This window comes from Salicibibacter cibi (assembly GCF_016495865.1).
Taxonomy (GTDB): Bacteria; Bacillota; Bacilli; order Bacillales; family Marinococcaceae; genus Salicibibacter; species Salicibibacter cibi.
This window is the reverse complement of sequence record NZ_CP054706.1, coordinates 3,164,895-3,221,948: the sequence shown is the minus strand read 5'-3', so window position 1 is coordinate 3,221,948 and position 57,054 is coordinate 3,164,895. Positions and strand designations below refer to the sequence as shown.

The window sequence follows — 57,054 nt, the reverse complement described above, 5'->3', positions numbered from 1 at the left end:
TATCCTTTGGCTCGGCATGTCCCAGTTTAGCGGTGAGCCGTTTAATCTAACGAAGATGAACGATGACATACTTTCGACACCTTTTTATCGCTATATGAGGCGATTGCCGGTTTCGGAATTGTCCTTATTTCGCAGTCGTTTGCTCGTAAAAGCCGTCTATCTAACCGTGCTCATGTTGGCAATGGTTTCGTTGGCGGTCATCTTTGTCCCTGAACCATTTCCGTTTTCATTCGGAGATCAACCATTTATAAGTTTCGTGGCTTTTTGGATCGCTGTTGCCATGATTTCCACGATGAACGCGATCAATGAAATTGGGTACAACATGAAAGAGAATACGAAAATGAACCTGAAAGCAGCGGCATGGATGATCGGGTTTTTGGTTCTCTATCTTGTTATTTGGGTTTGGTTGGTTCCCTATAACGGAACGATTATGCGTTTTACGATTGACTATTCGGAAGCTCATCCCACAGTGATGTTGGCCATCGCCGGTGCCATTGTAATCGTAACGTTAGTGATCTTTGAATATTCAGGGAGACAAAAGATACGAAAACAAAGGAATGGGAGGTGAAAGATGTGAAGGACACATTTCGGTTAGCGTTGTTTGAATGGAAACAAACGAATGTGCGCGGTCATGTTCTTAGGTTGATGATCTGCGTGCTTTACGCTGGATTCATATATGTAATGGGAAGTATGGATCCAGGATGGAATGTTGCCAAAGGGTTTGTTGAGATCTCCTTCCTATATGCTTTCCTAACGCTAGGTAATCTACATCTCTGGGGCTTTAGATCGGAAGAGTTGTCGACATCGAAATGGTCGAGTCCTTACTATACGTATGCTAGTCGGCTCCCTATCCCGGAGAAGCGTTTATTTTATAGCAGAATGCTTGTGAAGGGTGTGCAAGCGCCAGTTATTATGACGCTGGGCATTTGTCTTGCAGCACTATTGACAAACGTGTTCCCGTTCACGTTTACTGATTCTGCTTTTTACAGCTTTCTTGCTTTTTGGGCCGCGATTGCTTTTATACCGACATACACGGCACTCGAAGAGATTGGGATATATTATCGAAAAAGAGTCCACCTTTATAGCGGAGCGTATTCTATCCTTTTCCTCTATTTATTAATCTATCTCGTTGTATGGGTTTGGCTTGTTCCTTTTGATGGCACGTTTATGGCATTTTCAATTTATCTGGCCGAAGAAGCAGATGTATGGTGGAATGTTGCCATCCCAATCATCATTGTTTCTATAACACTTCTCGTCTTCGTTTTTCTGGGTAGCAAACGCATCAACCGGAAGGGGGATGGCTATGGTGCTTCCAATAGAGGTCAATGAAGATGAGCAAACGCCGATTTATCACCAGATCGAAGAGCAAGTGAAAGCACTCATCGTGTCCGGTTACTTGCCGGCGGACACTGCCCTCCCGTCCATTCGCGCTCTCGCCGGTAATTTGGGTTGCAGCGTGATTACAACCCGGCGCGCGTATCAAAACCTAGAGCAGCAAGACTATATTAAAACGTACCGCGGCAAAGGGACGTTCGTTCGGGAAGTGACGCGAGAGAAACGCTCGATCTTAAAAGAGCAAGCGGTGCAGGACGCTCTCCGGCAAGCGGTGAAAACAGCCCGCCAACATGAGTATACAGATACAGAGATTCAGCGGTTATTGAACATCGTTTTGAGAGAGGAGAAATAAAGAAATGCAGACACTGATGTGCCAAAATATTGTCAGAAAGATGGGGGATGATTTTACGCTCGGTCCCATCAACCTAGAGATCCCCGCCGGTACTATTACAGCGGTAATCGGAAATAACGGTGCCGGGAAAACGACACTGTTTCAAGCGTTGAGCGGCGATTATCCGGGAGAAGGCGAAACGAACATCCATGGGCACAATATTCATAGCATTGCAGGAAAAGCTGCTCTCAGCTATGTTCCGCAAACGTTCCCGGAAGTGCTTCCTTTTCGCCTGCAACAACTGCGTGATTTACACGCCAAGCACGATGACACGTGGAGAGATGATCATTTTCAAGCTTACGTGCGACAGTTTGATCTTCCCCTCCGAAAAAGGATCAGCCAACTATCCGTTGGTTTACAACGGAAAGCGGTCCTTGCTTTGCAGCTTAGCCGCGATACATCGCTCTTGCTTCTCGATGAACCGTTTGCGGGCCTGGATATGGAAGGACAGACACAGTTAGAGAAAATGCTACTCCATAAAATGGAGGAAAATCCTGATTGCAGCATCGTTTTTGCAACACATATCGCGGATGAAGTACAGCGCCTCGCCGACTATATTGCGATCATGAAAAAAGGAAAAACACGGGAGCCGATGGAGAAAGATATACTCGCACAACAATTTAAGCGAATCTGGCTGGCGAGCCCCGTTACCGGAGTTGAAGAGGCACCCGGCATTCGAGAAGTAAGTGCTGAGGGAGCTCCGCCACAGATTTTAACGAGTGATGCCGAGGCAACGGAAAAATGGCTGGCAGACCAAGGGGTTCATATCGTGAAGCGTGCGAGTTTAAGCCTGCATGAAAGCTTGCCGATCATGCTTCGTGAGTCCGAAAGGACGGAAGTGTAAGCTATGCCGTCATTTATCACATTTGTGTTTTTGATTATTGTCGTTATTAATGCATTGCCGCTTTTGAAAAAGGATAAGCGAACGACGTGGAATTATTTTCGGGCCAGCGGAACGTTAGTGATCGTCCTCGTGGCATCGATTGCGATCACCAATCTTATCCTCTCGCCGTTTATAGGAGCACTTATTGTAGCTATTGGCATTATTTTTATGGAAAGGTCTGTGTACACAAAATGGGGATTGATTTCAGTTGGAAGCATCGCGCTAATTGTAGGAAGCCTTGCTTATTTTGCCTTTCGTGAAGATACACAGTACGTCGTTGACCATTTGTCCGAGGACGAGAATTCTTCCATGTATGTTGCCGAGAACGGCGAGGTACTTGTGAATCGTCAGGCTGATGAACAAAGGCCGCTGGCGAGTACGGTGAAAATCGTGGTTGCCGCTGCCTATGCAGAAGAAGTTGCTACAGGCGAAATCGATCCTGACGAAGCGGTAGCTCTGGAAGACCTGGAACGTTTCCATATGGAAAATACCGATGGCGGAGCGCACCCACTTTGGCTCGATCAACTGGTTAACGAAAACGAGGGTACCGTATCCCTCCAAGAAGTCGTCGAGGGCATGATCGTTTTTAGTTCGAACGCGAACACGGATTATTTAATTGAAACCATCGGTATCGAGTCTATCAATGAAAGACTTGAGACATGGGGGGTAACGGAGCATGATCCCGTCTATCCACTCGTAAGTCCATTACTCATGCTTGAAGACATTGGAGAAGAAGCGGCTTCACTATCGATGGAAGACTATCGTTCACAAGTTGAAACGTACCATGAAGCGATCGTTCAAGGTGAGTTTGCTGCCGGTGAAGAGGATTTCACGCTTTCAATGGATGAACAGAGGATGTGGTCGGATCGTTTGCCGGCAGCCACAGCCGCTTCATACGGGGAATGGCTACACGATATTCAGACAGGCGAGTGGTCCAATGAAGAAGCGGCAGCCATCCTTATGGACATATTGGAAGCGGGAACGGCTGATATCGAAGGCGTTGAATCTTTCGGACAAAAAGGTGGGTCGACGGCTTTTGTCCTGAATCAGGCGATGTATGCGACAACCGAGGATGGCAATGCCATGGAGCTGGTGGTTTTCAACGATGACCTCAGTTGGTGGCAAAGTTTTAAACTGGGGAGAAACTTGTCTATTTTTATCGAGCAATTTTTTGAAGATAAGACTTTTCGCGAAGAGACAATAGAAGCGATTGCTGATTGATTCACTAAATCCAAGGAGGAATTCCATGACACTCATGATTAACGATGTAAAAAAACAATTCGGCAAACACAAGGCTGTGGATGGCTTATCTCTTACGATAGAGAGAGGAAGCATGTTAGGCATGCTCGGGGCGAATGGAGCGGGCAAAACGACGACTTTTCGGATGATCTTAGGGTTGCTCGACCCGACCAACGGCTCTGTGACATGGGACGGAAAGCGCCTTTCTTATAAACGCACACACTTGGTTGGCTATCTCCCCGAAGAAAGAGGCTTATATCCGAAACTGACGGTGAAAGAACAGTTGATTTATTTGATGAGGCTCAAAGGGATGAAAAAGCCGGATATCGTAGAAGTTATGCGCGAATGGCTGGAAAAATTTCAAGTCCCACAATATGAAAATCAGAAAATCGAAGAACTATCGAAAGGCAATCAGCAAAAAATTCAATTTATCGCTGCCGTGCTGCACGATCCCGAGCTCTTAATTTTGGATGAACCGTTTAGCGGTCTCGATCCGGTGAACACGGATATGTTGCGTGATGCAGTGCAAGATTTACAGGCAAAAGGGACGACGATCGTTTTTTCCAGCCACCAGATGAGGAACGTGGAAGAGCTGTGCGAAGACCTTATTATGCTAAAACGTGGGGAGCCTGTCCTTCAAGGCAACTTGAAAGAGATTAAACGATCGTACGGCATGAAAAACATCAGTATTCGAGCGGACTATGATTTGCAGTTCTTAGACGATCACCCCGGGGTTTTAAGCCTGGATAATACGAAAGATGGGGCGACTGTAAAAGTGGAAAACGAACAAGTGGCTGAAGATCTTTTTTACACGATTGCCCAGGAAGGGTTTGTTCGCAAGTTTGAGGTTGAGGAGCCTTCTTTGCACGATATATTTGTAGATAAGGCAGGGGATGACGAAGATGAATAACTTTTGGATTACCGTCGGGCATACGGTGAGCAGACGTATAAAATCGAAAGCATTCATGTGGTCAACGTTAATTATGGTGCTTCTCATCATTGGATTGATGAACGCGGGCCAAATTATAGCGGTGTTTGCAGATGATGAAGAGGAGGACATCTCGGAACAGATCGCGGTCGTCGATGAAACGACGGATGATGATGTTGTCGGTGACATGCTTGAAAGCTATGAAGAAGGATCTTTTGAGTATGTGAACTATACCGATGGCGACGAAGAAGACGCGATCGCAGCGGCGGAAAACGAGGAATACAATTATGTACTCGCGTTAAGTGGCGATGCGGTCGATCTCAACGTTGATTTCTACGGCGATGATAATGATTTTATGATTGGCCAAGAGGTTAATCAAGATGTGCAAAATGTAAAAGAAACCGTCGTCACAAGCGAACTCGATTTAGATGAAGACGAACTCGAAATGATTCATGCGCCGATTTCTTTTCATGAACAGCCACTTACCCCGGATGGGGAAGTGCAAACCGAGGAATCGCAAATGCAAGCCTATTGGATGGTCTATGTATTGGTCATTGCGATTTACATTATCGTCATCACCTTTGGAACGATGATTGCTACTGAGGTGGCCACCGAGAAATCCTCTCGTGTCATGGAATTGATCGTGTCCAGTGTGAATCCCATCACGCAAATGTTAGGGAAGCTCGTGGGGATTGGCGTCGTTGGTCTCGTTAGTTTAGCCGCACTTGCGGCTGCAGCTGGCATAGGGATTACGATGAGTGATGATGAGCTATTGCAATCAATCATAGGGGAAGCCCCTGATATGTCTCTTTTGTTATACGCCTTGTTGTTTGTCATTCTCGGGTATTTTTTATACGGAGGTTTGGCAGCGATGCTTGGGGCGCTCGTCAGTCGGGCGGAGGAAGTTAACCAAGCCCTGCAACCATTAGTTATCGTTGCCATGATCGCGTTTTTCATCGCTATCTTCGGTCTAAATACACCGGATACGACGTTCATTCAAGTGATGTCCTACATTCCGTTCTTCGCACCGCAGCTTTTATTCTTAAGAATTGGGGTGGGAACGGTACCAATGTGGGAAGTGGCGCTGATTATCGGCATTCTGTTGCTAAGCGCGATCCTGTTTAACATTCTCGCTGCACGTATCTATAAAGGCGGCGTGCTCATGTATGGAAAATTCACGTTCAAAAACGGCATCAAGCAAGCCGTGACGATGTCGAGGAAAGAGAAAAATGAACAGGGGTAAGATTTAAATCGAAGATTCCTATTATTAGACTTTCCTATTATTTCATTCATGGTATAATAGAGGAACAATAGGCGAGCTTCATATGAGGGGTGGCGCTGCTTGTGTTCCCTTTTGGGATACTTCCCAAGAAGGGGGGTGGCGCTTATGAATACTGGTACGTTCTATGTTTTGTCCCTGATGATTTCATTTGGGGCGCTCGTAGCGTTTATCATGTCCAAGAAAAACAATAAAAATAACCCCTCATATGCTTTAGCAGGCGTTAAGGGGTTATTTTTACTCTAAGGCGTCACCCCTCTTATCGGGGTTCGCTCTATTGGGACCGCAGATGTTATCTGCGGTCTTTTCTTATGTTTCAATTATAACATGGTTTTTATGCAAAGCAAATAGAAAATGAGGGATGCTTCCGACTTTCAACACGCCGGGTCTTATCGTACAATGGGAGAAGATGTTATGTGTAGGATAAGAAGGAGGAGACCTAGTGAATTTCGATGAGATTATTGAACGCAGAAATACAAACTCCATGAAATGGGATCAATTAGAAGCGAAGTACCAAGATAGCGAGCTATGGCCGATGTGGGTGGCGGATATGGACTTTCGCGCCCCGGAACCGGTTTTGAAAGCATTGGACGATGTGACCAGACACGGTGTTTTTGGCTATCACCATCCGCCCCATTCGTTGCGACAGGCCATTCAAGACTGGACGTCACGACGGTTTGGCTGGGACATTAAACCGGAAGCGATGACCTTTACCCCGGGCGTCGTTCCTGCGATCCATCATTTAATCAATGCATATACGGATGAAGGGGATGGCATCATCATTCAAACGCCGGTGTATTTTCCTTTTTTTGCATTGCTGAGAAGCAATCGGCGTACGCTGCTTGAGAATCGGTTGGTCGAAGGAACGGATGGCAAGTACGAAATTGATTTTGACGATCTTGAAGCGCACATGAAAAACGGTGCGAAAATGATCATTCTTTGCAATCCCCATAACCCCGTCGGGCGCGTGTGGTCCGAATCAGAGCTGACGAAGATCGCGGAATTGTGCGCGCGTTATGACGTCACTGTTGTTTCTGATGAAATTCACGCCGACGTGATTTTACAAGGGAACCATACCCCGTTCGCCAAGCTGGAAACAGCGAAAGACTTGCAGGTAGCAACTTGCATGGCTCCGAGCAAAACATTTAACCTTGCGTCGTTACAGCTGTCTTATGTGATTTTCAATGACGGGGAAATGCAGAAGAGACTTGAGCAACAAATGCAACAAAATTTCACGGGGATTGGAAATCCATATTCATCAGCGGCTGCCGAAGCGGCGTACCGGCATGGGGAGCCATGGTTGGAAGAGCTTCTGAGTTATGTGCAAGGCAATGTTGACTATGTAAACGAACGTTTGCAAACAGAAATGCCAAGCATTGGTTTTGTAAAACCGGAAGCGACTTATTTGTTATGGCTTGATTTTCGAAAGCTGGAGTTAACGCAAGACGATTTGCAGAATTGGCTTAGAAAAGAAGGCAAAATCGCGTTGAATGACGGCCATACATTCGGAAAAGCCGGCAGCGGATTTGCCCGAATGAATGTTGCGTGTCCCCGCGAACATGTTGTTGAAGGGATGAATCGATTGAAGACAGCATATGATAAAAAAATGAACGATTAGATCCTTGTATTTTGAAATTTTTCTACTGAAATCCCATATTTTTTTACAAAAAAAGAGGAATTTAAGCATTTGTATAGAAGTGTGTGAATAGGCTAGTATAAAAGAGAGACTAGCTACGCATCGGTGAGGGACAGCTCCACATTGGCAAAGGAGAATTGTCTTATGATGGAAGAAAAGTTTAGTGAAGAACTAGTAGAAGAATTTCAAGCGTCTTTATACCGACCGCTTACGGATGAAGAGATTAAGTTTCTTTATTGGATTGGTGAGCAAAACACCACGAAAGCAATGATGAATGCTACCGAAAACAGTGTTGCAAGGACGGAATCTTTTGTTTGAAACATGGAGGCGCCTATGAAAACGTTTCGCCTGCGCGGTTTACATTTACTATTGGAAAAAGATAAAGAAGAACCGGAAGAAGAACCAGTCAGATTACAAGAAGGGCTCGTCATTAACCGCGAGGAAAGCGGCTGGTGGTTAGTTGAAGCGGTAGTGGCAGAATCGGGGGTTGCTACCTTTCAGCAATTATCAGAGGAAGATTGTGAAGTGGTGATGGAGGTACTCATCTCACACACGCAAAATGATCCGGCAACGATGGTTGGTCGTGTGCGATCTATCCGTTCGCTGACAGATCGTTATTCGATTTTAATCGACGGGAAAATGGCCTTAAAGAAAGAGGAAGTCTTTAATTACATTCTGGAGACGTTAATTGAAGACGGTTATTCAGGAGAAGAGCTGCTTACAGAGTTTAAAAAACGCAAACAAGATCGGGGGAGCTGGTCCCGGCATTTAGCTCGATCGTTATATAAACAATATCGTACACAGGGGTCTTCGCCCCTTGATCATGCCTGAATAAAGTGGCGGAAATGAAAGCAGAGGCTATAAAACATGATACACACATTCGCAGATTATTATGGAAATGAGGTCAGTCTCTCTTTTCGCCGTGAACCTTTTTCAGAGCAACCATGGCATGTGTTGGTGCTGTGCAGATACGAAAATCAGTGGCTGCTTACCAAGCATCCACGTCGTGGATTGGAATTTCCCGGTGGGAAAGTGGAAAAAGGGGAAGTGCCAGAAGGTGCTGCCATTCGGGAAGTGTGGGAAGAAACAGGAGCTCGGATTAATAATCTTCACTATCTAGGCCAATACGAAGTACGTGGGCGCTCTGACACGGTCGTGAAAAATGTATATTTTGCTGACATCGCATACTTACAAACAAAAAAAGGATATATGGAAACGAAGGGCCCTTCGTTGCTGGAAAGCCTCCCTGAAAAATTGGAAAATAACCGGGATTTCAGCTTCATCATGAAAGATAACGTATGGAAATTGGCTAAAGAATACGTAGAAAATTATCTTTTATAAGTATGGAGGCTACCGATGTAGGGGCGAGTTCACGACACACCTTATTCCTTTCCCAAAATTAAACATTTTTAAAGTGTAAGAAAAAAATCATCCATATGTGCAATGGATGATTTTAATTTCGGTTTCTCATCAAGAATTTTTCCAACATTGCCACAAGCTGATACATGATCGTGGCGAGGATTGCAACGAGAACAAGGCTTAACATGACCATATCAAAATTAAATACTTGGAAGCCATAGATGATCATATACCCAAGGCCTTCATTGGATACAAGGTATTCCCCGACAATCACCCCGACCCACGCAAGCCCGACGTTTACCTTTAAGGCTGATACCATTGCGGGGTAGGAAGCGGGTACAATGACATACCGAAACCGTTGCAGTTTGTTGGCACCAAACGTATCAATGACTTTAACCAGATTTTCGTCTGTTTCTTTAAACGCGCCGTAGATGACAAGGGTTGTAACGATAATCGAGATGAGAACGCCCATTGCAATGACGGATGTCATGCTTGCACCGAAAATAACGATGAGCATCGGTCCGAGGGCAACTTTGGGCGTCGCGTTCAAAACGACAATATACGGATCCAATACGCGCGACATAAAAGGGGACCACCATAGAAAGGCTGCAATCAATATGCCGCCGAACGTTCCGATCAAAAAGCCGAGGATCGTTTCCAGTACGGTGATGCCGATGTGTACATACAGCGTGTTATTTGCCAACATATCGACGAAAAGGTTCCATACACTGCTGGGTGAACTAAAGATCAAGGGGTCGATCCATTGCAATCGGCTCGCCAATTCCCACAAAGAGAAGAACGCGGCTAATATTACGATCTGACTGATGTGAACGAATAATTGCTCTCGTTTTAACCGCGAACGAAACTGTGCATGTTGTTCATTCAATTTCGGACTCAAGGTTTTCCAACTCCTTCCAGATCAATTGGAACCAATCCTGGAACGTTGGATGTTGACGTGCTTCAAGAGGCGACAAAATTTTAAGCTCTTCCGGCATCATAAAGATTTTTTTAATGGTAGCAGGCCGATTCGTCAGGAGAATAATCCGATCGGACATGGCAATCGCCTCACTGATGTCATGGGTTACGAGTAATGCCGTTTTTCTTTTTTCCTTTAATGTTTCGTGAATCAAGTCTTCCAATTTAAGTTTCGTTTGAAAATCCAATGCTGAAAAAGGTTCATCCAAAAGTAGCAATGAGGGCTTGGCGGCAAGTGTTCGAACGAGCGCAACCCTTTGCCTCATTCCTCCGGAAAGGGCGGCGGGCATATCATGTTCCCGGTCCGCCAGCCCCATTTGATCGAGCAAATCACGTGTATAGACCTGATTTTGTTGATTTTTCATTTTCGTAATCGTGAGCGCGATGTCTATGTTTTGGCCGATCGTTAACCAAGGAAAAAGATAATCCTGCTGCAACATATAGCCAACATCGGTATTTGTGTTCGTTATCGGGGCATCTTGGAGAAGAATTTCCCCTTCCGACTGTTCCATCAACCCTGCAATCATGGATAGAATGGTTGTTTTTCCGCAACCACTCGGACCAATAATGGAGAGAAATTCCCCTGTATTCACTTCCAAACTAACGTTTCGTATCGCCTCAAGGACGTTTTCACGAGAAAAAAAATGTTTTTCCACATCTCTCAATGCCAAAAGCGCCATACGTCATCTTGCCTCCTTCTTGCTAGCGCATGATGGTTGCGTACAGTTTCGAGATCTCGAAGGAAGCAACCCTTTATTCCAATGCCCGGTCAGCAATGTCGGTATTAACGAGATCTTCATAATCGATGCGCTCAGGCAATTCTCCGGACTCCTCCATAATATCTTGGAGATGGTGCCATCCTTCTTCATCAATATAAGGGTCTTCTGCAAAGGAATCTTGAGCGTCATAGCGTTCAACGACGTTAGCAATGACGTCTTCCGATGTTTCATCAAAATAAGGGGCAATGGATGCGGCGACCGTCTCTGGTGATTCGTTTTCCACGAATTGTTGTGCTTCATAGATGGCGCGGTTAAAACGAACGAGCACATCTTCATCTTCTTCGATCATGCTTTCCTTCGTAATGAAAGAGGTATATGGGAGCGTGCCGGATTCTTCACCGAAAGAGGCGACGACATGCCCGATGCCTTCTTCTTCGAATTCAGTGGCATTTGGTTCGAATAATTGCACAAAGTCCCCACTACCGGACGCAAATGCACCGGAGATATTTTCAAAGTCGACACTTTGGTCCAGCTCTACGTCTTCGTGAGGATCAATCCCGTTTTGGCGGAGGGTATATTCACCGGCCATTTGTGGCATGCCACCTGCGCGTTGTCCCAAGTATGACGTTCCTTCAAGATCTTCCCAAGAAAAGTCCGGCATCGGCTCTCGGGAAACGAGGAACGTGCCATCTGTTTGCGTGAGCGCCCCAAAGTTGACAACCGGATCACTTGGGTTTTGCGCGTGTACGTATATGGATGTTTCCGAACCGACAAGCGCCACATCTGCACTATCCGATAGGAGCGCAGTCATGGTCGTGTCGCCGCCCCAAGTAGTTGTAAGATCAATGTCAATGTTTTCATCGGCAAAAAAGCCCTCTTCAATGGCGACATAAAGCGGGGCATAGAAAATGGAACGTGTCACTTCCGCCACTTCTACCGTGTCGTCGTCGCCATCATCGCCGTTGGAACAAGCGGTTAAAATGAAAGGCACAGCAAGTACCGGAGCCAATCCCCGTCGGATCCATTTATTCATAATAATCATCTTCCCTCCTTGCATCGATACCGCATCTTATGCGTGCTTTGGGTGTTCGGTGATGCCCAGAAAGGATTTTTGAGTTTTGGAAAAAATAGGGCGGGTGGGCGGATGTGGCGTCAAGAACGGGAGCAGTGCTATTCAAATGGCATTCAAGTAGCGCTGAGAGTCCGCACCCCCGCATTCTGAGGACTCAAATGGCATTCAAGTAGCGCTAAGAGTCCGCAACACCTAATCTCGAGGGTTAATCTGATACTGAGCATTGGTATCCAGAGGTTTTAATGCGTTGGAGTCAATGTTCCGTGAAAGATACTGTTGAACGCTACTATGCCTATGATTGTGTGTTGGTATTGGGGGCTACTTTCGATTTGCTCTTATCCTTTGCGCGATAAGGATTCTGCGACAGCGAAATTAGCTCAAGTGGACAGACCAAGGACAAAATGACGGACGATACCAAAATTTTGTCTTCAAAAGGGGTGAATGAAGCCGGGGATGAAAGAAAAAAACCGAGGAAAGGAAAGAACCTTTCGCTCGGTTTAAAGAAGTGGCCCGGCATTTCGAATGTTTTCCGGGACGTGTGTAAATCGTTCAAAATTGCGGTGGAATTTCGAGGCAAGCTCTTTTGCTTTTCGCTCATACTCTTCCAGGTCATTCCACGTTTCACGTTGTTGTAAAACGTTGTCGGGAACGCCCGGGCAACGAGTGGGAACATGGAGACCGAAAATAGGATCCATGACGGATTCTACCTGATTTAGTTCTCCTTCAAGCGCTGCGTGTACCATTGCTCTCGTGTGCGCCAAGTCGATGCGATCGCTCGTGCCATAGCTGCCGCCGGCCCAGCCGGTGTTGATAAGGAAAACATTGGCGTCATGCGCATCGATTTTTTCGCCAAGCATTTCCGCGTATACGGATGCGTGGCGGGGCAAAAACGGTGCCCCAAAGCAACTGGAGAAGGTAGCTTCCGGCTCGGTAATGCCTCGTTCCGTGCCCGCTAGCTTACTTGTGTAACCACTCAGAAAATGGTACATCGCTTGCTCCTTCGTCAGCTTGCTGATTGGCGGGAGCACGCCGAATGCATCAGCCGTAAGGAAAATGATCGTGTTCGGGTGGCCTGCTTTTCCCTGCGCAAGCATGTTATCGATGTGCTCGATAGGGTAAGCGGCGCGTGTGTTTTCCGTATAATACGTATCGTCGTAATCAGGCAAGCGTGATTCTTCGTCTACTACAACGTTTTCTAAGACCGCTCCAAAGCGAATGGCATGGTAGATATCCGGTTCTTTTTCCTCGGAGAGCTGGATGCACTTTGCATAACAGCCCCCTTCAATGTTAAAAATACCGTTTTCGGACCAGCCGTGTTCGTCGTCTCCGATGAGAAAGCGATTGGGATCAGCGGAAAGCGTTGTTTTTCCTGTTCCCGATAATCCAAAAAAGAGGGCGACATCCCCTTCTTTTCCGGTATTCGCCGAGCAATGCATCGGCATAACTTCCCGTGCCGGCAAAAGATAGTTCATCACGGAAAAAATCGATTTTTTCATTTCACCGGCATATTCCGTACCACCGATGAGGATCACTTTTTCTTCAAAAGAAATAAGGACGAATGCTTCCGACCGAGTTCCATCCACTTTTGGATCCGCTTTGAATCTGGGGGCGGAAACGATGGTGAAGCCATCTTCTGCAGCTGGATCTTCACCGATGTTCGGGCGGACAAATAACTGGCGGGCAAATAAATTGTGCCACGCATATTCATTAACCACTTTGAGCGGCAAACGATAACTTTGATCTTTTCCGGCATAGCCGTGGGTGACAAAAATCGCTTCTTGTTGTCCAAGATAATGAAGCACTTTGCGATAAAGCGCAGAAAACACTTCACGATCAATCGGCGCATTTACCGGTCCCCAGTCGATGTCCTCGCGGGTAGATGGTTCATCGACAATAAATTTATCTTTAGGAGAGCGGCCGGTATATGTCCCCGTCGTCGCCGCGAAAGCACCGGCTTTCGTGAGAATGCCCTCATCACGCGCGAGTGCCCTTTCCACTAACCTAGGCTCGGGAAGATCGAATTCGGCCTGTCTTTGATTTAAAAGATGGTCCAAGGCTGATGCAAATGAAACGGTACTCATAATCGACAAAATCCTTTCTGTGCTAAGCTGAGGGCATGTAATGATGATTAGATGCAATTAGTATAACACATTTTATCATATAGTCTATACTATTTTCGTGTAAAAAATTTGTGTCTGTTAATGAAATGATTGGAACTTCGGATATCAAGCGATTGAATCCGTCTTGAGCCGTTGGCCCTTTAGAGTGTATTGGTGTCATTCGGCATGGATCGGATTCTTACCTTCTATTTTGGGAGATCGCACCGATGACAGATCACTGAAAGCCGTTTTGCGTTCTATTATCAGCGATTGTTTCCTTGTGTATGAACGCCTTGTATCTTTTTTTCTCGACATAACTGTGTTAAAATCATATGGAAATAACGATTGCGACTTTGATGCGACAGGTATTAAAGTACGCTCTTATCAAGAGTAGGCGGAGGGACAGGCCCTTGGAAGCCCGGCAACCATCCCCACGGGGGAAAGGTGCCAACCTGGCAAAGTGGCAGATGCTTTGCAAGATAAGAGGCGAAAAAGGTAAGAACGATAACCCTTTTCCCTCGGGAAATCAGGGTTTTTTTTAATTCTCAATTCACCACACATATAGAACGGATCATCGAAGGAGGAGGACGATGGAAGCGAATGGACGCAGACTCTTTACGTCTGAATCAGTCACGGAAGGCCATCCGGATAAAATTTGTGACCAGATTTCCGATCGAATTCTGGATGAAATATTAAAAAAAGATCCAAATGCCCGCGTTGCTTGTGAAACGGTGGCAAATACGGGGATGATTCTGGTGACAGGAGAGATTACGACGACGACATATGTCGATATCTCCAAAGTCGCCAGGGAGACGTTGAAAGATATCGGTTATACACGTGCAAAATTCGGACTTGATGCCGACACGTGCGCGGTGATGACCGCAATTGATGAACAATCTCCCGACATTGCCCAAGGGGTTAACACTGCTTTGGAATCGCGGGAAGGCAAAATGTCCGAGGAAGAAATTGAGGCAATCGGTGCCGGAGACCAAGGGTTAATGTTTGGTTATGCTGATGATGAAACCGAAGAGTATATGCCGTTGCCGATTTTTTTGGCGCACCAATTGGCACGACGTCTGTCAAAAGTGCGAAAAGATGGAACGATTCCTTTTTTGCGTCCGGATGGAAAGACGCAGGTAACGATTGAATACGATAAAGAGAACCGGCCGCTGCGTGTAGATACGATCGTTATTTCCGCACAGCATCAATCGGAAGTGGCCATGGCCAGGCTTGAAAAAGAAATAATGGCTCACGTTATCTTGGAAGAGGTTTCGGAGCATTTAATCGACGAAGAAACCAATATTTTTATTAACCCGACCGGTCGATTTGTGATTGGCGGCCCGCAGGGAGATGCAGGGCTGACAGGACGGAAAATCATCGTGGATACGTATGGCGGCATTGCGCGTCATGGCGGAGGTGCTTTTTCCGGGAAAGACGCGACAAAAGTGGATCGCTCTGCTTCCTATGCTGCCAGGTATGTTGCGAAAAACATTGTTGCCGCAGAACTTGCAAAAAAATGTGAAGTGCAAATTGCTTACGCAATCGGCGTTGCCCGCCCGGTTTCCATTTCTATTGATACGTTTGGAACAGGTAAGGTAAAGGAGAGCCTTCTTTTGCAACTCGTGGAGAAACATTTTGATCTGCGACCGGCCGGCATTATTCATATGCTAGGGTTGCGGCGCCCGATTTATGGCCAGACCGCTGTTTATGGTCATTTTGGGCGAACGGATATTGATCTCCCTTGGGAACGTACGGATAAAGCCACGTTGCTTAAAGAAGATGCTTTTGTAGCGGAAGCGAAATAAGCGAAAAAACACCGTTGAGAACCGGATGTTCCAACGGTGTTTTTTAATGGAATCTTAAAAGGCCCAGTCCCCGTTTCGGAAAACGGGCTCTCGTGTGCCGTCTTTATGAATGCCATCGATGTCCATATCCGCATCTCCGACCATGAAATCAACATGGGTGATGCTTGTATTGAGGCCTTTTTCCTCCAATTCTTCTTTTTCCATGTCCTTGCCGCCTTCAATGTTGAATGCGTAGGCACTCCCTAAAGCGAGGTGATTGGAGGCATTTTCGTCGAATAGCGTGTTGAAGAAAATAATATTTGTGTCTGAAATGGGGGAACGGTGTGGAACGAGGGCAACTTCTCCGATATAAGAAGCGCCATCATCTCCTTTCAGCAATCGTTGCAATGTTTCTTCGCCTTCTTCTGCTTGAAAATCAACCACTTTCCCGTTTTCAAACGTTAATGTAAAGTCGCTGATCAAGGTTCCGCCATAGTTGAGTGGTTTTTTACTGGAAACTTTTCCGTTTACACCTTTTTTCTTAGCGGCAGTAAAAACTTCCTCGGTCGGGATGTTGGCAACGAAATTTACGCCTGCTTTGCTGACGCTTCCTCCGGATGCCCAAAGGTGCGTTTCAGGAAGCTCAATCGTCAGATCGGTTCCTTCTGCTGTATAGTGCAAAGCATGAAAATGTTTGCTGTTTAGGGCTTCCATTTTTTCGTCCAACGTTTTCAAGTGCTCCTGCCAAGCGGTAACAGCGTCGGGTTCGTTTACGCGAGTTGCGTCAAAGATTGCATTCCATAATTTAGAAACGGCTTCTTCTCCCTCGGCTTCCGGAAAGACTCTCTCTGCCCATTTCACGGAAGGTACTGCAACGATGGACCAGCTCACTTTGTCCGATTGAATGTAGCCTCGAAAGCCTTCCATCGCTTTCCCGCTCGTTTTGTTGGCAGTGGAGACTTTTTCCGGGTCGATGCCTTTCAGCAGGTCGGGATCCCCGCCGGTAATGGTTAAAAAAGCGGCGTTATTTTCCGCTTCCTCTTCCATTGCCTGTGCGTACCAGTTCGGAAATTCGGAAAATGCTTCTTCGGGAGCGAGTTCAAATTTCAAGCGTGTAAGTTCTTCATCGCTCCAATCGACACGAACGTGTTTTGCGCCTGCTTTGTACGCTTTTTCCGCGACGATGCGGACGAAATCAGCGGCAAACAACGGGGAACGTATAAAGAGTGTTTGCCCTTCTTGAATGTTGACACCGACGTTTAAGGCGATATCTGCATAGCTTTCGATTTGCTCTTGAAATGTCGTCATCTGTTTCCCTCTTTTCGTATGTATTTTTTATGTTTCTTTTTCTGCTTTTGCATAGGTTTTCCCGCGCTCTACATATGCTTCGCGCACACGCTTCATTTCTTCGAAATCATCCTCATTTAGGTCGCGAACGACCCGTGCGGGACTTCCCATTGCGAGTGTTCGCGGCGGGATTTTCGTTCCGGGAGTGACGAGTGCGCCTGCCGCGACAAACGCCTCTTCTCCGACTTCAGCGCCATCGAGCACCGTTGCTGTCATGCCGATCAAAGCTTTTTGGCGGATCGCACATCCGTGTAACACAACTTGATGCCCGGCGGAAACATCATCTTCAATAGTTAAAGGATGTGCAGGACTTTGATGAAGCATACATTGATCCTGTATATTGACGCGATTGCCAATAACAGTTGGCGCGACATCGCCTCGAATCACCGTGTGAAACCATATGCTGCTGTCACTTCCAATCGATACATCGCCGGTAACGACAACACCGTCGGCGATATAACAACTTTTTGCAATTTCGGGGAGTTTATCATCATACGGATAGATGATCATCATGCTTTCCTCCTTTGCTAAGTGTGAGAAGGGGAAATGATGTGCTTTCCCTATCATTTATTATATCAGAAATGAGGGATACACACTTTCGCATCTGTTTTGGCATGATGATGCAGACATTTAAAAAGGTTTCATTGTAAAATCAATGATGACGCTAATCCTTGTAACATTGTTTTCATGCTTTCATTCCTGGATTTATGTGATTTTTTCTTACCTTTTTTATATGAATATCATGCACAATTGAAACGATCGGACGAATGAGCATTTGCAAACTCCCAATAACAAATAACACCGTTCCGGCAAACATTGTGTCATCATTAAAAAATAAAAAACTCCCGGTCAGGAATACCAAGCCAAGCAGTAAATCATTGATTTGGTAGAGAAATTTGTAGAAAGCAGTAATGCGCTGTTGTGCATGTTTCAAATGTAAATCAAGTTCTTCGGCAGGTTTGAACGCCATCCTATCATCCCTTCTTGTCCATTTGCCACTAGATGTTTTTCAGTTCGTTTGTATAAGAGTAACATACGTACGATCGCAACGCTTCTAATTTCTGAAAATACCGTTTAATATAACAGGGCCTAGCGGAGAGTGGCTGAATTACTCGGTCACCCAGCATCGGACAAGCCCCGCGTCAATCGGCCGCAAGCAGCCGCCCATCGATCTGTTTTCGGCGATCATCCAGATTTCAGAACGATAGAAGCCTGCGCAAAGAGGGCAAACTAAATCAAACCCGTACCTCAGTGGCTTTTGTTGGTGTGATCTTTTATTTCTGCCATGCTGCACTAGCGGAGGAAAAACACGGAGACTGTGGGAAAGCGCAGCGGGAAGACCCCGCAGAAAAAAGCGAACTTCTTTTTTGCCGATAAGCCAAGGTTTCTAACGAGGGGGCTGAGCGCAAGCCCACGGAAAGCGTCGTGTTTTTCCGTAGTGTTTGTCATCAAGTACACCTAGTTGTCAACCATATGTTTTAGTGTTGACCCAATATCCGAATACAAGGCCAAGACACGTGTTGGACTATGTATTTGTACCGGAATAAAAATAACAGGGAAAAACTTCATGGCACATTTGTGATACCAGTTCGCCATGAAGTTAATAACAATGATGGTAAATAAAGCATACAAGTTTTGTGTCTATCCGAAATGGAAAAGCACTTGCCCATAATTATCGGCAATTTTTAAATACTTTTATAGATTTTAGGATGTATTTTGGCGTGAAAAAGCTGTCGATATATGGTGTAATAGGGAGAGGGAATGGTTTGATTGATGGGAGGGGGAACGATTATGCGAATATGGAAATGTGAGAGTCCGATCGGTATCATTGTTATTGTACATGGAGCAGGGGAACATTATGGACGCTATCAATGGTTGATTGAACGATTAAATAAAGAACATTTTCATGTCGTTGCAGGCGATCTTCCCGGTTTCGGAAGGACGCGGGGGAAAAGAGGGCATATTGATCACTTTAACCAATACATTGAGTCGATCCATCATTGGTATAATGAAGCGGCCGTTTACGACTTGCCCGTCTTTCTTTTCGGACATAGCCTTGGAGGCCTTGGTGTTATCCGGACAATGATGGAAAAACAATTGCCTGTTCGAGGTGTCATTTTGTCTTCGCCATGTTTGCATCTCTATGATCCGCCGAAGAAAGGGTCGACATTGATCGCCAGAGGCTTGCACAAAGTTATCCCGACGTTTAGCATGAAAACCGGAATCCGTGCGGAACAAGTGACACGAGACGAAGAAACGAAGAAAGAGTTGTTAAAAGATGAATTGTATGTACATCACGTAACCGTCCGTTGGTATCAAGAGTTGGTGAAAGCGATGAAGACGAGTTTGGAACATGCCTATCAATTTCCAAACGTCCCGCTCTTGACCTTGCAAGCGGGGGAAGATTATCTTGTGGATAAGAGAGTGACGCATGAATGGTTCAACCGATTGCGACTTGAGGATCGTGCTTTGCGTGAATGGCGGGGGCTATATCACGAAATTTTCAGCGAGCCGGAGCGGGAAGAGGTTTTTCGCTTTATGCTTTATTTTATTTGGCAAAGACTGGGACGGTTGTAAGAGGAATGTACATATGACAAAGGAGTGCCGCGTACAGGTGCGACACTCCTTTTCCAAAAGCATTTAAAAGTTATTGTTCATGGTTTATCAGGTTGATGCCCTACAATGAATCTCTCGAGAAACACATCCAGAATGCCGGCCATTTTATTACGGCGCCACAACCCAAACTGTTTTGCGCTCCCTCTATTTAGGGATTGCTGAACAACTTGCAGCTATCAGCTGAAGCCGGGATGCCGCTTCCATGGCTTCGCTTTCCGCGGACGAACGGTCAAGCCTCCTCGCGCAAAACCGGCGCTGCGGGGTCTTGACGCGTCCGTTTTTCCGCTGGAGTCTCGCCATTGCAGCACCATCCCTTCGTACGTTGCCAGAAGTACAAGGGTTTTTTGCTTATAGGATGGATTTCCTTGCATCCAGTTTTGCCAACACCAACGGAAAATACTTATGTGCCAGTCTTTTTCCGTTATTTTGCACTCCCTCTATTTAAACCATCCTTTCTCTTTAAATCGGGCAATCGCTTCGATCCGGTTGCTTACATCGAGTTTATCCAAGATAACGGAAACGTAATTACGGACGGTGCCGCTCGTAATCGAAAGTTGATTTGCGATTTCCTTCGTGTTTTTTCCGTCGGCAATCAGTTGAATCACTTGTCCTTCGCGCTCTGTTAACGGGTTTTCATTGTCATATGCCATGTCTACAAGTTCCGGTGCATATATTTTTCTGCCGGCCGTAATCGTTCGGATAGCGTTTGCCAGATCCTCACTCGGACTATCTTTTAACAAATAGCCGCTTACTCCCGCTTTACGCGCGCGTTCAAAATACCCGGCGCGGGCAAAAGTGGTGAGAACGATGACTTTGCACGAATGGTCCTTTAGTTCTTCTGCGGCATCCAATCCGCTCTTGACCGGCATTTCGATATCCATGATACAAACATCAGGCTGATGGTTTCGCACGAAAGTCAACGCTTCGCCGCCGTTGCGCGCCTTACCGACAACGTCCATATCTTCTTCCAGATCAAGCAAAGAGCCAAGCGCGCCCAGGAGCATTTGCTGATCTTCGGCAATAATAATGCGAATCATGGTGATTCCCCCAATTTCGTTTGTTGAACAACATGGGGCACTTTTATTGTTAGTGTCATGCCATTGGTTGATTCTTTGCTCAAGCTGCCATTCACAAACTCCAAACGCTCTTTCATCCCTTCAAGGCCGCTCTCCATGGTCGTTTTCAGATCTGCAGGGATTCCAATTCCATTATCCCGGACTTTCATTACCAATTCATTCGAAGAATCTTTGACGGAGAGCTGGCATAAAGAGGCCTGGCTATGTTTCACGATATTTGTCACCGCTTCCTTCAAACACATGCTTAACACATTTTCGACGAGTAAAGGTGTGCTGCTTAGCTCAGTATCGCCGGTAATCGTGAAGTCAATGTTTGTCGCTTTAAGAATTTCCCGGGCACGGGTAACTTCATCTTTCAGTTTGGTTCCTTTCATATCAGAAACGATCTCACGCACTTCATTCAAAGCCGTTCTTGCGGTATGATGAATATCTTCGATTTCCGATTTGGCAGATTCGGGGTTAATATCGAACAATTTAGCGGCCAAATCACTTTTAAAACCAATGAGGGAAAGTTTTTGTCCCAGTGTATCATGCAAGTCACGGGCAATTCGTTGCCGTTCCTCAACGACCATGAGTTGCGAAATCTTTTCATTGGCGTCTTCCAACTGATGTTCCAACCGTTCCCGTTTGTTTCGGTTGTACATAACAAAAGGGAGAAGAATAACACCAATGACGCTGATCAAAATAAACGGCAACTGCATAAGAAAGGTCTCGCTTTGCAGGAAAAAGCCGGCAGTAATTGCAAAAATGGTCGTCGTAAGATGAATCACATATAACGTGACAAAGCCGCCTTTATTTTGGATATTCCCAATGAAAAAAGCCAAAAAAAGTGCGAAATAGACATAACCGAAATACATCGTCATTCCGATGTTGATGGTCATTTCAATGCTCAATGTTAGGTAAACGGTCCAGCCCCTTTTAATAAAAGACAATCGGTATGCGGTGAAAAAAAGAACCAACAGAATAAGGCCGATGGTTACTTCAAATGATGAGGATGAATGAATAATAAAAGAAAAAGGAAGCAGGCAAAAAATCAGCCAAGCATACAAACTAAGCCCGGTGTTTTTCGGAAAAATATGAAACCAGTTTTGCATCGAGGATCCCCCTTCCTGTAAGTATACCATAGGAAAAGCCTCCCGCTTAAAACGGAAGGACTTATTTTTGTTGTGCGCTTGAGGGTCGCTGCTTAAATTTTGTGTTTGGTTTTTTGAGCAAATCCTTCATTTCTTTAAAACTTACGAACGTTTGGTTCGTTTCGTCATATAATCGAAATCGAATCGATTGCAGGCTGGAGGCCATGGTGATCGTCGTTGCTTTTTGAAGTGGCGGAGTGTTTGCATGTGTTTTTTCCAAATTGTAATTCGGCACTCTCGGGCTTAAGTGGTGAACGTGATGGAAGCCGATGTTGCCGGTGATCCACTGCATGATTTTCGGGAGTTTATAATAGGAACTTCCATCAACGGCGGCTTTGACAAAATCCCAGTCCTCTTCATTTTCAAAGTAGGAATCCTCAAATGTATGCTGAACATAGAATAACCAAATTCCGAGGGATCCCGAGATGAATAGGATGGGCAGTTGTATAATGAGAAAAGCTTGCCAACCGATGCCCCATATTAACAGCGCATAAATTGATGCAATCGAAACGTTGATCACATACGTATTCAGCCTCTCTTTTCGTTTGGCTCCTTTGCGATTAAAGCGGTTGGACAGAAGGAAAAGAAAGAGAGGCCCAAATCCGAACAGGATAATTGGATTTCGGTATAGGCGATATGCAAATCTTTGCCAAAACGAAGCATTGATATATTCATCGACCGTCATCACCCAAATATCCCCGGTGCCTCGCTTATCTAAATTGCCGCTGGTGGCATGGTGCATCGCATGACTACGTTTCCATTTTTCAAAAGCAAAATGGGTAATAACCCCAGTGATCGTACCAACTATGCGATTGGTCTTTGTTTTCTTGAAAAAAGAACCGTGCGTACAGTCGTGGAAAATAATGAAGATACGCACGACAAAACCGGAGGCGATCACTGCCAATGCAAGTGTTAGCCAGATGGAAACCGATAAACTTTGATAGGCCAAGAACCAAAGTAGTATAAACGGCAAGATGGAATTCACCAACTGCCAGATGCTGGATTTCGTATTCGGGTTGGCAAAAGGCGCGACACTCTTTTTTAACTGTGCCTGTTTTTGTTTACTCATAAGCTTTCCCCCGTGACGATTAATAGCTATCATCATCGTAGGGGAAATCGTAAAGCTTTGTAAGACATAGATGTCAAGGATGGGGGATGATAAGTGTCATGGGTGGGGACAGAACGGCGGACATTTGTTATAATCGTTGTAATAATATAATAGTTATAAAAATACAAAAATGACTATATTATAAAGGAGGATGAATATAACCATGGCGGTGTTAGATGTGGAAAGAAAAATTACGAATGTCGGAAGATTGAACGGCATCACGTTACCAGAAGAAGTGTTAAAACACTTGAAAGCCGGTTGAGGCGACTCAGTGAAGTTCACATTAAATGATGATGGTACCGTATCCATAGTAAAGAAAGTCGATCAAACCATTTCTAGTAAAGCCGCAGCGTTATATCAAAGTTTAGCCCGAAATCATTGCTCTGCTAATGCGAATAAACGAACGTCGCATTTGGCAACTTTCATGTTTCTGTACAAAAACGGTTATGAACGAAGTACATCAGCAGATGAAATGGTCGATTTTACGTTACGCGTTGTCATTGAGCATCTTAGTATTGAAGAAATCAGCGAATGGATACAGGTTCACTCAAGAAAAATGTAGGCGTTTCCATGAATAATTATCCGGGTAAGCTTTTTACGACAGACGCCTTGTTTGAATCGCATAATCCGCTACATTCAACTCTACATCCTCTCCAATTGCCATGCGCGCGAGAACAGAACCTAAGTATGGTCCCATCGTTAAACCGGTTGCGCCAAGGCCATTGGCGAAAACAAGGCCGCTAAGCCCCGGCAACCTCCCGAATACAGGCAGGAAATTCGGGGTGAACGGACGGAAACCGACGCGTGTGTCGGTCCATTCTGCGTCGGCAAGGCCCGGTGCAACCTGTAACGTTTTCGATAGGATCTCGTGAACCGGCCCCGCAGTTACTCGTTCATCAAAACCGGCATCGTTTTCCTGCGAGGAACCCGCAACGATCCGTCCCTGTTCAAAGGGAGCGATGTATTGCTTGCCGGGCGGGATCACGATCGGCCAATCCCCTGTCTTTGTATGGGGGAGGTGCAGGTGGAGGATTTGTGCTTTTTGTTCTGTCACTTGTACATCAATGCCGGAGGGACCCATCAAGGACTGCGCCCAGGCGCCGGCGGTGACAACGACCGTATCACCGGATATCTCTTTTTCGTTGACTTTGACACCGGCTACGCTAGTTTCTTCTTTTAACAGTACAGCATCTCCTTTGATAAAGGCTGCCCCTGCCTTTTCTGCGCTCCTCAACAAAGCATCTCGCAACAGACGCCCATCCACACGGGCGGCCCCTTCGGCATAAAGACTGCTGTATGGTCCATCACTAAGCAGCGGAAAACGTTCCTTCGTTTCTCGAGGCGATAAAAGAAGGAGTTCGCCGATTTCCGGTGCTTCTTGTCGCTTGATTTTCGCCCGTTCCATTGTTTCCCTTAATTTTTTTTCGTCGGTATGGAGGCGAAGGGCGCCGACCCGTTTATATCCGGCGTTCGTTTCCCCGTCTTTTTCCAGTTCTGCAATGACTTTGGGGTAGTAAGCAGCACCGTTTTTCACAAGTGTATACCACGCTTTATTTCGACGTTGGGAGAGCCACGGGCAAATCATCCCCGTAGCCGCTGCAGTTGCTTGGCCGTTGTCTCCCCGGTCGACAATCGTCACAGCGTGCCCTTCTTTTGACAAGTGATAAGCGGTAGAGGCACCGAGTATCCCGGCGCCAACGATGATAATGTGCATGCTTTGACATCTCCAACTTATAGTTTTTCCAGTGCAAGCAAGAACGGCGGGTGATTGTTACGATTGCTGAATTCATAACGTGCGACCAAGACATGTTCCTGATTGAGGGAGGATGTAAAAGAAAGAAGAGCATCGCGTTCCTTTTTTCCTTCTTCGTGTCCGTGATAGATGACGAGAACGATCAATCCTGTGGTCGGCATGATTGTAAGTAATTGGTTGATGGCAGTGATCGTTGATTCACTGTTTGTGGTGAGGCTTTTGTTGCTCCCGGGTAAGTAGCCAAGATTGAAAATGGCTGCTTTCGGAGCGGCATACCCTTTGTTTTTAAACATTTCTTCTATATAAGTATGGCTGTTTTCAATTAGTTCCACATGTTCATCAAGCTTTTCTCTTTGCAGTCGAGTTCGTGTGTTATGGATTGCTTGATGTTGAATGTCGAAACCGACGACGTATCCTGTAGCGCCTACGCGTTTCGCGAGAAAGACGGTATCATGCCCGTTTCCCGTCGTCGCATCTACTACCGTGTCCCCGTGCGAGATCGTTTTTTCCAACAAATGATGAGCAAACGGAATAACTCCATATAAACGCATGGACGCACCTCTCAATTTGTTCATTGTAGCATGCTGCTGTAAGCACTTAAAGCATCCAAAACCAAGCGGCGATTATCATCATAATCATCAACAGAGCTCCAAACACAATGAAAAGCATGTTTTTTAATAATTGGCCCTCTTGTGAACGGATATTACACAGGGATGCACCTAACATTACCCGCGAAGGCGAAGCCATGGTCGCATGGGAAGCACCTGTATTTTGTGCATAGGCTAATAATTCCGGGGGAATGCTTAACTGATGTGCTGTTTGCACCTGCAAGTTGATAAACATCGCGTTTGCCCCTGCATTGCTTCCGGTGAGAAAGCCGCCTAATGCTCCGATAAAAGGGGAAATAAGAACAAAACTACTGCCCAATACGCTCGCGGCGATTGTTGCAATCAGTGTCGTCATCCCGGAAGCAGCCATAATTTCAGCCATTGCGACGAAGGAAGATGTTGTGATGGCAAAAGGGATCCACTGTTGCAAGGTCGCTTTAAAAGCGTGCTGTATGATTTTCCTATTGATTTTAAAGATGATGATCGTAAGGACACAAGAAACAAATAACCAGAAGCCCGGCGAATATATCAGTGCCAATGAAAACTCGTACTCAGGCAGATCGACGACGAAATGGGAGGATAAGAATTGTTCTGCAGACGGTACCAATCGGGAAATCATAATGAAAATGGTTAATAAAAGATAAGGACTTATTGCTTTTAAAATATTTACAGGTTTCGGTACCTCGTCGGTTGCCGTTTGATTTTTAGCCTTTATTTTAATGACGGAAAGCCCGATGCCTATAGTCATTAAAGAAGCTAAAACTCCTGCCAATTCAACGCTTATGTAAGCATTGAAAAGTAAAATCGAAGTATTGAACGTTAAAAGTAACAATGCTGTTTCTTTCCAATTTTTTCGTAGCGCTTTCCAGCCGCCGGCAATATAGACGGCAATAAGGACAAAATAAATGAATATCGGGATGCTGATGATCGCACTTCCTAGCCCCAAATCTTGAAGGGAAATATTGCCTGACTCAGCTCCAATCAACGTTCCGGTAGCAAGCGCGCCCCAAGGTACGGCAAGTAAGCTGACAAGCCCAATCAAAGCAGCTTTCACACGGGAAAATCCTAATGCAATCAAGATGGGTGCGACGACTAAAAATGCGGTGCCAAATCCACTCGTGGATTCTATTAAAGGAGAAAAACCTACGATCAATAGGAGCATCTGCAAGATCTTGTCATCTGTTGATCGGGAAATAAAAAGCGCAATAGCATCGATGGCTCCTGCTTTATTCATAAGATGAAACAGGAAGATCCCAAAAAATAAAACATAAGCGGCAATGAACGAAATTAATAACCCTTTGATAGAGGCTTGAAAAACCCCTTCCATGTCCAACGAAAATGAAGAAGTCAAAACGGTAATTAAAACGGCGACCCCATAAGCAAATAAGCCTGCGCGCAAAGACGATTGCTTCAAAACAAATAATAAAATAAAAACGCCAAGGATAGGCACGATAGCAATCAGGAATTCCACGATTTCACCTCGATGGCAAAGGTTAAACGATATACGGTATAATCTTAATACGCTCGTTAATGAAAGGCAAGATGAACGATAGGAGGTACTACGTATGCGAATGGTAGATTTAATTGCAAAAAAAAGAGATGGTGAAACACTGGCAATAAAAGAAATTGATGATTTCGTCCGGGCATACACAGAAGACCGGATTCCGGACTATCAGGCATCTGCGTTTGCCATGGCGGTTTATTTTCAAGGTATGAACGAGCAAGAAAGTGCAGCGCTCACGAAAGCGATGGCAGCATCCGGCGACCAATTGGATTTGTCGCGAATTGCCGGAATCAAAGTAGATAAGCACTCGACCGGCGGAGTTGGGGACAAAACGACATTCATTCTCTCGCCAATCGTTGCAGCGGCAGGCGTTCCCGTGGCAAAATTGTCAGGCCGCGGTTTAGGCCATACTGGCGGAACCATCGATAAGTTGGAGGCTTTCCCGGGTTTTGAAACGGAACTGGACGAAGATACGTTTATGAATCTTGTAAACAAATACAAAATAGCGATCGCCGGGCAATCAGGGAATTTGACGCCGGCAGATAAAAAACTGTATGCGCTTCGTGACGTGACCGCTACTGTTAATGCTATGCCGTTGATTGCAAGTTCAATTATGAGCAAAAAAATAGCTGCAGGTTCTGACGCGATTGTGTTGGATGTCAAAGTCGGAAGCGGGGCTTTTATGACGGATCTCCCGGCTGCGAAAGAACTCGCGCAAACGATGGTGAATATCGGCAATGAATTGGATCGGAGAACGGTTGCCGTCATTTCCGATATGGATCAACCGCTTGGCAGCATGGTCGGCAACGCTTTGGAAGTGAAAGAAGCCATTGATGTATTGCAAGGGAATGGGCCGGAAGATATCCGCCGCTTGAGCGTTCGCTTGGCGGCGCACATGCTCGTTCTCGGAGGCAAAGCTGAAGGGGTAGAAGCGGGAGAAGCATTGGCAAACGACTTGATCCAAGATGGACGTGCGCTAAGCCTGTTTCGGGATTTTATCGTGAACCAAGGAGCTGATCCGAGCCTTGTTGATCATCCTGAACGTCTCGTGAAAGCGAATAATATCGTAACGGTACAAGCGACGGCTTCCGGTTATGTCTCAAGCATTGACGCGACAGACATCGGTCGAGCGGCAAGCATGTTGGGGGCAGGACGAATGACAAAAGAAGACAGCATCGACCATGCCGTCGGTGTGGAAATGAAAGCAAAAGTCGGCGATTGGGTGGAAAAAGGGGACGCTCTCGTTGCCTTGCACGCGAATCGTGATGATGTCTCGGAAGTGATCTCGGTCGTAAAAGACAGTTATCAAATCAGTGATCATGCGCTGGAGGAACGCCCGCTCATTTTTCATGAAATGATATAATGGACGTCAGTCATGGTGCCCCAAATGGGTTATCGACTCTGAGGTCGGGCACCATGAGCCTTTTATGGAGCTCGAAAAGCGTTCTCGGACTTAAGGTCGGTCGCCGTGGGTGCGTCGCATCCTCAGATATCAACACTATATCTCCCCAAATCTTGACAACAACAGCGTTCATCCCTACAATGGCAGTATCAAGAAGTACGGGAACATAGTGTATCAATGTTGCGAAACGAGAAAGCGATACATACGTGCGATGATCCCGTCCCTGATGAAGGGGCGGGTTTCATTTTTCTGAGTAAAGGAGGCGGCAGCAATGGCTTTTGCCCATAAAGAAATAGAGAAAAAATGGCAGGATTTCTGGGAACGAGACAAAACGTTCCAAACAGACGGCGATGACCAATCAAAGGCTAAATTTTACGTATTGGACATGTTTCCTTATCCCTCGGGAGAAGGACTGCATGTCGGGCATCCGGAAGGATATACAGCGACAGACATTTTAGCCCGCATGAAACGCATGCAAGGGTATCACGTCTTGCACCCGATGGGGTGGGATGCTTTCGGTTTACCAGCCGAACAGTACGCCCTTGATACGAATAACCACCCCGGTGTTTTTACGGAAGCAAACATCCAGAATTTTCGTCGCCAAATTAAGGCGTTGGGTTTTTCCATCGATTGGGACCGGGAAATAGATACGACGGACCCCAATTATTACAAATGGACCCAATGGATCTTTTTACAGCTGTATAAGCACGGGCTGGCGTATATCGATGAAGTACCGGTGAATTGGTGCCCGGCTCTCGGAACGGTGCTTGCGAACGAAGAAGTTATTGACGGTGTAAGCGAACGGGGCGGGCATCCGGTCGAACGTCGTCCCATGAAGCAATGGATGTTAAATATCACCGCCTATGCTGATCGTCTTTTGGACGATTTGGAAGAAATTGATTGGCCGGAAAGCATTAAAGAAATGCAGCGCAATTGGATCGGCAGATCCGAAGGTGCGGACGTCACGTTTACAGTCGCTGATAAAGAAAAGGAACCGATTCGCGTGTTTACAACCCGCCCCGATACATTGTTCGGCGCCACCTATATGGTGCTGGCGCCTGAACATGAATTGGTGGATAAAATAACGACCGCAGACCAACGCGAAAACGTGGAAGCTTACAAAAAAGCAGTTTCCTTGAAGAGCGATTTGGAACGGACGGAATTGACAAAAGAAAAAAGCGGTGTGTTCACAGGGGCATATGCGACCAATCCAGTGAACGGAGAAGAAATCCCGGTATGGATCGCGGATTACGTGTTGATTACCTACGGAACCGGCGCTGTTATGGCCGTACCCGCTCATGATGAACGGGATTACGAGTTCGCGCGTAAATTCGAGCTGCCGATTCGTGAAGTCGTGACTGGTGGCAATATCGAGGAAGAAGCCTATGCCGGCGAAGGTGAACATGTTAATTCTGATTTTCTCAATGGATTGTATAAGGAAGAAGCTATAACAGAAATCATTGCGTGGCTGGAAGATCGGGATGCCGGTCAAAAACAAATCAGTTATCGGCTACGTGACTGGCTGTTCAGCCGCCAACGCTATTGGGGAGAGCCGATCCCGATCATTCATTGGGAAGATGGTTCCATGTCTGCTGTCGACGAAAACGAACTTCCTTTGGTGCTCCCTGATTTGGATGAATTTAAGCCACCCGGAAACGGGGAGTCTCCGCTCGCGAACTCGACGGAATGGTTGGAAGTGACTGATCCAAAAACGGGAATGAAAGGGCGTCGCGAGACAAACACGATGCCGCAATGGGCAGGGAGCTGCTGGTATTTCTTGCGTTTCATCGATCCGCATAACGAAGAAGCTTTGGCCGACACGGAGAAGCTGAAATACTGGCTTCCGGTCGATATGTATGTCGGCGGTGCTGAACACGCAGTGCTTCACTTGTTGTACGCGCGTTTCTGGCATAAATTTTTGTATGACATTGGCGTCGTCCCAACAAAAGAACCATTTCAGCGGTTGTTTAATCCGGGGATGATTCTCGGCGAAAACAATGAAAAAATGAGCAAATCAAAAGGAAATGTCGTTAATCCGGACGATATTCTTGACAGTCACGGTGCGGATACCCTGCGTTTGTACGAAATGTTCATGGGCCCGCTAGATGCAGCGGTTGCTTGGTCCGAAACCGGATTGGATGGGTCCCGGCGCTTTCTTGATCGCGTATGGCGGCTTTTCGTTGCGGAGGATGGACAGTTGGCTTCTGCTGTTACAGATGAGGTGGGAGATGAACATCCCCTGTGGCCCGTTTATCATCAAACCGTCAAAAAGGTAAGCGATGATTTTGAGCACATGCGCTTTAACACCGGCATTAGCCAAATGATGGTGTTTATCAATGCTTGCTATAAGGCAGAAAGTATCCCGCGGACAGCGATGGAAGGCTTTGTAAAAATGATGTCGCCAATCACCCCACATGTAGCGGAAGAGTTATGGTCTATCCTAGGCTACACGACATCGATTACGTATGAACAATGGCCAACGTATAATGAAGCATACCTCGTTGAAGATGAAGTGGAAATCGTCTTGCAAGTAAACGGAAAAGTACGCTCGAAAGTGAATATGTCAAAAGAAGCAACGAAAGAAGAAATGGAAGAAATTGCATTGGCGGATGAAAAAGTCGCCTCCAATATCGAGGGAAAAACCATTCGAAAAGTAATTGCGGTGCCGGGCAAACTGGTCAATATCGTAGCGAATTAGAAAAACGAGCGAGAGGCAGTGACTTCTCGCTCGTTATTTGCTCGTGAACTTAAATGGCTGATTTATTGTTAGTTTCGGCTGATATAATGTTGTTTTTGGCTGATATATTCCCGATTTCGGCTGATATCGTTTTTAGTTGTCACGAATGTCTGCCGCGCTTTTCCCTGCTGTATGTCCCGTTGAAAATGCACAGGTAATATTGAAGCCGCCCGTATATGCGTGGATATCGAGCACTTCCCCGCAAAAATAAAGCCCCTGTTTTATTTTTGATTGCATCGTTTTTGGCTCGATTTCTTTAACCGAAACCCCTCCACCGGTGACGAATGCTTTTTTCAACGAGAGCGTGCCGTCGGATGAGAAGGTAAAATGTTTCATTTCCTTTGCCAACGCTTGCAGTGTTTCGGCACGGACATCTTTTAAAGATGAAGAGGCATCAATGTGTGCCCGTTCCAATAAAAGAAGGAGAAAACGTTCCGGTGCGAGCGAAGAAAGGACATTTTTGCAGGATTTTTCGCCGCTAGCTTTTTTCATTTTTTGAAGCATTTGTTCCAAATCCCCAACTTTTTTTCCTGGGTGAAGGTCAATGCTTAATTTAACGGGTTGGCCGCCAGTCTTCTTCCGCTCTTTCACGATGTATTGGCTGCAGCGTAGAGCAATCGGTCCGGATATTCCAAAGTGTGTAAAAAGCATATCGCCTTCATGTTTTACGATTGCTTTCTTTTTTTGATTCCAGACAGTCAGTTCAACATCTCGAAGGGATAAGCCTTGCAATGCCCGCTCACGGATGAATGGGTCACTTGAGGTGATGGGAACTTCCGTTGGATAAAGCTCGGTAACGGTATGTCCGGCGTTTCTTGCCCACGGATAAGCATCACCGGTAGAACCCGTGTGCGGCACGGAAGTACCGCCTGTCGCAACGATGACTTGGTCAGCTGAAGCAACGGTATTATTTTCCAATTTCACCCCTGTTACGCGTTCTTGATCAAAGGTGAGACCGGTGACACGTTGATCGGTGATTGTCTCGACTCCTTTGAGGCGAAGTTGGTCGAGCAGTGTTTGTACGACAGTAGCTGCTTTATCATTCACCGGAAACATTCTCCCCATGTCTTCTTCTTTGAGGGCAATGCCTAATCCTTCGAAAAAAGCAATGATATCTTCGTTATTAAAGACGGAAAACGGGCTATACATAAATTTCCCGTTCCCGGGAATGTAACGAATCAGCTCACGCTCATCCATGCGATTCGTCACATTGCAGCGCCCGCCGCCGGAGATTGCCAGTTTACGACCCAACTTATTTCCTTTATCGATTAACGTAACGTCTGCACCATGAGACGCAGCGGCAACGGCAGCCATTAAACCTGCGGGGCCGCCGCCAACGACGATGACTTTGTGCATGATTATCTCCCTTAAAAATGTAGTCAAACGTTATCTTATCATGTGCGGAGGTGTAGAGCGAATCAGCGATAAGATGTTGGACGATAAGTCCTATTCGGAAATTTAAACAGATCGCTTGAAAAAAAACAACATTTCCGTTAGGATATAAAGCTGTACGGCGTTTTCGGAGGAGTACCCAAGTTCGGCTGAAGGGGGTAGACTCGAAATCTACTAGGGGCTTCACGGCCCGCGGGGGTTCGAATCCCTCCTCCTCCGCCATTGTTTATTTGACGGTACATACAGCAATTTCTGAGCGGAAAATAACGCAGGAAATGCCCGAAAAACACCTAGCAGTTTGGCGGTGTAGCCCGTTAGAGACTGCTAACGGTAGCAATAGTTTTCTCATTTCTAGGGTTAAAATGGATATTTTTGATGGATTGCTGAGTAACGGAAAAAGACTGGCACATAAGCATTTTCCGTTGGTGTTGTCAAAGCTGGATGCAAGGAAATCCATCCTATAAGCAAAAAAACCCTTGCACTTCTGGCAACGTACGGAGGGACGGTGCTGTAATGGCGAGACTCCAGCGGAAAAACGGACGCGTCAAGCCCCCGCAGCGCCGGTTTTGCGCGAGGAGGCTTGCCCGTTCGTCCGCGGAAAGCGAAGCCATGGAAGCGGCATCCCGGCTTCAGCTGATAACTGCAAGTTGTTCAGCAATCCCTACCTACCTAAGTGCAACTAAGACTTTTCGTCATAAAGGATTGGCGAAAAGCCAAGTTTTCTAATGTCTGAAACAGGATAGATAAGAAGCATCGAAATTAAACCTTAAAAAGGGCTGACGCGATTCTGACGTAGCTTAATCGTTTGTATTCTTCCGTTAACGGATCAGATTGGTTAATAAGAAAGAAGTTGCAAAGCCTTGAAAAAGTCGTGTGCTTATGTATAATTATACTCAAATATAATTAATTATACATAAATAGAGGGGTGAGCTATGAATATGATTTGTGAGTCCGAGGAAATGAATGATTATTTAATGGACTCCAATGAGGTTAACTATGCCCAACCGATCGTTCAGAAGAAAATTGCTGAACTTTTTGATCGCTCTCAAACAGAAGGAGAGAAAGCTAAGATTGCGTTCGAATTTGTCAGAGATGAAATCCTTCATTCATGGGATATTCAAGGAACCAGGGTTACTTGTAAAGCTTCAAGTACCTTGGCTTATAAAGAAGGAATTTGTTATGCAAAGTCCCATTTACTTGCTGCTTTGTTACGTTCGCAAAATATCCCAACGGGCTTTTGTTATCAACGCTTAATGCTGTTTGATACACCAGAGAAGGGTTATTGTATCCATGCCCTAAATGCCATTTTTCTAAAATCGCTTAATAAATGGATTCGATTAGATGCCCGTGGAAATAAAGAAGGGATTGATGCTCAATTTTCAACGGTTGAAGAATTATTGGCTTTTAGGGTTGATGAAGATAAAGACGAAAAAGATTATCCGATCATTTACGCAAAACCACATGCAAAAACACTTGCCGTTTTAAAAGAGCATACAGATGCGGTTGAAATGTATAAGCATCATTTGCCAGAATATTTATAGTTATTCTGTTAAAAGGCGCATTCTTTAAATATTAAACTCCCTTCAAAGGTGGATTTAACCGATGTTTTTCGATTTACAAGGTGACGTAAACATGTCACCGATAGTGGGATTGTTATACTCGGCTGTGAAGGAAAATAGCCAACGACTACAATTAATCAGTAATGGGATGTCACAAGAAGAGGTGGATTACAAGGGTCCAAATAACACCTTTAATAGTGCGGCTCAGTTAATAAACCATCTCACGTATGTTGATGTTAATTGGGTGTATAGAATCAAAGGACAATCCCTTCCCTCTTCTTTAGAAGAAAAATACGGACCTGCATTAGACACAAATGGGAAGCTTCCAATGGTTAAAGACAAGTCTATGAATGCTTTGTTGTCTAACCATGAGGGTGTTATTAAAATGTTGCAAGAAGCTTGCGCGCAACTTAGAGACGATGATTTAGTAAAAGTGATCTCTTTCGGACATGAAAATGAAAAACAAGCAACCATTCGCTGGGGCCTATGGCATATTGCAGACCACAATAGGTATCATCAGGCTCATATTAACCACCTAAGAAAGTGGTTTAAGGATCATTGAAACGATATTGCGATCTTCTGTTACCGAGGCGCAAGAAAAATAAGAATTGCACTCTTTCTGCCAAAAAAAGCTAAAGATTGCTTTACTTTAATGTGAATTTGAATTTTCTTCCATAATAACCTCGCAAATTAGGTGCGGGTATTAGGATGTCATTTTGGCAAAAGTACAACTTTTTTATCCCTGTTTCTCACATTCTATTTTGGTGCAACTTGGCATTTATTTTTTTATGTCTCGTGTTGCGTTGGAATATGTAAAAAAACTCGCTATAAACAAGGTAGCGAGTTCTCTTTCCCACAATTGTGCATTATTCGTGTTCCTTTTCAAACTCCTTCGTGCTTCTCACTGTGTCAATGGCGCGGACTTGTTTTTCAATTTCTTTGCGTTCGGATTCAAAGAATGGAGGCAAAGATAACGTTTCTCCAAGTGTTTCGTACGGTTCGTCGCCCATGAAGCCGGGACCATCGGTAGCAAATTCAAACAATATGCGCGGAGCAACATTGGAATATAATGAACCGAAATAATAGCGTTCCACATAACCGGAATTCGGTACATTGAACGACTGCAATTGTTTCATCCATTCATCCAAATGCGCACGGTCGTTAACGCGGAATGCGGTATGATGAACCGTTCCATACCCTTGTCGTGCTTGGGGAAGAATCGCATTATACTCCACGATAACTTGGGCACCATTCCCGCCTTCGCCTGCCTCAAACAAGCGGAAAGAGCCTTCTTTGCCAATTTCCTTAAATAATAATATCTTCTCCATCATTTCCTTAAAATAATCAACGTTATCCACGCGTACAAAGATTGGCCCTAGCCCCGTAATCGCATATTCCGAAGGGATCGGTCCTTTTTGCCACGGTGTGCCGGAAGCAACGCCTTGATTGTTTTCATCAGAAATCAACTGATATTGTTGATCGTCAAAATCGACAAACGAAAGCGTCTTTTTCCCGAATTGCTCCTTGACGCCTTTGTGGTTTACTTCCAGACGGTCAAAACGTTTCACCCAATAGTCCAAAGCTTCGTCACTCGGCACACGGAAGGACGTTTTTGCAATCTCATTCGTACCGTGCACACCTTTTGGAATGCCGGGGAAATCAAAGAATGTCATATCCGTACCCGGGTTTCCTTCATCATCTGCAAAAAATAAGTGATAGGTCTGAATGTCATCCTGATTCACCGTTTTTTTGACTAAACGCATGCCCAATACATACGTGAAAAATTCATAAATTTTCTCTGCGCTGCTCGTGATGGCTGTCACGTGATGTATTCCTTTTAAATGTTCCATAATAAAATCCTCCATTGTTGTATTTAAATAGACGTCGTTGTTCGTACGATTTATTATGGGTGATCGATGGTTTTTTTATCTAAAGTATTTCCTTATTAGTTAACGGCGTCCAGCACTTCCTCTAGTTGAAACTTGCGGACGGTTCTTGGTAGAAACATGCGGATTTCATCTTCGTTGTAGCCGACTTGCAGACGCTTTTCATCAACGATAATGGGCCGTTTTAGTATGCCGGGATTTTCTTGAATGAAACGGAATAGATCACTTATCGGCAATTGCTCAATATTAACATCACTGTTTTGAAATTGTTTTGAGCGTTTCGAAATAATCTCATCCGTTCCGTCTTCAGTTAAACTTAAAATGCTTTTAATTTCGTCCGCAGTTATTGTCTCAGAAAACAAATTCCGTTCTCTAAAAGGAATATCATGCTCTTGCAACCATGTTTTTGCCTTTCTGCAAGATGTACAACTTGAAGTCGTATAAAGGGTTATCATACAATCGCTCCTTACTATTATTTCATATATCTTTAAATAAAGATATATGGTAAAAAAGGTGAAAGATCTGATGTTTATATGTGTTGACGACCTACTCTTTTCCGAATGTGCTGCCCTTTAGAGCCATGCAATTTTTACGAAATACCGGAATTGTTCGCGCTTTCGGATCCATCTATCCGGGGTTCTTGGATACAAATGAAAATTTACCGGATGACGTTCTTGAATTAAATCGCAAGCAGACGATGGAAAACCTCTGGAACAACACCATGTTGGAAGAGAGGTCGCATTTAAACAACAACGGTCATGCCGTGCTTGATGGCGGAGAGATAGGTGACATTCCATTAACGATTATCACCGGTGGCGCAAACGATATGGAAGGTTGGGGCGAATCGCAAAAAGACTTACTGGAATGGTCTGCAGAAAGTGAACAGATCGTCGTTTCCGAAGGTGATCATTTTTTGCACACCGATCATCCGGAAGAGGTCATTGACGCAGTGCGCACGCTTGTGTCTTCCGATTAACCTTAAAGGACTAAGGCTTCCACCAGTGGAAGCCTTAGTTTTACTTAGGGACTGTTGAATAACGGAAAAAGACTGGCACATAAGCATTTTCCGTTGGTGTTGTTAAAACTGGATGCAAGGAAATCCATCCTATAAACAAAAAACCCTTGCACTTCTGGCAACGTACGGAGGGACGGTGCTGCAATGGCGAGGCTCCAGCGGAAAAACGGACGCGTCAAGACCCCGAAGCGCCGCGAGGAGGCTTGACCGTTCGTCCGCGGAAAGCGAAGCCATGGAAGCGGCATCCCGGCTTCAGCTGATAGCCGCAAGTTGTTCAGCAATCCCTACTTATACCCAATGACATTTATCATTTTTTTCCGTTAAAGCAGAATGATGGACATAGGTCTTCGTCTGCCAATGTCCAAATTCGATGATTTGCCGTCCAATGGACGCCATGAAATGAAAAAGTGAGTTGTTTTATGGCTTCGTAACGATCCGATGATGCCAGTATATGCTAGATTCTGTACATTCATGGCGCCCAAAGGATTGCGATTTGACAAACAGAGACTTTTCAGTGATGTTCCCCCTCATTTTTAATTTTGGCAGAGGCTCTATACTTAATTATTTACCAAATCTAAACACTCTTAAAATGAAAAACAGGCGAACTTCTAAAAGTTCGCCGTGGAAATGTTGTTTTTATTTAGAGCTGTCCACCACTAATTTCGATAAATCTTCATTTAATGCTTCCAGTTGCAATCAAGACTTTCATCGATGGCGCTTTTGCTGCGATGTACTTCTTTGGCGACTGTTCCGGACTGTTCTTGAATCTCGTGGACGATATCGGCGATCTTTTTCGTTGATTGTTGGGAATCTACCGCGAAATTATAATGCGATCAAACGATAATTTTGATAAAGTGAAATGATGGCGATGCTTAAAAAGATGATCAGATAATTGGAAAGCTTTGGTGGATATTATACCATGAAAATAGATCTATTCCATCTTTCAACAAAATGATTTTCGAGGTGATCGGATGTCCATGTCTCTCGAGTTTGACGAAGTTACAAAGAAAAGGGATCAATTCATATTATCGCTGCCCGGGCAGGTGATTGAAAAGGGAGAAATTCTCGGTGTCATCGGCAACAACGGCGCAGGGAAGTCGACGATGATTCAACTCGTACTCGGATTAATCCGCCCGACGAGTGGCAATATTTATCGGCATACGGACCAGGGAGCAGCAATGTCAATGCAAGAATGGAAGCAAACAGTCGGCTTTGTTTTCGATGATTTATCGGTGTACGATGATATGCATGCGTTGAAACTGTCTTCATTTTTAAGCGAGGTATATTCAGGCTGGGATGACATGTATTTTTTTTCATTGCTCGATCAATTTGACGTCGATAAAAAGAAAAAAGTAAAGACATACTCACGTGGCATGCGCATGAAAACCGGTATTGCAGTAGCGCTTGCCCACCATCCGGAAGTGTTGGTGCTCGATGAACCTACCTCCGGCTTGGACACGAAGTCAAGAAAACAAATGATTGCATTGTTGAATGAGGAAAATAAAAAGCGTGGAACAACGATTATTTTTTCTTCGCATATTTTGGACGATATGGAGCAGCTTGCTACAACGATCTGGTTGATGGAAAAAGGAGAGATTCTCGCGCACGGTCCGGTAGATAAGATGCGGGAAAATCATGCTGTAGCTGCTGACGGTACGATACATAAAAAAAAGCCTGAAGAAGAGGAAGGATTGAAGCAAGCCACCTTGGAAGATTTGCATGATTATTATTTAGGGGGTGGCATGTAATGGCGGCTCTTATGAAATTGGATCTTTGGCTATTGCGCTGGGCAATTGTTTTTATTGTAATCATTGCGCCGGTCGCCGGGGCTGTATTTTACACAGATTATTCCGTGACCGGCTTCGTGATCATATTCATATTGGCGCTGACGTTGACGCAAATAGATGATAAACATAAAACGAGAAGGTTCATGCTTTCGCTGCCCTTTCCTTTAAAAACTTTCTTTCAAGCACGGGCGCTCGTTGTCATGCTCATCGGTGTGATTTGGGTTATGCTTGAAGGATTTGGAAGAATGATCGGGTTTGGAGATGCGCCTCTTTCTGAAATCCTTATCCATGCAAGCGCACAAATGGCAACGATGTTTGTCCTGGCTCCTTCGGTGATTGCCATGCTCACGTTATTAAAACATCCCGTTATTAAATGGGGGATAACCTTTATTTTTTATATGATGGTGGTCATGATAGGCACGCTGATGGGCGTGTTTGTCACTGAGATTTTCAATTACATGGAAGCATTGGGATATGCACTCGCGGGGGTTATTCTCATCATCGGCATCCTCGCCTTTTGGCTCATTTTGCTGCTCGCCAACGCCATTCGGTCACGTGTGGATCTGGTATAAGGAGGAATTTTTATGAAACTGTTTCAGTATAAAACATCTAAACGGGATGAAATGCTTGACATCACCGGAGATATTCAAGGTTGGGTAAGGAAAGAGGGGTATCGCGATGGCATCGTCACGCTTTTTAACATGCACACGACCGCGGGTTTAACGATTAATGAAAATGCTGACCCCGATGTCAAAACAGACTTTATACGGCGCCTGGATGAAATTTATCCTTGGGACCACCCTGAAGACCGGCACGGGGAAGGAAATACAGCAGCCCATCTGAAAGCGAGCACCGTGGGGACGAGTGAAACAGTGTTTGTAAAGGACGGAAAACTGGTACTCGGGACGTGGCAAGGCATTTATTATTGTGAGTTCGACGGGCCGCGGTCAAATAGAAAAGTGTATGCACGTTTTGAAAGCGAAGAAGCGTGACTCAGGGCATAAGAAACGAAGCATGAATTTTGATGAAATAAAAGAATAGCAATAAGAAAATGGGAGGTTCAGTAATGAGCAGAAGAGGAAGAAGAGGAGGCGGAGGACGTCGTGGTGGAGGGCGTTCGAAAGTAGGAGCGGGCGTTGCTCGCGGTGGCAGACCACGCGGATCTGCGGGCGGCTCCTCCGGTCGTGCGACAAGTCGCTCGTCAAATAGTAGCGGCAGGGGTGGCACAGGTTCTTTCCTCGGCGGCATGGCATTAGGCTCCATGTTCGGGGGCCGTCGTCGCCGTTATCGCAGAGGGTACCGTGGGGGACTTGGTGGCGGTGCGGGGTGCGGCGTGATTGGATGTATGGGTGTAGGATTAGTTTTGATCGTGATTATTGTACTGTTTTTCTTAATGTAAAGTAGGGACTGCTGAATAATGGAAAAAGACTGGCACATAAGCATTTTCCGTTGGTGTTGTCAAAACTGGATGCAAGGAAATCCATCCTATAAGCAAAAAACCCTTGCACTTCTGGCAACGTACGGAGGGACGGTGCTGCAATGGCGAGACTCCAGCGGAAAAACGGACGCGTCAAGCCCCCGCAGCGCCGGTTTTGCGCGAGGAGGCTTGACCGTTCGTCCGCGGAAAGCGAAGCCATGGAAGCGGCATTCCGGCTTCAGCTGATAGCTGCACGTTGTTCAGCAATCCCTAAAGTAGGACGGTGATTTTTTGACAACCCTTGCCATTCTCCCATGTGGAAATAAAAAAATCTGAGACAAAGAAGGGGAGATTGGCCCGTCTTTGCCTGCGATGCCTACGTTGGGACATTTCACCGTCTATGCCGTGCATACGCAGAGATGTTTCATCCCCGATGGGTGGTTTTATCAGCGAAACACGAATTTTTGCTGCCGGAGGACACTGTTCCCGGACCCTATGACTTATCGTTTAGCCATAAAAGTGATGATATTATTTCAATGAAATGTTTAGCTGAGCAGGTGCGAGGGATACGACTGAACGAGTCTCAACATCTCGTCGTTCTTACCGGTAAAAAGTATAAACTAATCGTTGAAAAAAGTTTTGGTCCCAGACATCGAGATTCCGAACGCTCCATCGCCCCCGGCCACGGGAATTTAGCTTGTTAGAGGTCAATTGAAAGTCAAATCCATAATTATGTGTGAAAGTGTCACAATGTAATAACCATGAAGAGATAGGTGTTGAACTTGGGGTGTTCCTTTCTAGAGGAACCTTATAAGGAAACATTTATTAAATTTCTCTTGCTAGTTCTTGTTTGTTCACTTGCTTATATATCGGTTGGTTTTCCTTTTTAAAAAGTTCGATCGTCACGATCAAGCTTTTCTTCATGTTCTTTGAGTAGCGTCAATTTCCAATAGCATATTCTTTATCTTTAACAAGGGGGAAAATGATGAGGACGATTGGTTGGCCGTCTATTTTTCTTATACTCATCATTGTCATGTTGGTTGTATTATTAGTCATATGGAAAAAGAGGACCAAACCGTAAAAGGTAACTTACAGAAAAGGCACGATTGTTTAGGAGGTAACATCGAAGTTCATGGGGAATAAAAAATGAAGCAGGGGGTGTTCTGATTGGCAATCAAAACAATTGTTCGTCAAGCAGGTGTTGATGACAATCCAAACATCATCTCTGCAGTAGCAAATCTACGGTCAAACAGTGCGAAAAGTATTGGGAATAAGATTTGGGGCGTGCTTTTTCTCATCGTAACGATCGCGGCTTTTTTTGGTGCTATAACTGTACTTGAATTAATCTTTTTTCATCCATTTGACGGAATAAACACACTGGGTATAATGTTCGGTGGAGTATTAATGGTATCTATTATGATCTATATGGGAATCGCTGCTTATAAGAATTTTTCTGCTAAAAGTAATTGGTTTCTCATTTTGTATCCCGATAAAATACTTTGTATATTTCGGAAGAAACCAAACGAAAAATTTCAGGAAAAAGAACTGCATTTGGAACAGGTAAAAGCGTGTCTACTCCAAAGAAAGAAAAAAATTGAACTTATTCGAACGCGATCAAGCATCAGACGTGCCACAATGTTTCTAAGCGTAACACTGTTAGCTGCGTGTGGAGATGATGAAGAAGAAGCGACGGGTGATGGTGCAACGGACAATGATGATGACACTACGGAAGCTGAAGAAGCTGAAGAAAGTGATGGCACGGATGAGGACATTGAGGCAACCGAAGAGGAAGAGGAAAGCGAGAATGATACAGAAAATGGATCTTCGAGAGATTTTGATGAAGAAGACGACAATGGGTCTTGGAGAGACTTTGCGGAGGAAGAAGATGAAAGCGGAAACAATGGGGGGAACTCATTCGAACCGTTTGAGTATGAAGGCGCTTGGCCGGACGTCGGGGTCGAAGTAGAATCTTCCGAAAGCGATTTGGAAGATGACTTAGTCGTTTTCTTTGAGGCGCAAATTGATGAAGAATTCCCGCAACATTCCAGTGAGTATACATCTTATTTAAGAAGTGTAGTTAATGCCGTTGAGCAAAACGTCACTGTCGATGTTCATTACGATCGTTTTATGGATGTTGTACCTGAGCGTATCCGCAACATGGAACGTGCCGAATTCACAACAGATGAAGTCGAGTTTATACGTGCGGCATACTTGGAAGGGATGCAAGTTCATCACGACGTTGTAGAAATCTTGGATGGTCAATTTGATGACATCCACGAAGAACAGCATGACCCTGAATTGGAAGAAGCGTTTTATGACGGAATCGTTGAAGGCAATCACCTACTGGCCACCGCTTACATTCAAATGGTTCAAATTGCAGAAGAAACCGATGTTATCGATATAGATGAACTTACCGAGATGGAAGAATTCATTGAGAATAATTATTTTGAAGAGCTTGAGGAAGAACTTGAGGATGACATTGATGAAATGGTCGTTTAGCCTCAATGATGACATGTATTGGAGTTCCGCCAACGCTAATCACATGGAACTCCAATCGTTACATAAGTATCAAGACATTGAAGATGATTAAAGAAATCGAGAGAATGCAAACTTTTGGGGTTTATTTCTATTTAAGAATGCTTCAGATAGCGTTATCTCTTTGCCATTGCCATTGCCATTGTCACAAACCAACCATCCAATTCATCGATAACAAGAACATAATTAAAAAAGCTAGCCCAAGGGCATTGGATCTCAAAGCAAGAGGGTACCGTTTTGTGTGTCGGCACCTAAAGAAGTTGTTTCCGAGGCGATTGAAAAGCTAGGAGCAATTGTCGATTACGAGGACTAGGCTAATCAATGCTTGGTCTTTTTATTATGGGTCGAATGTTTCTGTCGACCAAAAAATAGCTATCTGCTTTACGAAAAAAACCTGATAGCGGGGTTCGCTACCAGGAAATTGTTCCAAGATCCCCATGTCCTTCCCTGCTGGTCTACCCCAACCAAACCTCCCCCTGTTTCGTCTTTCTGTTACTGCTCATTGTACATGTCATCCTCTTCTTTATCCCACCAAGCATAATTTTCACTCAGTAAAATAACATCGCTAGGCATATGTATTACTGCCACCTTTGTGTAAGTATAAAAACCCACCAAAAAAATAGATGAGCGCAAAAACCAACTGATATATATTAGTAAATCTAATGTAGGGACTGCTGAATAGCGGAAAAAGACTGGCCCATAAGCATTTTCCGTTGGTGTTGTCGAAGCTGGATGCAAGGAAATCCATCCTAAAAGCAAAAAACCCTTGCACTTCTGGCAACGTACGGAGGGATGGTGCTGCAATGGCGAGACTCCAGCGGAAAAACGGACGCGTCAAGCCCCCGCAGCGCCGGTTTTGCGCGAGGAGGCTTGACCGTTCGTCCGCGGAAAGCGAAGCCATGGAAGCGGCATCCCGGCTTCAGCTGATAGCCGCAAGTTGTTCAGCAATCCCTAATGTAGTTAATCTAATTATCATTGACTAAAATTTCAATTCGATATAGTGTAGTAGAAATAAAGCTGATATATTCGTAATGAAATGGTTTAAATGCAAATAAAGAAAGTGTGTATTTTTGGAAATGGAAATAGGTAATATTATTACAATGATTGCTTCTATCGTTATTTTTATTAATTTATTACTGGCCCTAGGTGTGATATTTTTTGAGAAAAGAGATATCGGCTATACTTGGGCATGGTTGCTAGTTTTATTTTTTTTACCTATCGTTGGATTTTTAATTTATATTTTCTTAGGTCGCAGTTTAAAACAAAATAACTTTTACAAATTAACAACAGAAGAACAAAAACTGCTAAAAGAGGATGTAGACACACAATTAAAGCTGATAGACGAGGAAAAACAAGTGCCTTGGTTAAAGCAGTACAATGACATAATCACCATGAATCTGCGTTCTTCTCATGGTAGGTTATCAGAGGATAATGAGATTTACATATTTAACGATGGTCATATAAAGTTTGATGCTCTATTGAATGACATCCAGGCTGCAAAACGAGAAATTAATGTGCAATATTATATTATCCAGCCAGATCATCTCGGAAAAAGGTTAAGAGATGCACTGATAACAAAAGCAAAAGAGGGTGTTAAGGTTCGTGTTTTATATGATGAAGTCGGATCAAAAAAATTACCGTCTGGATTCTTTGAGGATTTAAAACAGGCTGGCGGAGAAGTACGTGTGTTCTTTCCATCATTATTAAAATTGATTAATTTCCGAATGAATAACCGAAATCACAGAAAACTGGTCATTATTGACGGGGAATTAACCTATATTGGCGGTTTCAATGTCGGCGATGAATATCTTGGGGAGAACAAAAAATTTGGTTACTGGCGGGATACACATTTAAAAATATATGGAAATGCTGTCAACGATACCCAAGTAAGATTTATCATGGACTGGCATCAGGCCGGAAAAGACAAAGAGCATGATGATTATAAAGATTTTTGCTTCCATTTAGAAAAGCATCATGGAACAAGCCCTGTGCAAGTTGTTTCCAGCGGTCCAAATTCAGAGACAGAGCATTTAAAGAACATGTATATTAAGATGATTCTCTCAGCTAAGGAAAGCGTCTGTATTCAAACGCCATACTTTATACCAGATACCAGCTTTATGGATGCTTGTAAAATGGCACTATTATCAGGAGTAGATATTCGGATTATGATCCCCTGCAAACCGGATCATCCGTTTGTTTACTGGGCAACATGGGCATATGCCGGAGGCTTGTTAGAATACGGAGCGAAAATATTGCTTTATGAGAATGGATTTCTACATGCAAAAACCATCGTCGTTGACCAGAAAATTTCTGCTGTCGGTACGATGAATGTCGATTCCCGAAGCTTCCGATTAAATTTTGAAGTGAGTGCGATTACTTATGACGAAGCAGTTTCTAAAGAATTGTACAATATATATGAAGAGGACTGTAAGTTAAGTACTGAATTAACACTTGAGCGTTATCATAAACGGTCCTTATGGATTAAATTCAAAGAAGATATTTCTCGTTTACTTTCGCCAATCTTGTAAGGATAGACCGTGTATAGCATGAAAAAGCTATTCACGGTTTGTTAATTTTTACATTTTTTAAGCTGAAAACATTTGAAACCGATAGCTCCTAAATAATCCGCACGTAGCATCAAGCCTATAATGATGACGACAAACTAATGGAAGTTAGCAACACGATTAAAGCAAGGACGAAAGGACTCCAAAATGGTATCGATAAAATTTAACATAAATAGGGACTGCTGAATAACGGAAAAAGACTGGCACATAAGTATTTTCCGTTGGTGTTGTCAAAACTGGATGCAAGTAAATCCATCCTAAAAGCAAAAAACCCTTGCACTTCTGGCAACGTACGGAGGGATGGTGCTGCAATGGCGAGACTCCAGCGGAAAAACGGACGCGTCAAGACCCCGCAGCGCCGGTTTTGCGCGAGGAGGCTTGACCGTTCGTCCGCGGAAAGCGAAGCCATGGAAGCGGCATCCCGGCTTCAGCTGATAACTGCAAGTTGTTCAGCATTCCCTAAATATGCTCAATCACTGTAAAATCGGATACAATGTGTACCATAATCCTTTCAGCGATTGGTTTCTTTTCTTGGTTAGGTGTGGGTACCATTTTGCTAAAAAAGGTTATTTTCCTGCTTACCTCTATCATGCGCGATCTCGAGCTGCCTGCTCATCGCTACGCATCGCTGATCCATTGCTTTCGTTCCTCTGCGTGGTCGTTGGCATCCGCGTTCGAATCGAAAAGTGTATGCACGATTTGAGGGCGAAAAAGCATGACAATGGACCTGAGAAACAAAGCACGAATTTTGATAAACTGAGAGGAGAGCAAAAAGAAAAAGGAGGTTCAGTAATGAGCAGAAGAGGAAGAGGAGGTGGCGGAAGCCGTGGCAGAGGGCGTACGAGAGTGGGAGCGGGCGTTGCTCGCGGCGGAAGATCACGCGGATCTGCGGGCGGCTTCTCCGGTCGTGCGTCAAGTCGTTCGTCAAATAATAGCGGCAACGGTAGGGGTGGAGGTTCTTTCCTCGGCGGCATGGCATTAGGTTCCATGCTTGGAGGTCGTCGCCGCCGTTATCGCAGAGGTTACCGTGGCGGGTTTGGTGGACCGGGATGCGGTGTGATTGGCTGTATGGGTGCAGGATTGCTTTTACTCGTGATTATTGTACTGTTTTTCTTAATGTAGAATAGGTCGGTGATTTTTTGACAACCCTTGCCATTCTCCCTTGCGGGAATAAAAAAATCTGGGACAAAGAAGGGGAGGTTGGCCCCGTCTTTGCCCGCGATGCTTACATTGGTACATTTCATCGCTTATGTCGTGCGTATGCAGAGATGTTTCATCCCCAATGGGTGATTTTATCAGCGAAACATGGTTTTTTGCAGCCGGATGACACTGTGCTTGGACCCTACAACGTATCGTTTAGTCATAAAAGTGATGCCATTATTTCAATGAATTGTTTGGCTGAACAAGTTCAAAAGAAACGATTGAACGATTTTCAACATCTCGTCGTTCTTACCGGTAAAAAGTACAAGCCGATTGTTGAAAAAAGTTTTGGTTCACATGCCGACATAGAGATGCCGTTACTTGGCAGTCGCGGGATTGGCGAAATGCAGCAAAAGTTAAAACAAGCGGTCAAAGAAGAAAAGCCATTGTAGTCGAAAATGTAAAATAAAGCTGTACCGTTTCCCCTTTGGATGTGGTTTGTCTAAGGGGGTTCTTTAATATAAGGTTATACCGCAGACTATGATCTGGATAACAAAAAGGTTTCAATTGGGGCTTCCTCGATTTTATTATCGAAATATTAAGAGATAGCTATGGCAATGACGCCAATTACCATAATCATCGCAGCAATAAGTCTTCGTCTTCCAAAACTTTCTTTGAAGAAAACGACTCCAAATGCTGCACCGATTAAAATGCTCAGCTCCCTTACCGGCGAAACATAACTCACAGGTGTCGTCACCATTGCAATTAATATCAATATATAAGCCAATGGATTTAAAAAGCCTACACCAATCGTCTCCAGCTTCAGCTTCTTCCAGTCTTGACGGACTTGCTGCCAATGTTTTTTGGCAAATGGAATAAGTAAAATCACTTGTCCAAGAATACTGCCATAACTAAGTAAGACAGGGTGGATGACCGTCACACTGACAATATATTTATCCAAAAGAGAATAACTAGCAATCGTGCACCCAATCAAGACGCCATACAAAATCGCAGGGAGTACATTTTTTTCTCGTAAAATCCGTAATCCACCGGTAAATATAAACACGCTGAAAACAATGAATAAAATACCTATCTGTCCAAGCCCGTTCAGCTCTTCACCTAACAAGAAAAACGCTGCTATGGCAATCAGCATTGGACCAATTCCACGGGCAATCGGATAGATTAATGAAAAATCACCTATCCGGTATCCTTTTTGTAACGTTACTGCATAGAGCATATGTAAAATAGCACTTGCCAAAATTAATCCTAGTTCTAACCAACCAACCTTCACATCAGTCCATAATATAACAACGAAAACAAGAGGGCTATAAATCACAGCACTTACAAGCATATATAGCCATACAAAAGAAGTACCTCCTGATGATTTTTTCGCTAAAAAGTTCCACGTCGCATGAATAATAGCGGAAATCACAACGAGGCTTAGTGCTCATGTCGTCATCTGGTGCCCTTCTTTCCTCCAAAAAACTTAATACTCATTTTGTATTCATCGTATCACTTTTTTGCTCTAAAAATCATACTGGATTCAGCAATCAGGTGGGGAAAACTGCTTTTGTATGATAAATTTGTGATTATTAATACAAATGTAGAGAGATATCGAATGGACGGGGAATACTTAATGAATACATTAGAAAAACGTAAGATCTGAGCTTATATCTTAAGGCATACATTTATTCTTCTCCTATACTTCTTTGGAGAAATTACGGAAAAACATACACCACAGTAGTTCCACCTGAAAAAACGCGCAACGTGGGGCTATATTACAGCCCCTATCTTCCTTAACAATTCCGATGTTGCGGGGATTGTAAATTCTACGTATGTTTTTTCAAAAATGCCAGGATCTCAGGCCAAGAATCAGATGCTGCTTGCGCGTTTGCCCTTTTGGTACCGCCGAAAGCTAATGTCATACCGCCGCCGACGTGCATATTGATGTTTGCGGGGAGGCTTGGCAGACCGTACGGAAATGATAAAAAATGTCCGGCATTTGCATAGTGTAAATAGACGTTTTGTTGATCAAGGACAGTTTTAGTTTCATTGGCATAATAAGTGGAAGGCCAGAGTTGATCGTCGCCTCCTGCGATCGTCATTACCGGTGCGTTGATTGTTTCGATCGGGATACGTGAATGTTTTACTTTTTCAAGGTTGCTCAACGTATGGTTCCAGATGCCCAGAAATGATACTGGCTTTTTTAGCAACCAATTCTTAAACATGGAAAACATTATCGAAGGACGATAAGAAAATTTCATGTAAGGCAAGTTTTCTTGCTTATAAGTCCATGAAGGAATCGGCGCGAAGGTGTTGTTTTTCAAACCGGCGGTAACATACATGCTCGGGGCGCCAGCGATGATCGCTTGGTAATCATTAAATGTCGCTCCCAATAAAAGGGCCAACTCGCCTCCCCTCGAAAAGCCAATCAGTGATGCTTGGCCATTCACGGAGGGGTGTTTTTTTAACCAAGTCGTAGCGTCTTCAAAGTATTCCAAAGGAATGTTTTCCAGATTCTTCGGAACACCTTCAGTTCCAAAGTAAGCGAGTGCCAACACGGAATATCCATAAGAAGCAAGCAGTGCCGCTCCCTGTTCTGACATGCCTCCATCAGACCCTCCAAGAAGCAGTATGCCCGGGGACGGCTCTTGATTATTTGCCGCATGGAACATCACGCCCGTACATTCCGGCTCTTTTACGACAACTCTTTTGACATCATTTTTATAGAAATGGCGAAGAATGGTAACAGTTTCTATTACATTTTCAATTTCCAAATTAATTTGTATGGATAGCGGTGTTGCTTCGTTTTTCAGAAAATAATCGTCGAGTTTGGATTTTTTGTGCTGCATCGACCAAAACAATCCGAGGGGATCGGCATCTTCGTAAGTTCCTTCTACCGGTTGTGCTTGTGATATGTCTACATAGCCTGAATCGTCTGTGCGGAACCGTGCATACGATTCAAACAATTTCTCTTCGTCATCGTTTGCCGTTGCCCGAACGGTGATTATATCGTTAGTTGGACAATCGTGGACGACTATATGCACATTTTCGTCCACATAGGCATCGGTGGGGTGAACAGATAGTGCTGGCTTTGTGGTTATCATAGGGTGTGCTCCTTATTTAGGGACTGCTGAATAACGGAGAAAGACTGGCACATAAGCATTTTCCGTTGGCGTTGCCAAAACTGGATGCAAGGAAATCCATCCGAGAAGCATTTTCGGCAACGTACGGAGGGATGACGCTGCAATGGCGAGACTCCAGCGGAAAAACGGACGCGTCAAGACCCCGCAGCGCCGGTTTTGCGCGAGGAGGCTTGACCGTTCGTCCGCGGAAAGCGAAGCCATGGAAGCGGCATCCTGGCTTCAGTTGATAGCTGCAAGTTGTTCAGCAATCCCTATTTAATGGTCTTGAACTAGTAGAACGTTTCAAAAGTTCTTCCCCCATTGAAAATAGTATAATTTTTGTTCCTCTGATGGCACCTAGACCTCCATTTGAGGGATTAGTTTGCTTTTCTTGTTCCTCTCAGAGCAACTCGACCTCCGTCTGAGGGATTACTGTACTTTCGAGCAAAACGTGATTCGTTGCTTCCCCACGCATCGGATATAGTAATTGCCTGCATCGGCCAACGGGCAATCGGAGACGCTCCCTTCATTAGATCCCCCCCGGTTACGCTTGCTGTAAACCCGGCGATTTGAATGATATCAGAAGTTCCTTCCAAAAATCCTGTTCGCATTTCGTCGATAGATTGATAAAGCGGACTAGTGCCCATCGCACCTCCGAGCAGTGGTTACGGTCTTTTTAAGGTTCACAACGTCCCCTGAATTGGCAGAAACTGCTGATATGGAGTACATTGAAAGATCCAACGTCCCCCGAAATGGCAGAAACTGTTGACCTGAAGGACGTTGAAAGATCCAACGTCCCCCGAAATGGCAGAAACTGTTGATCTGAAGGACGTTGAAAGGTCCAACGTCCCCTGAACCGGTAGAAAACGCTGATTCGGGTGCATTGAAAGGGCAGATCGGGGGTAGAATAAAATCCTTTATATAATGGCCCCGTTACCGCCTTCCGGAAGGAACTTTTGAAACACGCCACTAGTGGATGGGCGAGTATGCGAAACCGTCCCTCTCAGAGTGGGAAACCATCCTTTAGAGGTACGGCAGCGTGGTTCCTGTCCCTCTCGGAGTGATATGTCCATCTTTAGAGGGATGACAGCGTGATCCCATTGTGGGTATGGCGCACAAAAGGAGGGAGAATGTCTGGGATAGATCATTATTAAAGGGTAGTTGAATGAACCATTTACATCAATTTTGTCATTCTGCCCACGACCCCCTTTTTGAGAAATTATTCTTGTTTGCATTCTCGGATGTGAGCAAGAAATTCAACCATCCTGCATTAATATTAAAAATCTCCCGGAAGATTCCCTCCACTCCCGGGAGATAACGGCAAACGGACATTCATCCTTCTAAAATCGTTTCGATCCGTTCCAATGAATCGGCTGAAAGTTTTACGCCGCTTGCTTCTACATTCTCCACCACCTGTTCCGGGCGGCTTGCGCCGATGAGGGCACTGGAGACGTTCGTTTGACGTAGAATCCAGGCAATGGCCAATTGGGAGAGCGATAATTCTTCCTTCGCCGCCACTTCCTGCAATTCAGCCACGCGATCGAGTGACTCATCGTTAAGGAAGCGGGAGATCACTTTATAATTTTCGGCAGCACGGCTGTTTTTGGGAATGTCTGCGCCTTTTTGATACTTGCCGCTTAGTACGCCTTGGGCAAGCGGAGAAAAGACGACTTGCCCGATGCCGTGTTGTTCGCCTTGAGGGATGATTTCTTTTTCAATGTAACGGTTGAGCATATTATAGATCGGTTGGTTGACGACGAGGCGATCGAGCAACCGTTTGTCGGCAATGTGCAATGCTTCCGCAATTTGTGCCGGAGACCATTCGCTTACGCCGATGTAGAGCACTTTTCCTTGCCGCACCAAGTCATCGAGTGCGCGCAGTGTTTCGTATAATGGGGTTTCCGGGTCATATCGATGGCAATAATAGAGGTCGACATAATCATGGCCGAGCCTTTGGAGGCTGGCGTTGCATTGTTCGATGATATGTTTGCGAGAGAGCCCCTGATCGTTTGGGCCTTCACCCATGGGGTTGAATACTTTCGTCGCGAGTACGTATGATTCGCGTGGATATTCCCGCAATGCCTCGCCGACGACCTTCTCTGCTTCCCCGCGTCGATAGACATTGGCGGTATCGAAAAAATTGATGCCGAGTCCGTAGGCTTTATGGATAGATTTAAGGGCTGCATCTTTTTCAACATAACCGCCATACGTGAGCCAACTTCCGAGGCTGATTTCACTGACTTTTACTCCGGTGTTTCCTAAATTGCGATATTCCAATTTTGGTCTCCTTCCTGTAAAAAAAGTCGATCCCTATCATTAATAATAGCATAAAAATGAGCTTTTCATCAGCGCGGGGGTTTTTAATTTGCTAGATAAAATCGGCGCGTTCCATGACAACTCGACACAATTTAGACATTCGTTTCCCGTCCCCACTTATGATAAAATACGAGGGATAACCATTGTACGGTTTTTGCAAGAAGGGTGCGTTGATGAAAGATGTCGGATAACAAACTTGTTCGGGGAACGATGTTGCTTACCGGGGCAACGTTTACTTCGAGATTCCTCGGGTTGATTTACATATTACCTTTTACAATGCTCGTCGGGCAGCAGGGGAATGCCCTTTATCAATATGGATACCTCCCTTATAGCATCTTATTAAGTTTGGCGACTCTCGGCGTGCCGATGGCTGTGTCCAAATTTGTCTCTAAATACAATGCGCTCGATGATTACGTGACGGGTCAACGCTTGTTCCGATCGGGTGTTATTTTTATGACGATCACGGGATTTATCGCGTTTTTGGTTTTGTTTATCATGGCCCCGACCGTTGCCGGTTGGGTGCTTCCCGCTGGGGATTCGTCCGGGAACAGCCATAGCGATGTTGTGTTTACGATCCGCATGGTTAGCATCGCCTTGTTGATCATGCCGGGAATGGCAGTGTTTAGAGGTTATTTTCAAGGTTTTCATTCCATGGGTCCAACTGCGGCGTCACAAGTGATTGAACAATTCGCCCGTATACTTTTTATTCTGGTGACGGCATATTTCGTTCTGCAAGTCTTCGGAGGATCTATAGGATTGGCCGTCGGTCTGGCAACATTCGGGGCATTCATCGGCGGATTGGGCTCGTTGCTTGTGCTTTTCTATTTTTGGAAGAAACGAAAAGCAGGAATTCAGAAGCAAATTAGAGAAAGTAAAAAGGACTATCAGCTGCCTCTTTCATCCATGTATAAAGAATTGATTGCTTACGCTTTGCCTTTATCGCTTGTTGGGCTTGCGATCCCTCTCTTTCAGGCGATTGATTTGTTTACTTTTAATGACGCAATGACCGAGGGCTACGGTGCAAATGCCGGACAAGCAGAAACGGCATTCGGTGCGTTTTCACGTACAACCCATGCATTAATCATGATCCCGGTAGCATTGGCGACAGCGATGTCGGTGAATCTTATTCCGTCCATTACGAAAGCCAATACAAACCGCGATTTGGAAAGCATGCACGGGCTTATCACAAAGTCCTTCCAAATCATTCTTTTTTTCACGATTCCGGCAGCATTTGGGTTGGCCATTTTAGCGATACCGGCATTTGCTTCCTTGTACGGGCTTGAAGATTTGGAAATCGGGGGCATGATTTTGAGTTACTATGCTCCTGCGGCAATCTTGTTTTCCATCTTCGCCGTTACGGCAGCAATTCTCCAAGGGATGAATCGGCAAAAATATGCTGTGATCGGGCTTTGTATTGGGCTTTTCTTTAAGCTTGTGCTCAATTATTGGTTGATCAGCAGTTTTGGGGCCGTTGGCGGTATAGTCGCTACCATCATTGGCTATACATTGGCGATTGGATTTAACATCTGGGCTGTTGGAAAATTTGCGGCTTACCAATATATGCAAATCGGAAAACATGCCGCGATCATTCTCGGTATAACGGCGGTGATGGCCGTGTCGGTATACATCGTTCGTGAAGGGGGCATGGTCGTGTTCGATACAACCGGGCAGTTCGGTTTTGTTGTCATTTTGGCATTTGGCGTATTGATTGGCGTCCTCCTATACTTTATTTTGAGCATTCGAGCCGGGGTGGCAGAAAAAGTGCTCGGCAATCGTTTTTCATTTACGAAACCGAGAAGGTAATCTTTGTTTTTAATCCAATCATGCCATGGTAAAATAAAGGGAGCAAAAACAGAAAGCGGGTGATTCGTATGGTTGAACGGTTAAAGTCTTTTGACTGGGTCTTGATTGCAACCGTCTTTGCATTAAGTGTGTTTGGCCTAATCATGGTGTATAGTGCAAGTTACCCGCTTTCTATGGATCTTTTCGATTCATCTACTTACTACATTATTCGCCAACTCATTTATTTTGGAATAGGGGTCATCGTTTTTGCGGTGCTCATGAATTTTCGCTACCATTATTTTAAAACGTTAAGTCCATATATCATTGTTGTATCCGTGATTTTGTTGCTTCTCGTTGTGTTTATCGGGATTGCCGAAAATGAAGCGACCCGTTGGATCAGTATTGGCGGGGTAAACATGCAACCTTCAGAGCTCGTGAAGCTCGGGGTGATTATTTACCTTGCCCAAGTGTATTCCCAAAAGCAAAAGTATATTGATCGTTTTGCAACTGGAGTGGCTCCCCCGTTAATTGTTGTCGTCGGTTTATTTACGCTCATCTTATTGCAACCTGACCTGGGGACGGCAGTGATGATTATACTTGTCGGCGGCGTCATCGTTTTTTTATCCGGCGCTCGCTTTCGGCATCTCGCTTTCCTCGGAACACTGTCAGCGGCTGTCGTTCTTTTTCTTGTGACACAGGCCGATTACCGCATGAACCGAATCCTTGCTTTTCGTGATCCCTTCGCATTTGACGACAGTTTCGGTTTGCAGCTTATTCAGTCCTACATATCCATTTCAAACGGTGGCATTACCGGAACGGGCTTTGGACAAAGTGTACAAAAGTTAGGGTATTTGCCGGAAGCCCATACCGATTTTATTTTAGCGATTATTGCCGAAGAAACAGGTTGGGTCGGGGTTGGCTTTGTCATTCTTTGCTTTTTGATCATTGGTTTTAGAGGTCTCATGATCGGGGTGCGTTGTAAGCATTTATTTGGTTCCTTGCTTGCTTACGGAATTGTTTTTCAGTTAATGTTTCAATTTATATTTAATGCCGGCGCGGTAAGTGGTCTATTGCCAATTACCGGTATTCCGCTTCCATTCGTCAGTTACGGAGGGACTTCCTTAATCGTGTCCCTCGCAAGTGCAGCCATTTTGGTAAACATATCCTTGCAAAATCAAAAGGATTACAATCACGCACAACCAAAAGAAGAACCGAATCAACAAGAGAAAAGCCTCGTTTTCAAGCGCAAATGGAACGAGATGTGACAGGAGGTGCGTTATATGTTGATCGTCGGTTATGGCACCCTGGCCCGTGCTATTATACAACGGGTATCCGCTAAAACGTATGCAAGCGTAGATATTTACAACCGAACAAAATCCGTCGTCGATTTGGACCCCGCTTGCAACTATGTGCCTCCCGAGAAATTTCATCGTTATGCGAGCGTGCTCGTTGCTTTGCCGGCAGCGGCATACGAGGACTTTTTCCGTCGTTGGGCCGGTTTTTTTCCTGAGGGCACTTGTTTCTATTATTGCGCGACGAAAATCATGCAAACAGAGATGCGTATGTATGTGGACAACAAACAATCGGCTACACCTTGTAAATTGGCGGGACACGCGGAAATATTGCGGCTAATGGGTGAAGGTGCGTTTGCATTCGAAAATGAAGAAAAGCGCACACAATTTGAACGCTGGTCCGACGGGGCATTTAAAACGGTCATCGCGAAAGAAGATCACGTCTTGGAAGGAAATCGTGTTGCTACAGAAGAAAGTTTGCGCGCACTTTTGACGATTGAACAAAAGCTGCAGCAAGCAGGCGTACCACAATCGTTAATCGAATCTGTGAACGCGAGTATCCCCGGCGGGATTGCGCAAGCCCATAAAAAAGGCACCCATGGACACTTTGCCAAAGAAATTTTGAAAAAATGGCAGGGAGACGATCACGATGGATGAACAATGGCGAATTGATAAGTGGCTGGCAGCTGCCGGCGTCGGTTCCCGTAAAGATGTAAAAAAGCTGTTGCGAAAAAAAGAGATACAAGTCAATGGTGCCACGATTACCGATGCAAGTGTGAAACTAAACGCGTACATAGATACGGTTACGATGAACGGGGAGGAAATCCATTACGATCCGGGGCCGATATATTTGATGATGAATAAACGAAAAGGGCGCGTGAGCGCTACGGCAGATGATCGACATCGGACTGTACTCGATGATATCGACCAAAAGGATAAAAGAAAAGAATTGTTCCCTGTGGGACGGCTGGATAAAGATACGACCGGCTTGCTTTTTTTAACGACTGACGGGGAATGGGCGCATCGTTTAACGGCTCCTCGTTTGGGCATTGAGAAAGAATATGAAGCATTGCTGGATGCGAGGCCACGCCCCGAAGAGCTTCAAGCGCTGCGGGAAGGTTTACAGCTGAATGATGGAACAGAAACGAAGCCCGCGAAGGTTTCCGAGGGGGCACGGGAAGAAGCTGAGTTTCGTCTGTTGATCACGGTTACGGAAGGGAAATACCATCAAGTGAAGCGAATGTTTGGAGCAATTGGACGCCAAGTGAACGCGCTTAAACGGGTGCGCATGAGTAACGTGCAATTGGATGAGCGTTTGGAAGCGGGGGAATACCGGCCCTTGACAGCCAATGAATTCGAAGCGATTGCTGAAGATATAGAAATATAGCAAGGTCGGCATCCGTGCCGATCTTGCTTAGTCATTATATTTCCTTACGTTATATTTCCAGGCTTGATCTTGATCCATCATTTTAATGGCTGCATAAACGGTGAGGAACTGGATGATGATGATCGGTATGCCCATAATTCCGGAAAGTACTTCCAGCGGGGCCAGTCCTCCGATGTTCATTAGTGATAAAGCAAGAACGGTAATGACGGCTGCCACTATGATTCTTACATTTTTCGGAGGCGCCTGTTTGCTCATATCCCGGCTCGTCGTGTAAGAAGCAATTGTATACGTTGTTGAATCGAGGGTGGTTACCATGAAAATCATAGCGATAATCACAAACACAGCGAGCACAATTGTCTCGAAAGGCATGGAAGATAAGATTACGGGGATGGCTGCTTCCGCGCCTTCTTCCTGTACAATATCCAATACTGGTACAGAGCCGGTGATGTGACTATGGACACTCAAGCCACCGAGAACTCCTGTTGCGACCAACGCGAGTGCCATTGGCGCCAATAAATAAGTCAAGATCATTTCCTTAATGGTTCTGCCCCGTGAAAGGACCGCCGCAAATAAACCGTGCAGCATCGCCCAGGTGGCGTTATAAGCAAACCAAAAAACAGTATGGCTTTCAATGTGGGTGCCGCCTTCCAATTCCATTGAATGGGTATAGAGGGAGAAATTTATATAATTAGAGAATAGATAACGGACCGAGTCTGTGAAAAAATCCATGATAAACAACCCTGGTCCTACGATGATGATAAATAATGCCAGTAGACCGGCGAGGTACATATTTAGCGTACTTAGCTTTTTAATCCCTTTTTCGATGCCGACGTAAGCACTGACGGAAAACATCGCCACCCAAATGATTGTGACA

Annotated in this window: 62 protein-coding genes, 1 tRNA gene and 1 riboswitch (2 of these 64 running past the window's edge); of the genes, 40 read left to right on the top strand and 23 right to left on the bottom strand. The window is 45.0% G+C overall.

The window, feature by feature from the left end; all coding sequences use genetic code 11:
- The 12 genes from HUG20_RS15990 to ytkD form a co-directional block, all read left to right on the top strand.
- A protein-coding gene (locus HUG20_RS15990; RefSeq protein ID WP_200085687.1) for a hypothetical protein crosses the window boundary here: on the top strand, positions 1-568 show its 3' portion. Its footprint begins 179 nt before the window's first position; 568 of the gene's 747 nt are visible here — the last part of the coding sequence; the start codon falls outside the window, past its left edge; it ends in the stop codon at positions 566-568.
- Positions 569-573: 5 nt separating this feature from the next.
- Positions 574-1,329: a hypothetical protein gene (locus tag HUG20_RS15985; protein WP_200085686.1), complete on the top strand. Its 756-nt coding sequence runs from the start codon at positions 574-576 to the stop codon at positions 1,327-1,329.
- A complete protein-coding gene (locus tag HUG20_RS15980; RefSeq protein ID WP_200085685.1) occupies positions 1,304-1,687 on the top strand; it encodes a GntR family transcriptional regulator in 384 nt (127 codons plus the stop codon). The genes HUG20_RS15985 and HUG20_RS15980 overlap by 26 nt, the downstream gene beginning before the upstream one ends.
- 4 nt (positions 1,688-1,691) lie before the next feature.
- Positions 1,692-2,570, top strand: a complete 879-nt coding sequence (locus HUG20_RS15975; RefSeq protein ID WP_200085684.1) for an ATP-binding cassette domain-containing protein — start codon at positions 1,692-1,694, stop codon at positions 2,568-2,570.
- A gap of 3 nt (positions 2,571-2,573) precedes the next feature.
- A complete protein-coding gene (locus tag HUG20_RS15970; RefSeq protein ID WP_200085683.1) occupies positions 2,574-3,830 on the top strand; it encodes a serine hydrolase in 1,257 nt (418 codons plus the stop codon).
- A 25-nt stretch (positions 3,831-3,855) separates the two neighbouring features.
- Positions 3,856-4,758, top strand: coding sequence for an ABC transporter ATP-binding protein (locus tag HUG20_RS15965; RefSeq protein ID WP_200085682.1), 903 nt, complete (start codon positions 3,856-3,858; stop codon positions 4,756-4,758).
- Positions 4,751-6,019: an ABC transporter permease gene (locus tag HUG20_RS15960; RefSeq protein WP_200085681.1), complete on the top strand. Its 1,269-nt coding sequence runs from the start codon at positions 4,751-4,753 to the stop codon at positions 6,017-6,019. Before HUG20_RS15965 ends, HUG20_RS15960 begins: the two co-directional genes overlap by 8 nt.
- A gap of 144 nt (positions 6,020-6,163) precedes the next feature.
- Positions 6,164-6,301: a hypothetical protein gene (locus tag HUG20_RS15955; protein ID WP_200085680.1), complete on the top strand. Its 138-nt coding sequence runs from the start codon at positions 6,164-6,166 to the stop codon at positions 6,299-6,301.
- 196 nt (positions 6,302-6,497) lie between these two features.
- Positions 6,498-7,673, top strand: a complete 1,176-nt coding sequence (locus HUG20_RS15950) for a MalY/PatB family protein (RefSeq protein ID WP_200085679.1) — start codon at positions 6,498-6,500, stop codon at positions 7,671-7,673.
- Positions 7,674-7,835: 162 nt separating this feature from the next.
- Positions 7,836-8,009: a hypothetical protein gene (locus HUG20_RS15945; RefSeq protein ID WP_200085678.1), complete on the top strand. Its 174-nt coding sequence runs from the start codon at positions 7,836-7,838 to the stop codon at positions 8,007-8,009.
- A 15-nt stretch (positions 8,010-8,024) separates the two neighbouring features.
- Positions 8,025-8,522 carry a YwpF family protein gene (locus HUG20_RS15940; protein WP_200085677.1) on the top strand — a complete coding sequence of 166 codons (498 nt, stop codon included), beginning with the start codon at positions 8,025-8,027 and terminating at the stop codon, positions 8,520-8,522.
- A gap of 39 nt (positions 8,523-8,561) precedes the next feature.
- Positions 8,562-9,032, top strand: coding sequence for an RNA deprotection pyrophosphohydrolase (gene ytkD / locus HUG20_RS15935; RefSeq protein ID WP_200090550.1), 471 nt, complete (start codon positions 8,562-8,564; stop codon positions 9,030-9,032).
- 112 nt (positions 9,033-9,144) lie between these two features.
- Here ytkD and HUG20_RS15930 read toward each other — a convergent pair whose 3' ends face one another.
- The 4 genes from HUG20_RS15930 to pckA all read right to left on the bottom strand — a co-directional run bounded on the left by HUG20_RS15930 (position 9,145) and on the right by pckA (position 13,897).
- Positions 9,145-9,948, bottom strand: a complete 804-nt coding sequence (locus tag HUG20_RS15930) for an ABC transporter permease (RefSeq protein ID WP_200085676.1) — start codon at positions 9,946-9,948, stop codon at positions 9,145-9,147.
- On the bottom strand, positions 9,929-10,705 hold the full coding sequence (locus HUG20_RS15925) for an ABC transporter ATP-binding protein (protein ID WP_200085675.1): 777 nt from the start codon (positions 10,703-10,705) through the stop codon (positions 9,929-9,931). The genes HUG20_RS15930 and HUG20_RS15925 overlap by 20 nt, the downstream gene beginning before the upstream one ends.
- A 73-nt stretch (positions 10,706-10,778) precedes the next feature.
- Positions 10,779-11,777, bottom strand: coding sequence for an ABC transporter substrate-binding protein (locus HUG20_RS15920; protein ID WP_246476445.1), 999 nt, complete (start codon positions 11,775-11,777; stop codon positions 10,779-10,781).
- 536 nt (positions 11,778-12,313) lie between these two features.
- Positions 12,314-13,897 (bottom strand): phosphoenolpyruvate carboxykinase (ATP), encoded by a 1,584-nt coding sequence (pckA, locus tag HUG20_RS15915; RefSeq protein WP_200085673.1) that lies wholly within the window; start codon positions 13,895-13,897, stop codon positions 12,314-12,316.
- A gap of 396 nt (positions 13,898-14,293) precedes the next feature.
- A riboswitch (SAM riboswitch) is annotated at positions 14,294-14,401 on the top strand.
- 104 nt (positions 14,402-14,505) lie between these two features.
- Here pckA and metK point away from each other — a divergent pair.
- Positions 14,506-15,720 (top strand): methionine adenosyltransferase, encoded by a 1,215-nt coding sequence (gene metK, locus HUG20_RS15910; protein WP_200085672.1) that lies wholly within the window; start codon positions 14,506-14,508, stop codon positions 15,718-15,720.
- A 54-nt stretch (positions 15,721-15,774) separates the two neighbouring features.
- Here metK and HUG20_RS15905 read toward each other — a convergent pair whose 3' ends face one another.
- The 3 genes from HUG20_RS15905 to HUG20_RS15895 form a co-directional block, all read right to left on the bottom strand.
- Positions 15,775-17,007 (bottom strand): aminopeptidase, encoded by a 1,233-nt coding sequence (locus tag HUG20_RS15905; RefSeq protein WP_200085671.1) that lies wholly within the window; start codon positions 17,005-17,007, stop codon positions 15,775-15,777.
- A 27-nt stretch (positions 17,008-17,034) separates the two neighbouring features.
- Positions 17,035-17,553: a gamma carbonic anhydrase gene (locus HUG20_RS15900; RefSeq protein WP_200090549.1), complete on the bottom strand. Its 519-nt coding sequence runs from the start codon at positions 17,551-17,553 to the stop codon at positions 17,035-17,037.
- Positions 17,554-17,731: 178 nt separating this feature from the next.
- On the bottom strand, positions 17,732-18,016 hold the full coding sequence (locus HUG20_RS15895; RefSeq protein ID WP_200085670.1) for a YrhK family protein: 285 nt from the start codon (positions 18,014-18,016) through the stop codon (positions 17,732-17,734).
- Between the two features lie 821 nt (positions 18,017-18,837).
- On the opposite strand from HUG20_RS15895, the gene HUG20_RS15890 reads away from it, so the two are divergent.
- Positions 18,838-19,623, top strand: coding sequence for an alpha/beta hydrolase (locus HUG20_RS15890; RefSeq protein ID WP_200085669.1), 786 nt, complete (start codon positions 18,838-18,840; stop codon positions 19,621-19,623).
- A gap of 215 nt (positions 19,624-19,838) precedes the next feature.
- On the opposite strand, the gene HUG20_RS15885 is transcribed toward HUG20_RS15890, so the two are convergent.
- The 4 genes from HUG20_RS15885 to desA form a co-directional block, all read right to left on the bottom strand.
- Positions 19,839-20,033, bottom strand: coding sequence for a hypothetical protein (locus HUG20_RS15885; protein WP_200085668.1), 195 nt, complete (start codon positions 20,031-20,033; stop codon positions 19,839-19,841).
- A 66-nt stretch (positions 20,034-20,099) separates the two neighbouring features.
- Positions 20,100-20,699, bottom strand: coding sequence for a response regulator transcription factor (locus HUG20_RS15880; protein ID WP_200085667.1), 600 nt, complete (start codon positions 20,697-20,699; stop codon positions 20,100-20,102).
- On the bottom strand, positions 20,696-21,832 hold the full coding sequence (locus HUG20_RS15875; protein ID WP_200085666.1) for a sensor histidine kinase: 1,137 nt from the start codon (positions 21,830-21,832) through the stop codon (positions 20,696-20,698). The genes HUG20_RS15880 and HUG20_RS15875 overlap by 4 nt, the downstream gene beginning before the upstream one ends.
- A gap of 61 nt (positions 21,833-21,893) precedes the next feature.
- Entirely contained in the window at positions 21,894-22,940 is a 1,047-nt protein-coding gene (gene desA, locus HUG20_RS15870; protein ID WP_200085665.1) for a Delta(5) desaturase DesA, read from the bottom strand.
- Between the two features lie 310 nt (positions 22,941-23,250).
- On the opposite strand from desA, the gene HUG20_RS15865 reads away from it, so the two are divergent.
- Positions 23,251-23,541 carry a type II toxin-antitoxin system death-on-curing family toxin gene (locus HUG20_RS15865; RefSeq protein ID WP_200085664.1) on the top strand — a complete coding sequence of 97 codons (291 nt, stop codon included), beginning with the start codon at positions 23,251-23,253 and terminating at the stop codon, positions 23,539-23,541.
- A 33-nt stretch (positions 23,542-23,574) separates the two neighbouring features.
- On the opposite strand, the gene HUG20_RS15860 is transcribed toward HUG20_RS15865, so the two are convergent.
- Genes HUG20_RS15860 through HUG20_RS15850 form a run of 3 tightly spaced genes read right to left on the bottom strand, consistent with a single transcriptional unit; the run spans position 23,575 to position 26,811 of the window.
- On the bottom strand, positions 23,575-24,693 hold the full coding sequence (locus tag HUG20_RS15860) for an NAD(P)/FAD-dependent oxidoreductase (protein ID WP_200085663.1): 1,119 nt from the start codon (positions 24,691-24,693) through the stop codon (positions 23,575-23,577).
- Positions 24,694-24,710: 17 nt separating this feature from the next.
- Positions 24,711-25,283 (bottom strand): tRNA 5-(aminomethyl)-2-thiouridylate-methyltransferase MnmM, encoded by a 573-nt coding sequence (gene mnmM / locus HUG20_RS15855; protein WP_200085662.1) that lies wholly within the window; start codon positions 25,281-25,283, stop codon positions 24,711-24,713.
- Positions 25,284-25,329: 46 nt separating this feature from the next.
- The gene (locus HUG20_RS15850; RefSeq protein ID WP_200085661.1) at positions 25,330-26,811 is read right to left on the bottom strand and encodes an L-lactate permease; all 1,482 of its coding nucleotides are present in this window, start codon (positions 26,809-26,811) and stop codon (positions 25,330-25,332) included.
- A 94-nt stretch (positions 26,812-26,905) separates the two neighbouring features.
- Here HUG20_RS15850 and HUG20_RS15845 point away from each other — a divergent pair, with 94 nt between their 5' ends.
- Both HUG20_RS15845 and leuS read left to right on the top strand, forming a co-directional pair.
- Entirely contained in the window at positions 26,906-28,207 is a 1,302-nt protein-coding gene (locus tag HUG20_RS15845) for a pyrimidine-nucleoside phosphorylase (protein WP_200085660.1), read from the top strand.
- Between the two features lie 310 nt (positions 28,208-28,517).
- Positions 28,518-30,944, top strand: coding sequence for a leucine--tRNA ligase (leuS, locus tag HUG20_RS15840; protein ID WP_200085659.1), 2,427 nt, complete (start codon positions 28,518-28,520; stop codon positions 30,942-30,944).
- Between the two features lie 132 nt (positions 30,945-31,076).
- On the opposite strand, the gene HUG20_RS15835 is transcribed toward leuS, so the two are convergent.
- Positions 31,077-32,339: a BaiN/RdsA family NAD(P)/FAD-dependent oxidoreductase gene (locus tag HUG20_RS15835; protein WP_200085658.1), complete on the bottom strand. Its 1,263-nt coding sequence runs from the start codon at positions 32,337-32,339 to the stop codon at positions 31,077-31,079.
- A 165-nt stretch (positions 32,340-32,504) separates the two neighbouring features.
- Here HUG20_RS15835 and HUG20_RS15830 point away from each other — a divergent pair.
- From HUG20_RS15830 to HUG20_RS15815, 4 genes are all read left to right on the top strand, one after another.
- Positions 32,505-32,597, top strand: a tRNA-Ser gene (locus tag HUG20_RS15830).
- A gap of 291 nt (positions 32,598-32,888) precedes the next feature.
- Entirely contained in the window at positions 32,889-33,101 is a 213-nt protein-coding gene (locus HUG20_RS15825) for a hypothetical protein (RefSeq protein ID WP_200085657.1), read from the top strand.
- A 206-nt stretch (positions 33,102-33,307) separates the two neighbouring features.
- Positions 33,308-33,916, top strand: coding sequence for a transglutaminase-like domain-containing protein (locus tag HUG20_RS15820; RefSeq protein WP_200085656.1), 609 nt, complete (start codon positions 33,308-33,310; stop codon positions 33,914-33,916).
- Positions 33,917-33,977: 61 nt separating this feature from the next.
- Positions 33,978-34,496 (top strand): DinB family protein, encoded by a 519-nt coding sequence (locus HUG20_RS15815; RefSeq protein WP_200085655.1) that lies wholly within the window; start codon positions 33,978-33,980, stop codon positions 34,494-34,496.
- Between the two features lie 304 nt (positions 34,497-34,800).
- Here HUG20_RS15815 and HUG20_RS15810 read toward each other — a convergent pair whose 3' ends face one another.
- Positions 34,801-35,784 (bottom strand): ring-cleaving dioxygenase, encoded by a 984-nt coding sequence (locus tag HUG20_RS15810; protein ID WP_425504076.1) that lies wholly within the window; start codon positions 35,782-35,784, stop codon positions 34,801-34,803.
- Positions 35,785-35,879: 95 nt separating this feature from the next.
- Entirely contained in the window at positions 35,880-36,275 is a 396-nt protein-coding gene (gene spxA, locus HUG20_RS15805; protein WP_200085653.1) for a transcriptional regulator SpxA, read from the bottom strand.
- Positions 36,276-36,355: 80 nt separating this feature from the next.
- Between spxA and HUG20_RS15800 the strand changes: the two genes are divergently transcribed.
- The 9 genes from HUG20_RS15800 (at position 36,356) to HUG20_RS15765 (ending at position 42,538) form a co-directional block, all read left to right on the top strand.
- Positions 36,356-36,796: an alpha/beta fold hydrolase gene (locus HUG20_RS15800; RefSeq protein ID WP_211199991.1), complete on the top strand. Its 441-nt coding sequence runs from the start codon at positions 36,356-36,358 to the stop codon at positions 36,794-36,796.
- Positions 36,797-36,908: 112 nt separating this feature from the next.
- Entirely contained in the window at positions 36,909-37,136 is a 228-nt protein-coding gene (locus tag HUG20_RS15795; protein ID WP_200085651.1) for a hypothetical protein, read from the top strand.
- 670 nt (positions 37,137-37,806) lie between these two features.
- Positions 37,807-38,583, top strand: coding sequence for an ABC transporter ATP-binding protein (locus HUG20_RS15790; RefSeq protein WP_200085650.1), 777 nt, complete (start codon positions 37,807-37,809; stop codon positions 38,581-38,583).
- Positions 38,583-39,194: an ABC-2 transporter permease gene (locus tag HUG20_RS15785; RefSeq protein ID WP_200085649.1), complete on the top strand. Its 612-nt coding sequence runs from the start codon at positions 38,583-38,585 to the stop codon at positions 39,192-39,194. Before HUG20_RS15790 ends, HUG20_RS15785 begins: the two co-directional genes overlap by 1 nt.
- A gap of 12 nt (positions 39,195-39,206) precedes the next feature.
- On the top strand, positions 39,207-39,614 hold the full coding sequence (locus HUG20_RS15780) for a secondary thiamine-phosphate synthase enzyme YjbQ (protein WP_200085648.1): 408 nt from the start codon (positions 39,207-39,209) through the stop codon (positions 39,612-39,614).
- Positions 39,615-39,688: 74 nt separating this feature from the next.
- Positions 39,689-40,021 carry a hypothetical protein gene (locus HUG20_RS15775; RefSeq protein ID WP_200085647.1) on the top strand — a complete coding sequence of 111 codons (333 nt, stop codon included), beginning with the start codon at positions 39,689-39,691 and terminating at the stop codon, positions 40,019-40,021.
- 69 nt (positions 40,022-40,090) lie between these two features.
- Entirely contained in the window at positions 40,091-40,285 is a 195-nt protein-coding gene (locus HUG20_RS15770) for a hypothetical protein (protein WP_211199990.1), read from the top strand.
- An 86-nt stretch (positions 40,286-40,371) separates the two neighbouring features.
- Positions 40,372-40,743 carry a DUF6884 domain-containing protein gene (locus HUG20_RS20025; protein WP_425504123.1) on the top strand — a complete coding sequence of 124 codons (372 nt, stop codon included), beginning with the start codon at positions 40,372-40,374 and terminating at the stop codon, positions 40,741-40,743.
- A gap of 463 nt (positions 40,744-41,206) precedes the next feature.
- Positions 41,207-42,538 (top strand): DUF308 domain-containing protein, encoded by a 1,332-nt coding sequence (locus HUG20_RS15765; RefSeq protein WP_200085645.1) that lies wholly within the window; start codon positions 41,207-41,209, stop codon positions 42,536-42,538.
- 528 nt (positions 42,539-43,066) lie between these two features.
- On the opposite strand, the gene HUG20_RS15760 is transcribed toward HUG20_RS15765, so the two are convergent.
- On the bottom strand, positions 43,067-43,312 hold the full coding sequence (locus HUG20_RS15760; protein WP_200085644.1) for a hypothetical protein: 246 nt from the start codon (positions 43,310-43,312) through the stop codon (positions 43,067-43,069).
- Positions 43,313-43,369: 57 nt separating this feature from the next.
- On the opposite strand from HUG20_RS15760, the gene HUG20_RS19635 reads away from it, so the two are divergent.
- The 5 genes from HUG20_RS19635 to HUG20_RS15745 all read left to right on the top strand — a co-directional run bounded on the left by HUG20_RS19635 (position 43,370) and on the right by HUG20_RS15745 (position 46,730).
- Positions 43,370-43,501: a hypothetical protein gene (locus HUG20_RS19635; protein ID WP_281392436.1), complete on the top strand. Its 132-nt coding sequence runs from the start codon at positions 43,370-43,372 to the stop codon at positions 43,499-43,501.
- Positions 43,502-43,650: 149 nt separating this feature from the next.
- Positions 43,651-45,102: a cardiolipin synthase gene (gene cls / locus HUG20_RS15755; protein ID WP_200090548.1), complete on the top strand. Its 1,452-nt coding sequence runs from the start codon at positions 43,651-43,653 to the stop codon at positions 45,100-45,102.
- Between the two features lie 339 nt (positions 45,103-45,441).
- A complete protein-coding gene (locus HUG20_RS19630) occupies positions 45,442-45,573 on the top strand; it encodes a hypothetical protein (RefSeq protein WP_281392430.1) in 132 nt (43 codons plus the stop codon).
- A 357-nt stretch (positions 45,574-45,930) separates the two neighbouring features.
- Positions 45,931-46,260, top strand: a complete 330-nt coding sequence (locus HUG20_RS15750) for a hypothetical protein (RefSeq protein WP_200085643.1) — start codon at positions 45,931-45,933, stop codon at positions 46,258-46,260.
- Positions 46,261-46,277: 17 nt separating this feature from the next.
- Complete coding sequence (locus HUG20_RS15745) at positions 46,278-46,730, top strand: DUF6884 domain-containing protein (RefSeq protein ID WP_200085642.1); 453 nt, start codon at positions 46,278-46,280, stop codon at positions 46,728-46,730.
- 146 nt (positions 46,731-46,876) lie between these two features.
- Here the strand turns inward: HUG20_RS15745 and HUG20_RS15740 are convergent, their stop codons facing one another.
- A complete protein-coding gene (locus HUG20_RS15740) occupies positions 46,877-47,710 on the bottom strand; it encodes a DMT family transporter (protein ID WP_200085641.1) in 834 nt (277 codons plus the stop codon).
- 397 nt (positions 47,711-48,107) lie between these two features.
- On the bottom strand, positions 48,108-49,385 hold the full coding sequence (locus HUG20_RS15735) for an acyl-CoA thioesterase/bile acid-CoA:amino acid N-acyltransferase family protein (protein ID WP_200085640.1): 1,278 nt from the start codon (positions 49,383-49,385) through the stop codon (positions 48,108-48,110).
- 65 nt (positions 49,386-49,450) lie between these two features.
- Here HUG20_RS15735 and HUG20_RS15730 point away from each other — a divergent pair, with 65 nt between their 5' ends.
- Entirely contained in the window at positions 49,451-49,651 is a 201-nt protein-coding gene (locus HUG20_RS15730) for a hypothetical protein (RefSeq protein ID WP_200085639.1), read from the top strand.
- Positions 49,652-49,780: 129 nt separating this feature from the next.
- Here HUG20_RS15730 and HUG20_RS15725 read toward each other — a convergent pair whose 3' ends face one another.
- Both HUG20_RS15725 and HUG20_RS15720 read right to left on the bottom strand, forming a co-directional pair.
- Positions 49,781-50,050, bottom strand: a complete 270-nt coding sequence (locus HUG20_RS15725) for a hypothetical protein (RefSeq protein ID WP_200085638.1) — start codon at positions 50,048-50,050, stop codon at positions 49,781-49,783.
- Between the two features lie 685 nt (positions 50,051-50,735).
- Complete coding sequence (locus HUG20_RS15720) at positions 50,736-51,680, bottom strand: aldo/keto reductase family protein (RefSeq protein ID WP_200085637.1); 945 nt, start codon at positions 51,678-51,680, stop codon at positions 50,736-50,738.
- A 219-nt stretch (positions 51,681-51,899) separates the two neighbouring features.
- On the opposite strand from HUG20_RS15720, the gene HUG20_RS15715 reads away from it, so the two are divergent.
- From HUG20_RS15715 to HUG20_RS15700, 4 genes are all read left to right on the top strand, one after another.
- Entirely contained in the window at positions 51,900-53,522 is a 1,623-nt protein-coding gene (locus HUG20_RS15715) for a putative polysaccharide biosynthesis protein (RefSeq protein WP_200085636.1), read from the top strand.
- A gap of 68 nt (positions 53,523-53,590) precedes the next feature.
- Complete coding sequence (gene ftsW, locus HUG20_RS15710; protein ID WP_200085635.1) at positions 53,591-54,766, top strand: putative lipid II flippase FtsW; 1,176 nt, start codon at positions 53,591-53,593, stop codon at positions 54,764-54,766.
- Between the two features lie 15 nt (positions 54,767-54,781).
- A complete protein-coding gene (locus tag HUG20_RS15705) occupies positions 54,782-55,450 on the top strand; it encodes a Rossmann-fold NAD(P)-binding domain-containing protein (protein ID WP_200085634.1) in 669 nt (222 codons plus the stop codon).
- On the top strand, positions 55,443-56,180 hold the full coding sequence (locus HUG20_RS15700; RefSeq protein ID WP_200085633.1) for a pseudouridine synthase: 738 nt from the start codon (positions 55,443-55,445) through the stop codon (positions 56,178-56,180). The genes HUG20_RS15705 and HUG20_RS15700 overlap by 8 nt, the downstream gene beginning before the upstream one ends.
- 27 nt (positions 56,181-56,207) lie before the next feature.
- On the opposite strand, the gene HUG20_RS15695 is transcribed toward HUG20_RS15700, so the two are convergent.
- Positions 56,208-57,054, bottom strand: partial view of a BCCT family transporter gene (locus HUG20_RS15695; RefSeq protein ID WP_200085632.1) — the 3' portion only. 710 nt of this gene lie beyond the right edge of the window; 847 of the gene's 1,557 nt are visible here — the last part of the coding sequence; its start codon lies off the right edge, out of view; it ends in the stop codon at positions 56,208-56,210.

What these genes read in the sequence shown, in the direction of transcription:
- HUG20_RS15980 (WP_200085685.1), top strand. Translation starts at nt 1,304, where the DNA reads ATGGTGCTTCCAATAGAGGTCAATGAAGATGAGCAAACGCCGATTTAT.
- HUG20_RS15975 (WP_200085684.1), top strand. Translation starts at nt 1,692, where the DNA reads ATGCAGACACTGATGTGCCAAAATATTGTCAGAAAGATGGGGGATGAT.
- HUG20_RS15970 (WP_200085683.1), top strand. Translation starts at nt 2,574, where the DNA reads ATGCCGTCATTTATCACATTTGTGTTTTTGATTATTGTCGTTATTAAT.
- HUG20_RS15965 (WP_200085682.1), top strand. Translation starts at nt 3,856, where the DNA reads ATGACACTCATGATTAACGATGTAAAAAAACAATTCGGCAAACACAAG.
- HUG20_RS15960 (WP_200085681.1), top strand. Translation starts at nt 4,751, where the DNA reads ATGAATAACTTTTGGATTACCGTCGGGCATACGGTGAGCAGACGTATA.
- HUG20_RS15955 (WP_200085680.1), top strand. Translation starts at nt 6,164, where the DNA reads ATGAATACTGGTACGTTCTATGTTTTGTCCCTGATGATTTCATTTGGG.
- HUG20_RS15945 (WP_200085678.1), top strand. Translation starts at nt 7,836, where the DNA reads ATGATGGAAGAAAAGTTTAGTGAAGAACTAGTAGAAGAATTTCAAGCG.
- HUG20_RS15940 (WP_200085677.1), top strand. Translation starts at nt 8,025, where the DNA reads ATGAAAACGTTTCGCCTGCGCGGTTTACATTTACTATTGGAAAAAGAT.
- HUG20_RS15925 (WP_200085675.1), bottom strand. Translation starts at nt 10,705, where the DNA reads ATGGCGCTTTTGGCATTGAGAGATGTGGAAAAACATTTTTTTTCTCGT.
- HUG20_RS15920 (WP_246476445.1), bottom strand. Translation starts at nt 11,777, where the DNA reads ATGAATAAATGGATCCGACGGGGATTGGCTCCGGTACTTGCTGTGCCT.
- pckA (WP_200085673.1), bottom strand. Translation starts at nt 13,897, where the DNA reads ATGAGTACCGTTTCATTTGCATCAGCCTTGGACCATCTTTTAAATCAA.
- metK (WP_200085672.1), top strand. Translation starts at nt 14,506, where the DNA reads ATGGAAGCGAATGGACGCAGACTCTTTACGTCTGAATCAGTCACGGAA.
- HUG20_RS15905 (WP_200085671.1), bottom strand. Translation starts at nt 17,007, where the DNA reads ATGACGACATTTCAAGAGCAAATCGAAAGCTATGCAGATATCGCCTTA.
- HUG20_RS15895 (WP_200085670.1), bottom strand. Translation starts at nt 18,016, where the DNA reads ATGGCGTTCAAACCTGCCGAAGAACTTGATTTACATTTGAAACATGCA.
- HUG20_RS15890 (WP_200085669.1), top strand. Translation starts at nt 18,838, where the DNA reads ATGCGAATATGGAAATGTGAGAGTCCGATCGGTATCATTGTTATTGTA.
- HUG20_RS15885 (WP_200085668.1), bottom strand. Translation starts at nt 20,033, where the DNA reads ATGCAAGGAAATCCATCCTATAAGCAAAAAACCCTTGTACTTCTGGCA.
- HUG20_RS15880 (WP_200085667.1), bottom strand. Translation starts at nt 20,699, where the DNA reads ATGATTCGCATTATTATTGCCGAAGATCAGCAAATGCTCCTGGGCGCG.
- HUG20_RS15875 (WP_200085666.1), bottom strand. Translation starts at nt 21,832, where the DNA reads ATGCAAAACTGGTTTCATATTTTTCCGAAAAACACCGGGCTTAGTTTG.
- desA (WP_200085665.1), bottom strand. Translation starts at nt 22,940, where the DNA reads ATGAGTAAACAAAAACAGGCACAGTTAAAAAAGAGTGTCGCGCCTTTT.
- HUG20_RS15860 (WP_200085663.1), bottom strand. Translation starts at nt 24,693, where the DNA reads ATGCACATTATCATCGTTGGCGCCGGGATACTCGGTGCCTCTACCGCT.
- mnmM (WP_200085662.1), bottom strand. Translation starts at nt 25,283, where the DNA reads ATGCGTTTATATGGAGTTATTCCGTTTGCTCATCATTTGTTGGAAAAA.
- HUG20_RS15845 (WP_200085660.1), top strand. Translation starts at nt 26,906, where the DNA reads ATGCGAATGGTAGATTTAATTGCAAAAAAAAGAGATGGTGAAACACTG.
- leuS (WP_200085659.1), top strand. Translation starts at nt 28,518, where the DNA reads ATGGCTTTTGCCCATAAAGAAATAGAGAAAAAATGGCAGGATTTCTGG.
- HUG20_RS15835 (WP_200085658.1), bottom strand. Translation starts at nt 32,339, where the DNA reads ATGCACAAAGTCATCGTCGTTGGCGGCGGCCCCGCAGGTTTAATGGCT.
- HUG20_RS15825 (WP_200085657.1), top strand. Translation starts at nt 32,889, where the DNA reads ATGGCGAGACTCCAGCGGAAAAACGGACGCGTCAAGCCCCCGCAGCGC.
- HUG20_RS15820 (WP_200085656.1), top strand. Translation starts at nt 33,308, where the DNA reads ATGAATATGATTTGTGAGTCCGAGGAAATGAATGATTATTTAATGGAC.
- HUG20_RS15815 (WP_200085655.1), top strand. Translation starts at nt 33,978, where the DNA reads ATGTTTTTCGATTTACAAGGTGACGTAAACATGTCACCGATAGTGGGA.
- HUG20_RS15810 (WP_425504076.1), bottom strand. Translation starts at nt 35,784, where the DNA reads ATGGAACATTTAAAAGGAATACATCACGTGACAGCCATCACGAGCAGC.
- spxA (WP_200085653.1), bottom strand. Translation starts at nt 36,275, where the DNA reads ATGATAACCCTTTATACGACTTCAAGTTGTACATCTTGCAGAAAGGCA.
- HUG20_RS15795 (WP_200085651.1), top strand. Translation starts at nt 36,909, where the DNA reads ATGCAAGGAAATCCATCCTATAAACAAAAAACCCTTGCACTTCTGGCA.
- HUG20_RS15790 (WP_200085650.1), top strand. Translation starts at nt 37,807, where the DNA reads ATGTCCATGTCTCTCGAGTTTGACGAAGTTACAAAGAAAAGGGATCAA.
- HUG20_RS15785 (WP_200085649.1), top strand. Translation starts at nt 38,583, where the DNA reads ATGGCGGCTCTTATGAAATTGGATCTTTGGCTATTGCGCTGGGCAATT.
- HUG20_RS15780 (WP_200085648.1), top strand. Translation starts at nt 39,207, where the DNA reads ATGAAACTGTTTCAGTATAAAACATCTAAACGGGATGAAATGCTTGAC.
- HUG20_RS15775 (WP_200085647.1), top strand. Translation starts at nt 39,689, where the DNA reads ATGAGCAGAAGAGGAAGAAGAGGAGGCGGAGGACGTCGTGGTGGAGGG.
- HUG20_RS15770 (WP_211199990.1), top strand. Translation starts at nt 40,091, where the DNA reads ATGCAAGGAAATCCATCCTATAAGCAAAAAACCCTTGCACTTCTGGCA.
- cls (WP_200090548.1), top strand. Translation starts at nt 43,651, where the DNA reads ATGGAAATAGGTAATATTATTACAATGATTGCTTCTATCGTTATTTTT.
- HUG20_RS15750 (WP_200085643.1), top strand. Translation starts at nt 45,931, where the DNA reads ATGAGCAGAAGAGGAAGAGGAGGTGGCGGAAGCCGTGGCAGAGGGCGT.
- HUG20_RS15735 (WP_200085640.1), bottom strand. Translation starts at nt 49,385, where the DNA reads ATGATAACCACAAAGCCAGCACTATCTGTTCACCCCACCGATGCCTAT.
- HUG20_RS15725 (WP_200085638.1), bottom strand. Translation starts at nt 50,050, where the DNA reads ATGGGCACTAGTCCGCTTTATCAATCTATCGACGAAATGCGAACAGGA.
- HUG20_RS15715 (WP_200085636.1), top strand. Translation starts at nt 51,900, where the DNA reads ATGTCGGATAACAAACTTGTTCGGGGAACGATGTTGCTTACCGGGGCA.
- ftsW (WP_200085635.1), top strand. Translation starts at nt 53,591, where the DNA reads ATGGTTGAACGGTTAAAGTCTTTTGACTGGGTCTTGATTGCAACCGTC.
- HUG20_RS15705 (WP_200085634.1), top strand. Translation starts at nt 54,782, where the DNA reads ATGTTGATCGTCGGTTATGGCACCCTGGCCCGTGCTATTATACAACGG.
- HUG20_RS15700 (WP_200085633.1), top strand. Translation starts at nt 55,443, where the DNA reads ATGGATGAACAATGGCGAATTGATAAGTGGCTGGCAGCTGCCGGCGTC.